Source organism: Amycolatopsis nalaikhensis (genome assembly GCF_030264295.1).
GTDB classification, from domain to species: Bacteria; Actinomycetota; Actinomycetes; order Mycobacteriales; family Pseudonocardiaceae; genus Amycolatopsis; species Amycolatopsis nalaikhensis.
This window is the reverse complement of the sequence record NZ_CP127173.1, coordinates 6,703,326-6,760,295: the sequence shown is the minus strand read 5'-3', so window position 1 is coordinate 6,760,295 and position 56,970 is coordinate 6,703,326. Positions and strand designations below refer to the sequence as shown.

Here is a 56,970-nt window from a genome sequence, read left to right as displayed (position 1 = left end):
GGGCGCGCTGGCGATGTACACCTACACCCCCGCCGGGCTCGAGACCGGCCGCCCGGTGGTCGTCGCCCTGCACGGCTGCACGCAGAGCGCCGCCGACTACTACGCCCACTCGGGCTGGCCCGAGCTGGCCGACCGGTGGCGGTTCGAGGTCGTGTTCCCCCAGCAGTCGACCGCGAACAACTCGCTGAAGTGCTTCAACTGGTTCTCCACCGCCGACGACACCCGGGGCAACGGCGAGGCCGCGTCGATCAAGTCCATGGTGGACAAGGCGGTCACCGACCACGGCTCCGACCGTGCGCGGGTCTTCGTCACCGGCCTTTCGGCGGGCGGCGGGATGACCGCCGACCTGCTCGCCGCGTACCCCGACGTCTTCGCGGGCGGTGGCATCATGGCCGGGCTGCCCGCGCAGTGCGCCACCAGTGTCACGCAGGCGACGAGCTGCCAGCAGAACAACCAGAACCTGTCCCCGGCGCAGTGGGCGGCGAAGGTGACGGCGCAGAACCCGGGCTACAGCGGGCCGTGGCCGCGCGTCGCGATCTGGCAGGGCACCGGCGACTACACCGTCTACCCGGTCAACGGCACCGAGCTGCGCGACCAGTGGACGGCGGTGCACGGCATCTCCCAGACGCCGACGAGCACGCAGTCCCTGCCCGGCGGCACGACCTTGACGACGTACGCCGACAAGGTGCAGCTGTACTCGATCGCGGGCATGGGCCACGGCACGGCGGTCGACCCGGGCACCGGCGCGACGCAGTGCGGCAGCACCGGCGCGTACTTCCTCGCCGGGATCTGCTCCAGCTACTACACGGGCGTGTTCTTCGGGCTGGACAAGGGATCCGGGACCACGACGACGGCCGCGCCGCCGACCACCACCACGACGACGTCGACGCCCTCGGGCACGTGCGTGAACGCCAGCAACTACGCCCACACCCAAGCCGGGCGCGCGCACCAGAGCGGCGGCCAGACCTACGCGAACGGCTCCAACCAGGCGATGGGGCTGTGGAACACGTTCACCACGCACGCGCTGCGCGAGACGTCACCGGGCTACTGGGTGCTCGCCGACGGGCAGTGCTAGCAGGCCGGAGAGCAGCACCGAGGTGAGGCGCCGGGCCGCCGACGGCGCCTCACCGGGCGGCAACGACCGCACCGACGTCAAGGACATCATCGCGATCGCGACGTCGTCGACCGAAACGCCGAGGCGCAGGACGCCGTCTGCGCGGGCGCGTTCGACCAGCCGCCGGAACGCGTCGCTGTGCTCACGGCGCAAGGCCGCGTAGGCCGGGCGGGCCAGCATGGCGTCGGTGAGCGGCCCTTCCGCGGCCTGCCACTCGCCGAAGCGGTGGAAGGTCCGGGTGAGCGCGCGACGGCTGTCCGGATCGGCCAGCGCGGCCCCGAGCTGCCGCTCGCACACCTGCGCGCGTTTTGAGAACACCGCGGCGACGAGGTCCTCGCGCGACGGGAAATGCCGGTGCACGGTCGCCGGCGCCAGGCCCGCGCGCCGCGCGATCTCCCGCACGGGCAGGCCGGTGCCGTGCCGCGCGAACGCCTCGTGCGCGACCGCGACGAGGTGACGGCGGTTGCGCTCGGCGTCCACCCGCCGGTTCCGAGCCGGATCGTCGCGCACGTCTCTCACTTCCCGTTCCCGTCCGGTGATCACTCCTACGGTAAGCGCCGTCAGCCCGTCGGAGCTTCCCGGGAGTGAGTGTGTACGCAGTCCGGTTCGAGCGGTTCGGGCCGCCCGAGGTCCTGTCCCCCGGCGAGCTCCCGGAGCCGCACGCGGGCCCCGGCGAGGTGCGCGTCCGCGTGCGCGCGGCCGGAGTTTCGCCGGTCGACCTGGCGATCCGCGCGGGGAAGTCGCGCTCGCCCGTCGCCCTGCCGCACATCCCGGGCGTCGACGCGGCGGGCGTCGTCGACGAGGTGGGTCCCGGGGTCGAGGACGTCCGGCTCGGCGACGAGGTCTTCGGCGCGGTCGACGTCGCCCGCCTCGGCGGGGCGACGGCCGAGTTCGCCGTCCTCGCCTTCTGGGCGCCGAAGCCGCCGTCGATGCCGTGGGCGCAGGCGGGCGGCGCCGCGTCCGGGATCGAGACGGCCACCCGCGCCCTCGACCTGCTCGACGTCCACGCGGGCACGACCCTGCTGGTCGACGGCGCGTCCGGCGGGGTCGGCAGCATCGCCACGCTCTTGGCGCTCGCGCGCGGTGCTCGCGTCGTCGGCACGGCCGCGCCGGGCAACCAGGAGTTCGTCGCCGAGCTGGGCGCGACCCCGGTGCCGTACGGGCCCGGGCTGCCCGCGCGGGTGCCGGTCCCGGTCGACGCCGCCCTCGACGTCGCCGGGGCGGGCTCGCTGCCCGAGCTGGTCGCCCTGACCGGGTCGTCGTCTTCGGTCGTCACGCTCGCCGACTTCGGCGGCCCGGCGCACGGCGTGCGTGTCTCCGTCGGCGTCCTGGGCGGTCAGCCCCACGGACGGCACGGTCTCGCCGCCGCGGGCGCGTTCTTCGAAGCGGGCCGCTTCCGCGTGCCGGTCGAGGAAGTGTTCACCGACGCCGTCGCGGCGCACGTCGCCGCCGAACGCGGGCCGCGGCGGGGAAAGCTCGTGGTCGCGCTCAGCGGGTAGTCGTCCGCACGGTGGCCTGCCACGCGGCTTCGGTTTTCGGCGCGCGGTCGCCGAGGGCGATCAGCGCGCAGTCGCGGCCCTGGGCGAACAGGGACTGGGTGACGGTCGTGAGCCCGGCGCGTTCGGCGTCCGGGCCGTCGTCCCACCCGGCGACGGCGAGGTCTTCCGGCACCCGCAGCCCACGGCGCCCGGCGGCGTCGAGGACGGCGAACGCGAGCTGGTCGCTCATGGCGACGACGGCGTCGGGTTCGGTGTCGAGGAGCGCGTCGGCCATCTTCGCGGCGTCTTCGCGGTCGTTGCGCGCCACGACCGCGACCGGGAGTCCACCGGTGTCGCCGAGGCGGTCGTAGATGCCTCGGAGACGCTCGCGGGTGACCGGGAACGCCACGGCGTCCGGCGACGGCCCGGTTTCCAGCCGCGGCCGCCGGTCGCGGTCGAAGGGGAAGCTCAGCACGGCGGGCCGCCGCGCTCCGGCGAAGGTGCGCGCGGCGAGTTCGCGGGCGGACGCGCGGTTGTCGATGCCGACGACCCGCGCGCCGGGCACGGCCGGGCCGCCGTGGACGGCGACCGGCTTGCCGAGCCCGCACACGACGGCGAGCACCGGGTCCGTGTCGACGGTGGTCCAGACGATGTAGCCGTCGACCGAAGCGGATTTCACGCGCTCGATGTCCTCGGCCGCGCCGGTGGTCGGGATGAGGTTCAGCCCGCTCCCGCGTTCGCGGCAGACCTCGGCGACCCCGGCGAGGAACCGGCGGGCCTGCGGGTCTTCGAAGGCGTAGGCGAGGTGTTCGCCGAGCACGACGCCGATGGCGCCGTTGTGGCGACGGCGCAGCGAGCGCGCGGTCGGGTCCGGGCCGCGGTAGCCGAGCTCGGCGGCGGCCTCGCGGACGCGCCGCAGCGTCTCGGGGGCGACCCGGTCCGGCTGGTTGTAGCAGTACGACACGGTCATCGCCGAGACCCCGCACCGGCGCGCGACGTCGGCCATCGTGACGCGCTCGGCTCTGGACATGCCCCCAGCCTAGCTGTGTATCGTTAAACAATGCTCGTCGAGCCGAGGACCAGGGTCGCCTTGGGGGCGTTGAGCGCCGCCTGTTTCGTGTCCGTGACGTCGGAGAACCTGCCGGTCGCGCTGCTGCCGCAGCTCGCGTCCGGGCTGGGCGTCGCGGACTCCGCCGTCGGGCTGCTGATGACGGGGTACGCGGCCGTGGTGGCGGTGACGGTGGTGCCGCTGGTCGCGCTGACCGCCCGCTGGGACCGCCGCGCGACGGCGCTGGTCACGCTCGGCATGGTGGTGGTGTCCAACGTGGTGCTCGCGGTGGCGCCGAACTACGGCGTCGCGGTGGCGGCGCGGCTGGTCGCGGCGGCGGGCCACGGGGTGTTCTGGTCGGTCGTGGCGTCGATGGCGGCCCGCCTGCTCGGGCCGGGGCAAGGCGGCCGCGCGACGGCGGTGGTGTTCGCCGGGAACTCGCTGGCGTTCCTGTTCGGGCTGTCGGTCAGCTCGTGGCTCGGCACGACGCTGGGCTGGCGCGTCGCGGTCCTGGCGGTGGCCGCGGTCGCGGCTTTGACGGCGCTGGTCATCCGGGTGACGGTCGGCCAGATGGCCGCGCTGGCCCCGCCGGTCCGACGCGGTGTGGTGGACCGGGCGCAGGTGCCGGTCAACCTGACGACCCTGCTGGTGGTGACCGGGCACTTCGCGGCGTTCACGTACATCACGGCGTTGATCGCCCGGTACGCGCACGTTTCGGGGTCGGCGACGTCGGCGGTGCTGTTCGCCCACGGGACGGCGGGGTTGGCGGGATTGGTGCTGATCGGACGGCGGGTCGACCGGTCCCCGAGGGCGACGGCGCTGGTGACCACGGGCGGGCTGGCGGTCTGCATGGTGGCGCTGCTGGCGGGCGGACCGGCGTGGGTTTCGGGGGCGGCGATCGTGGTGTGGGCGGCCCCGGCGGCCGGGATCGGGGTGGTGCTGCAGGCGGCGGTGCTGCGGGTGGCACCGGACCGGCCCGACCTGGCCTCGGCGGTGTACATCGTGGCGTTCCAGGTGGGGATAGCCGCGGGCGCGGCCCTCGGCGGGCTGGCGGTGGCGAAGGGGATGTTGCCGGTGGCGGCGGGAATAGCGGCGGCGGGCGGTCTGGCGGCGGCGCTGGTGGTGCGGCGGTCGGCGGCCTTCGAGACAGTCAAGTAATTCAGCGAGGCCCCCTCAGCCGCCCAGGCGGTGCACCCGCAAGGCGAGCTGGATCTCCAGCGCCCGGTCCGGCGTCTGCCAATCCTCCCCCAGCAACGACGCCACCCGCTCCAGCCGCTGCACCACGGTGTTCACATGGACGTGCAACACATCCTTCGTCCGCGCCAGCTGCGACCCGTTCGCGAAGTAGGCCTGCAGCGTCGCCACCAGCTCGGTCCCCCGGCGCTCGTCGTAGTCCAGGACCGGCCCCAGCGTCTGCCGCACGAACGCCCCCAAATCCGCGTGGTCGCCCAGCAACTGCCCCAAAAATCCCAACCCCGCCATAGCCGCGCCTTCGCCACCGCGGCCCAGAGCCAGCAGCGCACGCACGCACCGGGCCGCCTCCGCGTGGGCGTCCGCGATCGCCGTCGGGCCGCCCGCCGGGCCCGCCGCTCCCACCGTCACCGGGTGGCCGGTCGACGCGCCGACGTCGGCCGCCACCCTGCGGGCCAGCTCGTCCGGGTCGCCCTCGCCGAGGAGGACCACCTCCTCCGCGTGCACCCCCACCAGCGTCGCGTGCCGGGCCGCCGCGCCCGCCAGCCTTCGCCGAGACACCCCGTCCGCGTGCGCCACCAGCACCGCGTGCGGGGCCGACAGGTCGATCCCCAGCCGCCGGCCGCGGGCCAGCAGCGCCCTCGGGTTGCGGTCGGGCGCCGTCAGCAGGTCCGTCAGCAGCTCGCCGCGGACCTCGTCCTCCGCCCGGACCACCGAACGGCGCAGCATCAGCAGCAACGCCGTCACGACGCCGGCGCGTTCGAACAGCCGCCGGTCGGGCTCGGTCAGGCCCGCGCGACCCGCCAGCACCAGGCTGCCCAGCAGCTCCGGGCCGGCCTGCACCGCGCACACCCAGCTGTCCTTTGTGGACACCGCGCGCCCGGACGCGCGGGCCGTGGCCAGCGCGCTCGGGTCGAGCGCGGCCGGGCGGGACGAGCTCGCCAGCACCGTGCCGTCCGCGTCGTAGACCGTCAGCTCGCCGTGCAGCACCCCGGCCACCGCCTCGGCGACGTCCGGCAGGTCGCCGCCGCGCAGCACCAGGTCGGTCAGCCGGTCGTGCGCGTCCTCGGCGCGTTCCATCGCCTCGTTCTGCGCCCGGATCGTCGCGTTGGCCTCGTTCAGCTCGGCGACGGCGCGGCGTGTCTGGTCGAGGAGGTTCGCGCTGTCCAAGGCGATCGCCGCGTGGTCGGCGAGCGACGACAGCAGCGCCACTTCGTCCGCGGAGAACTCCCGCGTCGAGCGGTCGGACGCGAAGAGCACGCCGAGCACCTTCGGGCCGATCGCCAGTGGCACGCCGAGGATCGCGGTCAGGCCTTCGTCGCGGACGCCGGAATCGATGTGCCGGGTGTGCTTGAACCGGTCGTCGTTGAAGTAGTCCGACGTCGCGTACGGCCGCGCGGTCTGCGCCACCAGCCCGCCGAGGCCCTCCCCCATGCCGAGCACGATCTGCTGGAACTCCGCCGACACCGATCCGTCGCTGACCCGCACGTAGGTCTTGTTCTCGGCCTCGTTGTTCAGCGACAGGTAGGAAACGTCGACGCCCAGCAGTGCCCGCGCCCGCCGGACGATCGAGCGCAGCACGGTGTCCGGATCGGACAGTGCGGCCAGCTCGCCCGCGGTGTCGAACAAAGCGAGCAGCTGGGCCTCGCGACGGCGGTGCTCGGCGAGCGTCTCGCGGATCCGCAGGGCCAGCTCGCCCGCGCTGGCCAGCTCGGCGAGGTCGGCCGCGCCGAGCGCGCCCTCGGCCCGCGCGGCCACGACGACGTGCGCCAGCTGCTCGGTGCTCGCCCCGGCGGCGAGCAGGTCGAGCAGCCGGCGCAACGCGTCGGAAGGTGCGGTCACGGCCGTCATGCTAGGGCGAAACGGTCGCCGCTTCCGCGTCGACGCTGTCGTCGTGCAGCGACTGGCCGCGCGTCTCGCGGGCGGCGAGCAGCGCGATCACCGTGAGCAGGCACATCGCCGCGACGTACAGCGACACCGGCACCGTGCTCTTCCAAGCCGAGAACAGCGCGACGGCGATCAGCGGCGCGACGGCCCCGGCCGCGATCGAGGACAGCTGCCCGCCGACCGAGAGCCCGGTGTAGCGCACGCGGGTCGGGAACTGCTCGGCGAAGAACGCGGCCTGCGGCCCGTACATCGCGCCGTGCAGCACCAGCCCGACGATCGTGGCCAGCACGATCACCGCCGACGACTTCGTGTCCAGCAGCGCGAAGAACGCGAAGCCCCACACGGCCATCCCGATCGCGCCGGTCAGGTAGACCGGGCGCCGGCCGATGCGGTCGGACAGCGCGCCCCACACCGGGATCGTCACGAAGTGCACGGCCGAGCCGATGAGCACGGCGCTGAGGCCGACGCCCTTCGGCAGGTGCAGCCCGGTCGTGACGTAGACCAGGATGAACGCGGTCAGCACGTAGTACGAGACGTTCTCGGCCATCCGGGCGCCGATCGTGATCAGCACCTGGCGCCAGCTGTCGCGGAAGACGTCGACGACCGGGACGTGCTTCTCGGTCCGCGCCTCCGCCTGCGCCTGGGCGGCGAGGAACACCGGCGATTCCGCGACGGCCAGCCGGATCCACAGCCCGATCAGCAGCAGCACGCCCGAGAGCAGGAACGGGACGCGCCAGCCCCACGACAGGAACGTCGCGTCGGACTGCGTCGCGGACAGGATCGCCAGCACGGCCGTCGCGAGGAGGTTGCCGCCGGGCGCGCCGCACTGCGGCCAGCTCGCCCAGAACCCGCGGCGGCGGTCGTCACCGTGCTCGGAGACGATCAGCACCGCGCCACCCCATTCCCCGCCGAGCGCGAAGCCCTGGACGAGGCGAAGCAGCGTGAGCAGGAGTGGAGCCGCGACACCCGCGCTGGCGTACGTCGGCAGGACGCCCATCAGGCACGTCGAGCCGCCCATCAGCACCAGGCTGACGACGAGGAGCTTCTTCCGGCCGAGCCGGTCCCCGAAGTGGCCGAAGACGAGGCCGCCGACCGGCCGGGCGAGGAACCCGACGGCGTAGGTCAGGAACGCCAGCAGCGTGCCGGTGAGCGGGTCCGCCGTCGGGAAGAACAACTTGTTGAACACCAGCGCGGCGGCGGAGGTGTAGAGGAAGAAGTCGTACCACTCGATGGTGGTGCCGATCAGGCTCGCGCCGACGATCTTGGCGATCGCCGACCGGTGGGGTTGGCTCACTGCGGGCTCCACTTCCTTGTGGTCGGGCGGGATTTCAGGCGGCGGTCCAGCCGCCGTCGAGCGGGATGGAGGCCCCGGTGACGTGGCCGGCGCGCGGGGAGCACAGCCACACCACCAGGGAAGCGACGTCCTCGGGTTCGATGAGCTTCTTGATCGCCGCGCGCTTGAGCAGGACCTCGGCGACGACGTCCTCGCGCGGGACGTCGTGCTCGGCGGCCTGGGCGTCGATCTGCCCGTCGACCAAGGGGGTGCGGACGTACCCGGGGTTGACGCAGTTGCTGGTGACGCCGTGTTCGGCTCCCTCGAGCGCGGCGACCTTGGAGAGGCCCTCGAGGCCGTGCTTCGCGGTGACGTACGCGGCTTTGTAGGCGGAGGCGCGCAGCCCGTGGACGCTCGACATGTTGACGATCCGCCCCCAGCCGCGCGCGTACATCGACGGGAGCGTGTGCCGGATGAGGAGGAAAGGCGCCGTGACCATGAGGGTTTGGATCCGCGCGAAGACGTCCGGCGGGAAGTCCTCGAGCGGGGCGACGTGCTGGATCCCGGCGTTGTTGACGAGGACGTCCACCTCGCCCGGCAGCCGCTCGACGGCGCCGGACTCGGTGAGGTCGACGGAGTGCGCCCAGCCGCCGACCTCGCTCGCGGCGGCTTCGGCCCGCTCGCGGTCGACGTCGACGACGTGCACCTTGGCCCCGGCGGCGGCGAGGGCCCGGACGCAGGCCAGGCCGATGCCGGAGGCCCCGCCGGTGACGAGGGCGGTGCGCCCGTCCAGATCGCTGGTCATGGACGGGAACGGTAAGCGTGACGCCGGTCGCTGGGTATGTGCGTGAGCCCCACAAGTGCGGAAGATCCGGTGGCTCGGGCCGACACAAGGCGGGCTACCGGCTCATGAGCCTTGCCGCAGCACCGAAAGGTAGTGCGCGTTCGTCATGACGCCGAGGACGTTGCCGAAGGGGTCGACGACCGACGCCGTCACGAACCCGGGTCCGCGCTCGGTGATCGGCTCGTGTTCCTTCGCGCCCAGCTCGTGCAGGCGGGCGACCGTCGCCTCGAGGTCGTCGACGTGCCAGTAGACGATCTCGCCGCTCGGCCCGCCCGCGCCCGCCGGCACGTACTTTCGGTCGATGAGCCCGAGTTCGTGCTGGTAGTCGCCGATGCGGAACTCGGCGTATCCGGGGCGGTGGAAGTACGGCTCGACGCCCAGGAACTCCGCGTACCACTTCTTCGCGGCCTCGTGGTCGTCGGCGAAGTACGAAACGGTGGCCATCCCTCGCAGCATGTCTGCTCCTTCCGAATCAGTGGTGGCGACAGCATGCGGAGTGAAAGTGCGCACCGAGTGAGCACTTTGTTTGCCAGACTTCCCCCATGCGCGCCGACCGCCTCGTGGCCACCCTCCTGCTGATGCAGACCCGCGGCCGCGTCACGGCGGGCGAGCTGGCCCGGGAGCTGGAGGTTTCCGTCGCCACCGCGCGCCGCGACCTCGAAGCGCTCTCCGCGGCCGGGGTGCCCGTCTACCCGCAGCCGGGCCGCGGGGGCGGCTGGCAGCTCGTCGGCGGCGCGCGGACCGACCTCTCCGGCCTGAGCGCCCGCGAAGCGCGTGCTCTCTTCCTCCTGGCGGGCCCGGCCGCGACCGCCGCACCGGAGGTCAAGTCCGCGCTGCGGAAGCTGATGGGCGCGCTGCCCGGCACGTTCCGGGCGGAGGCCGAAGCCGCCGCGGACGCCGTCGTCGTCGACCAGGCGGGCTGGGGCGAGCGCCCGAAGGACCGGCCGCCGATGGTCGAGCTGCTGCGGGACGCCGTCATCGCGCGGCGGAAGGTCCGGCTCACCTACGGCGGGCGGCAGCCGTCCGAACGCCTCGTCGACCCGTGGGGCCTGGTCGACAAGGACGACGTCTGGTACCTCGTCGCCGGGACCGCCAAGGGCCGCCGGACGTTCCGGGTGGACCGGGTGGTCGCGGCCGTCCCGACCGACGAGCCCGCCGATCGCCCGTCCGACCTGGAGCTGGCCGCGGTGTGGGACGAGGTCGTCGAGGAGGTCGAGCAGCGCCGTTCGCTCCTGACCGCCGACGTCGTGCTCGCCCGCCGCCACCTCGACGTCATTCGGGGCCGGTTCGGCAGGCACTGCGAGCCGGTCGCCGACCTGCCCGGCGACCGCGTCCGGGTGCGGGTCGCGGCGCCCGCGCCGATCATGATCGCCCAGGAGCTGGCGGGATGGGGCGCGCTCGTCGAGGTGGAGGGGCCCGATTCGGTGCGCTCCGAACTCGCGCGGCTCGGTTCGGAACTGGTCGCCCGCTATGCGCGCTGAGTGCCGCTGTCGCGGTTATGCTCGGTGAACGCCGTTTATCGATCCATAGTGGACACTAGGAAGACCTACTACGAGTGTCCGTTACTCTCCGGTATCTGGCCGTTCGGAGTATCCGTGATCACCCGTTTGCTGCTACTGTGACGCCTTCGTGACCTGAACGTGTGTTCGGTGACAGTGCGGTAAGGGCAGAGACGATGCGTGACGATGTAGTCGAAGCGAGTGCCGTTGTCGGGCACACGCCGGACGTGGTGTGGCAGATCGTCGGATCGCCGGAGTGGTATTCGCGGTTCGTGCCGGAGATCAGCTGGTGCGAGGTCCAGGAGCCGGCCGGGCGCGGCCGCGGGCCGAAAGCCGTCGTCCGGATCGTCCCCGAGCGCGGGCCGATGTTCGAAGCGCAGGTCCAGGCCGTCGTGTACCGGCCCGGCGAGCACGTCGTCTGGTGCGGCATCCCGGACGAGGGCACGTGGGTTTCCGTCGAGCTGAGACCCCTGGCCGGTGGCCGGACCGAGCTGTTCGTCCGGATGATGCTGCCGCCGTCGCACCTCGACCTGGTGTCGTCGGTGAAGAAGGACCTCCGCACCCTCGCCCGCCGCCTCGACCTGCATCTGTCCGGCGAGCCCGACCCCGACGCCGACCGCGACGGGAACAAGGCCACCAAGCTGCGCACCACGAGCGTGCTGCTGCGCGCCGGTGTGCTCAGCCCGGCGCGGCCCGACAAGCTCGCCCGCCAGCTCAACTCCCTCGCGCAGTGGGGCGCGACCGTCGCGGGCGGTTACCAGGCCGCCGCCGCGCGCGTCCCCGACGAGCCCGCCCTGCACGACGAGCGCAGCCTCCGTACCTTCCGCCAAGTCCAGGAGCGCAGCGACCGGCTCGCCAACGCGCTGAGCGAGCTGGGTGTCGGCGAGCGCGACCGGATCGCGCTGATGTGCCGCAACCACGCCGCGATGGTCGAGTCGTTCGTCGCCGCCAGCAAGCTCGGCGCCGACGTCATCCTGCTGAACACCGGCCTGTCCGCGGCCTCGGTGAAGGACGTGCTGGCCGAGCACGAGCCCGCCGCCGTGCTGGCCGACGACGAGTTCGCGCAGACCATCGCGAACGTGCCGGGCGAGTTCGCCCGGATCAGCACCTGGCCGGACGCCGACGCCGGCTACCCGACCGTCGACGAGCTGATCCACGCCGCGCCCGCCGACCCGCCCAAGCCCGTCGAGCGGCCGGGCCGCCTGGTCGTGCTCACCTCCGGCACCACCGGAACGCCGAAGGGCGCGCGCCGCCCGACCCCGAAGGGGCTGAGCGCCGCCGCGGCGATCCTCGACAGCATCCCGCTGCGGGCGGGCGACCGGATCCTCGTCGCGGCGCCGCTGTTCCACAGCTGGGGCCTCGCGGCGATGCAGATCGGCATGGCCCTGCGCGCGTCGCTGGCGATGATCCGCAAGTTCGACGCCGAAGAGACGTTGCGGACGATCGCCGAGCAGAAGTGCGACGCGCTGTTCGCCGTGCCGATCATGCTGCAGCGCATCATGGACCTGCCCGAGCGGGTCCGCGCGCGCTACGACCTTTCGTCGCTGCGGATCGTCGCGAGCAGCGGCTCGGCGATGTCCGGCGCGTTCGTCACGCAGTTCATGGACACCTTCGGCGACGTCCTCTACAACTTCTACGGCTCGACCGAGGTGTCGTGGGCGAGCATCGCCGGCCCGGCCGACCTGCGCGCGGCGCCGACCACCGCGGGCCGCTGCCCGCTCGGCACCCGCGTCGCGATCCTCGACGAAGACCGCAAGCCGGTGCCGCCGGGCGGCGAAGGCCAGATCTTCGTCGGCAACGACATGCTCTTCGACGGCTACACGAACGGCACGGATCCGGCGCGCGCGGCGGACCTGATGGCCACCGGCGACGTCGGTTACCTCGACGCGGCGGGCCGCCTGTTCGTCACCGGCCGGGCCGACGAGATGATCGTCTCCGGCGGCGAGAACGTGTTCCCGCGCCCGGTGGAAGAGGCGCTGGTCGCGCTGCCCGGCGTGCACGACGCGGCGGTGGTCGGGGTGGCGGACGCGGAGTGGGGCCAGCGCCTCGCGGCGTACGTCGTGCCGCGGCGCGGCGCTTCGCTGCACGCGGAGGACATCCGGGCCTACATCCACCAGCGCCTGGCCCGGTTCGCGGTGCCGCGGGACGTCTACTTCGTGCCGGACCTGCCGCGCAACGCGACGGGCAAGATCCTCAAGCGCCTCCTGCACGACGACACCTGGCCCGCGACGTCGGAGTACTGACGGATCAGCCGACCGGCTGCCGCAGCACGGTTTTGAGCCTCGCGGGCTCGACTCGGCGCGGGTCGCCGAGGTAGATCTCGTGGTGCAGGCCGGTCGGCTTCAAGCCCTGCTCGGGCAGGTACTCGTCGTGCAGGCGGGCGAGCAGCGGGCCCTCGTCGTCGTATGAACCGACGTGGAGTGCCTGGGCGCACTTGCCTTCGGTCAGGGTCTCGAGCCGGACCGGCGCGTCGATCTTCTTCTTGTGCCGCACGGCTTCCCGGGCTTCGTCGACCTCGGCCTGACCGACCCACGGCGGTTGCGCGATGAGCATCGTCCACTGCCAGGAATCCTTGGCACGCACGGTGAAGGCGGCGTAGTCGTCGGCCCACCACAGGCCTTCCAGCGGGCCGACGACGAAGTCCTCGCCACGCTGCTTCGCCGCCATCTTGATCGTGTACGCGAAGCTGTAGAGAGCTTCGACGGCCCGCTTGTAGCTTTCGGCGGTGTTCGGGTTGCCCTGACCGTCGATCGCGAGGAACCGCTGCTCGGGCACCTCGACCAGGGCCCAGTCCGTGTTCTTCGGCGCGTAGAACTGCTTCAGGTCTTTCTTGAGGTCGTACGGCATCAGGACGTCCTCCCGGCCAGCCACTGGGCTTCGGCTTCGAGCTGCGTGATGGAGTAGTCGAAGATCGCCCGGACGAACGGCGGGACGTCCGGCTGGGCCGCCGCCGCGCGCCGCACCTCGGCCAGCCGTTCCTCGACCGCTTCCGCGCGCCGGGTCAGCGCGGCGGCGAGCCGATCGGGCGGGACGACCGGGCTGTTGGCCAGCCCGACCAGCACGGGCGGGTGCACCGGGCGCAGTTCGGCGATCGCGGCCTCCGCCGCGGCCGCGCAGGCTTTGCGGCCCGCGTCGGTGGCCGTGTACGTCTTCTTGGCCTTGGCGTGCGCGCGGTCCCCCGCCACCTCGGTGATCAGGCCGCGGTCGCGGAGCTTGCCGAGCACGTAGTAGATCGAGCTGAAGCCGAGCGCGGTCCAGTCGCGCATGCCGCGCTGCGAGACGACCTCGTCCAGCTCGTAGCCGTGCCTCGGCCGCTCGACCACCAGGCCGAGCACGGTCAGTTCCGCGTCCGTGAGCACGTCGCTATCCTAGCACTAGGATACTCGGCCGCCGGAAAATGTCGGTGGGGGCTGGCATGCTGCACCAGTACCCGAAACCGAGGGAGCACAGTGGGGGGACAGGTGGTGACGGCGGTGCCGTGGACCGCGGAACGCGTGGCCGGGCTCGCGCCGGATCCCGCGTCGGAGAAGGCGGGCCGGGCGCTCGCCGTGCCGGCGAGGTGGACGGGCGCGGGCGCGTCCGAAGATGCCGTGTGGGGCTTCTGCCAGGGCAGCGGCAAGAAGCCGTACCAGACGTGCGTCGAGCTCGCCGAGCCCGCGTTCCGGTGTTCCTGTCCCAGCCGGAAGTTCCCGTGCAAGCACGCGCTGGGCCTGCTGATGCTGTGGGCGGCCGGGCGGATCGACACTGGGGAGCCGCCGGAGTGGGTGCACTCCTGGCTGCTCGAACGCGCCGACCGCGCCCGGCGGGCCGAGAAACGTGCGGAGGCGGCCGGGCCGAAGGACGAAGAGGCGGCCGCCCGCCGCGCGGGCGAGCGGGCCGCGCGCGTCGAAGGCGGCGTGGCCGAGCTGAAGATCTGGCTGACCGACCGGATCGGCGCGGGCTTCGCGGGATTCGAGCGCGGCGGCGGCGAGGAACTGCGCACGGTCGCCGCCCGAATGGTCGACGCACAAGCGTCCGGCCTGGCGGGCGGCCTGCGGCGGGCGGCCGGGATCGTGGGCCGCCGCGACTGGCCGGAGGCGTTGCTCGGCGAGCTGTCACTGCTGTACTTGCTGGCGGACGCGGCGACGCGGCTGGACGCGCTGCCACCAGCGTTGGCGGACACGGTCCGCACGCGGCTCGGGTTCTCGGTGGAGACGGCACGAGTGCTGGAGAGCGGCGAGCGGGTCGCGGACGAATGGCTGATCACGGGCGCGGCCGACGAGGAGAACGACCGGCTGCTCACCCGCCGCACGTGGCTGCGCGGCCGCCGCACGGGCCGGGACGCGCTGGTGCTGTCGTTCGCACCGCCGGGCCGTCCGCTGGATTCTTCGTTGCCACCAGGGCATTCGCTGTCGGCCGAGCTGGCGTTCTACCCGGGCGCGGCGCCGTTGCGGGCCCTGGTGGCGGAGCGCGAGATCCCGTCGGCGGCACCGTCGGCGGAGGGCGGTTCGATCGCGGAGGCGCTGGAGGCGTACGCGCGGGCGATGGCGGCGGACCCGTGGCTGGAGCGCTGGCCGGTGCTGCTGTCCGGCGTGACCCCGGCCGAGCACGCGGGCGGGTGGTGTCTGTCCGAAAAGGACGGAACGGCGCTGCCGCTGGTGCCGTACGCGTTCCCGTGGGCATTGTTGGCGATGTCGGCGGGCAACCCGGTGACGGTGGCGGGCGAGTGGAGCCCGGCGGGCCTGCGGCCGTTGACGTGCTGGACGGAGAACCGGGCGGTGCGGCTGTGAAAGCCTGGGAAGACCTCGTCGGCACCGCCCTCCTCGGCACCCGGCGGCGCACCCTCGACCCGGCGGCCCAACCACCGGCCGTCCAGGACCTCGTCGCCGACCGCTCCGATCCCGCCGAGCAGCTGCTCACCGCCGCCGCCGTGCTCACCACCTATCGGCGCGCCGGGAAGCGGCCCCTCGCCGACGTCAAGCCCCTGCCCGTCGCCGCTCCCGATGAACGGCCCTTCGTACCTCCGCTCGCCCGGGAACGGCTCGCCCGGCTCGTCGCCGCCAGTCATCCCGATCTGCTGCTCGAGTGGCTCGGCATCGTCGCCGGCACGCACTACCGCGTACCGCCGGAAACCCTGCCCCTGCTGGCCGAAGCCGCCCGGACCAAAGCCGCCCTGCGGGGGCCGCTCGTCGCCGTCGCCGGGCCCGTCGGGGCGTGGCTGGGCCAGCGGAACCCCGACTGGGCCTTCCTCTCCGCCCCACCCGAAGAGTCCGGGGACGTCTGGCAGTACGGCAGCCTCGCCCAACGCCGCCGGTGGCTCGCCGTCCGGCTGGCCGAAGACCCCGATACCGCCCGCGCAGCCCTCACCAGCTCCTGGAAGAGCGAACCCGCCGATGTCCGGGCCGACTTCCTCGGCGTCCTCGCCGCGCACGTGCGGCCCGACGACGAAGACTTCCTCGAGGCCGCCCTCACCGACCGCGCCGCCGCCGTCCGCGAACGGGCCGCCGAACTGCTCGGCCGCCTGCCCGGCACGCGGTACGGGCAGCAGATGGCCGACCGGCTGCGACCACTGGTCCGCCGGAAACGCCGGGTGCTCGAAGTCTCGCTGCCCCAAGGCGAACGCGGCGAGGGCACCGTCCGGCTGCGCTCCCTCGTCGCGGCCGCTCCCCTGTCCTTCTGGACCGAGTTCGGCCCACCCGCCGAGGTCGTCCGGATGACCGTCGAGGGCTGCCCGCCCGGGGTGCTGCGCGACTCCTGGGCCACCGCCGCCCTGCGCCAGCGCGACGAAACCTGGGCGCAGGCCCTGATCGGCGCCGACCCCGGCGGGCGCACCACGCCGCCGCTGCTCGGCGTGCTGAGCCCGGCCAGCCAGGCCGCCACCGTCGGGCACCTGGTGAGCAGGCTGCCCGTCGAATCCTTCGCGCGGCTGGTGCACGAGCTGCCCCGGCCGTGGACGAAAGAACTCGGCACCGCCCTGCTCGACTGGATCGCCCGCCAGGACGACCACCGGCTCGTCTCGCACGCCGCCGTCGTCATCGCCCGCGCCGTCCCGGCCGAGTGCCTGCGCCACCCGCTGGCCACCACCCGCCTCACCATGGACGCCGGGCCGTGGCGCCGGGCGCTCACCGAAACGCTGAACTTCCGCCGCGAAATGTACGAGGAGCTCGCATGACCGCCCCCGCCACCGTCCTCCGGCCGCACGCCGAGCAGGACCACGCCGCCGAGCTGGCCGCGCTGGCCGCCGCCGACGACCGGGCGAAGCCGCCGAACTGGAACCTGTCCCCGTGGGCCGTCGTCGAGTACCTGCTCGGCGGCACCCTGCCCGACGGCACCGTGATCACCCCGAAGTACGTCGGCCCGCGGCGGCTCATCGAGGTCGCCGTCGCCACCCTGGCCACCGACCGCGCCCTGCTGCTGCTCGGCGTGCCCGGCACGGCGAAGACCTGGGTGTCCGAACACCTTTCCGCCGCGATCAGCGGCGATTCGACGCTGCTGGTGCAGGGCACCGCGGGCACGTCCGAGGAGTCGATCCGCTACGGCTGGAACTACGCCCGCCTGATCGCCGAAGGCCCGAGTGCGGCCGCGCTCGTCGAAAGCCCGGTGCTGCGCGCGATGCGCGACGGGAAGATCGCCCGGCTCGAAGAGCTGACGCGCATCCCGGCCGACGTCCAGGACACGCTGATCACGATCCTCTCCGAGAAGACCCTGCCGGTCCCGGAGCTCGGCACCGAGGTCCAGGCGCGGCCGGGCTTCAACCTGATCGCCACGGCCAACAACCGCGACAAGGGCGTCAACGAGCTGTCGAGCGCGCTGCGGCGGCGGTTCAACACCGTGGTTCTGCCGCTGCCGGACAGCGCCGAGGCGGAGGTCGAGATCGTCAGCAGGCGCGTCGCCGAGCTGGGCGCGTCCCTGCAGCTCCCGGCCGAAGCCGCCGAGCTGGCCGAGATCCGCCGGGTCGTCACGGTCTTCCGCGAGCTGCGTTCCGGCCGCACCGAAGACGGCCGCACGGCGGTGAAGTCGCCGTCCGGCACGCTGTCGACCGCCGAGGCGATCAGCGTGCTCACCGGCGGGCTCGCGCTGGCCGCGCACTTCGGCGACGGCGTGCTGCGCCCCCACGACATCGCGGCCGGCATCCACGGCGCCGTCGTCAAGGACCCGGTGGCCGACCGCGCGATCTGGATCGAGTACCTGGAGACGGTCGTCCGCGAGCGCGACGGCTGGGCCGACTTCTACCGGGCGGGCCAGGAGATCTCGTGACCACCCACCTGCTCGGCATCCGCCACCACGGCCCGGGGTCCGCCCGTGCCGTGGCGACGCGGCTCGCCGAACTGGAGCCCGACGTCGTGCTGATCGAGGGTCCACCGGAAGCCGACGCGCTGGTCGAGCTCACCGAAGACCCCGCGATGGCCCCGCCGGTCGCGCTGCTGGCGTACGCGGTCGACGACGTCTCGCGCGCCGCGTTCTGGCCGTTCGCCGTCTTCAGTCCCGAGTGGCAGGCGCTCGCCTACGCGCGCGAAGCCGGGATCCCGGTGCGGTTCTGTGACCTCCCGGCCGCGAACACGTTCGCCGCGGGGCCGGACGAGCACACCGGCCCGCCGGTCGACCCGCTGGCCCTGCTGGCTTCGGCCGGGGGTTACGACGACCCGGAACGCTGGTGGGACGACGTCGTCGAGTCGCGGCGGGACAGGGAGAACCCGTTCGACGTGATCGCCGAAGCGATGAGCGCCGTGCGGGAGGACGAGGAACCGCCGCGGGGCAACGAAGCCCGGCGCGAGGCCTACATGCGCACGGTGCTGCGCCGCACGCGCAAGGACGGCTTCGAGAACATCGCCGTCGTCTGCGGGGCGTGGCACGTGCCCGCGCTGGCCGACCCGCTGCCACCGGCGTCGCACGACCAGGCCGTCCTCAAAGGACTCCCGAAGCGGAAGGTCGCGTGCACCTGGGTGCCGTGGACGCACGGGCGGCTCGCCACGGCCAGCGGCTACGGCGCGGGCGTGCGGTCGCCGGGCTGGTACCACCACCTGTTCACCACCGCCGAGGACGTCACCACGCGCTGGCTGACCGGGGTCGCAGGTGTGCTGCGGGAAGAGGACCTGCCGGTGTCGACCGCGCACGTCATCGAGGCGGTCCGGCTGGCCGAGACGCTCGCCGCGCTGCGCGGGCGGTCGTCGGCCGGGCTCGCCGAGGTCACCGAAGCCACCCGGTCGGTGCTGTGCGGCGGCGACGAGGTGCAGGTCGAGCTGGTCACGCGGCAGCTGGTCGTCGGCGAACGGCTCGGCGAGGTCCCCGACCGGGTGCCGCAGCCGCCGCTGGCCGCGGACCTGACCGCGACGGCGAAACGCCTGCGGCTCAAGAAGGACCCGGTCGTCAAGGAACTCGACCTCGACCTGCGGACGCCGGGCGGTCTCGACCGGTCGAAGCTGCTGCACCGGCTGCGGATCCTCGGCATCGAGTGGGGCAGCCGGGAGGCGTCCGCGCGACGCAACCGCGGCACGTTCCGGGAGACCTGGGCGCTGGCCTGGGAGCCGTCGTTCGAGGTCGACCTGGTCGCGGCGGCGGTGTACGGCACCACCGTGCCGTCGGCGGCGACGGCCGCGGTCCGCGGCGCGGTCGAGGGCACGCCCCCGCTGGACGAGGTGACCACGGCGGTCGAGAACTGCCTGCTCGCCGACCTGCCGGAGGCCCTGCCCGACGCGCTCACGGCGCTGGACGCGCGGGCGGCGGCGGACGCGGACGTCGCCCGGCTGATGTCGGCGCTGCCCGCGCTGGCCAGGGCGACGCGCTACGGGAACGTGCGCGGCACGGACACCGCCTCGCTGCGCACGGTCGCCGACCGCATGCTCGACCGGATCTGCGCCGGGCTGCCCCCGGCGACGCACGGCATCGACGACGACGCCGCGGCCCGGATGGCCAAGCTGGTCGACGGCGTCCACGACGCGACGTCGTTGCTGGACGAGGACGCGAAGGAACGCTGGCTGGCCGCGCTGACCCGGCTGGCCGAACGGCCGTCGCTGCCGCCGCTGCTGGCCGGGCGGCTCACCCGGATCCTGCACGACGCCGGGTTGTTCGACGCGCTCGACATCGAGCTGCGGCTGGGCCGGGCGCTCACGCCGGGCGTCACGCCGTCGGCGGGCGCGGCGTACGTCGAGGGCTTCTTCGACGGCGGCGCGTTGCTGCTGGTGCACGACGAAGGCCTGCTGCGGGTGATCGACGCGTGGCTCGCGTCGATCCCCGGTGACGTGTTCACGGAGGTGCTTCCGTTGCTGCGCCGGACGTTCGGGGCGTTCAGCGGTCCCGAGAAGCGGGCGATCGGGCAGCGGGCGGCCGGGCTCACCGGCTCAGCCCGCGTCGTGCCGGTGGCCGACGAACTCGACGAAGACCGGGCCGAGCGCGTGCTGCCGGTCCTGGCGACCTTGCTGGGGGTGGGGGCATGAGCGCGGACACGGACCGGGTGCGGCGCTGGCGGCTGGTGCTGGGGGCCGAAGGCGCGGGCGAGGGGTCCGGGCTGGCCGACGCCCCGCTGTCCGAAGAGGACAGTGGAGTCGACGCGGTGTTGGCCGCCCTGTACGACAAGCCGGACGAGGAGACCGCGGGCGGGCCGCGGAGCGCGAACCTCGGCGCGTCGGCGCCGCGGGTCGCGCGCTGGCTCGGCGACATCCGGCGCTACTTCCCGAGCACGGTGGTCCAGGTGATGCAGCGCGACGCCGTCGACCGGCTCGGGCTCACCCGGATGCTGCTGGAGAAGGAGCTGCTGTCGGCGGTCGAGCCGGACGTGCACCTGGTCGGCACGCTGCTGTCGCTGAACGGCGTGCTGCCGGAGGAGACGAAGGAGACCGCGCGCGAGGTCGTCCGCAAGGTCGTCGAGGAACTGGAGGAACGGCTCGCCGAACGCACCCGGTCGGCGATCACGGGCGCGCTGGACAAGGCGTCGCGCACGCACCGGCCGCGCCCCGGCGACGTCGACTGGGCGCGCACGATCCACGCCAACCTCAAGCACTACTCCCCCGACCTGCGCACGATCGTCCCGGAGAAGCTGGTCGGCTTCGGCAGGCGGCGGCAGGCGGTGCAGCGGGACGTGGTGCTGGCCGTCGACCAGTCGGGCTCGATGGCGGAGTCGGTGGTGTACTCCGGGTTGTTCGGCGCGGTGCTGGCCTCGATGCGGGCGCTGAAGACGAGCTTCGTCGCGTTCGACACGGAAGTCGCCGACCTCACCGAGCACCTGGCCGACCCGGTCGACGTGCTGTTCGGTACTCAGCTGGGCGGCGGCACGGACATCAACCGGGCGATCGCGTACTGCCAGGGGCTGGTCGAGCGACCGGAGCGGACGCTGCTGGTGCTGATCAGCGACCTCTACGAGGGCGGCGACGAGGAGGAGCTGCTGCACCGGATCGGCGAGCTGGTGGGCGCGGGAGTCCAGGTGGTCACGCTGCTGGCGCTGTCGGACTCGGGCGCGCCGTCGTACGACCACGAGAACGCGGCGGCGCTGGCCGAGCTGGGTGTGCCGTCGTTCGCGTGCACGCCGGACCAGTTCCCGGAGCTGATGGCCGCCGCCGTCCGCGGCGACGACCTGCAGGCGTGGGTGTCCCGCGAGACCAGCTGAGTTGCGGAATGAAACCGACGGCTCGGTGGTTGACGAAGATGCGGGGCAGCCCCCGCAGGAAGGACGGCTCGCCATGAAGGTCCGCAGCTCGATCCGCTCGCTCGCCCGCCAGCCGGGTGCTCAGGTCATCCGCCGGGGGACGAAGGTGCTGGTGATCAACAAGGACAACCCGCGCAACAAGGCCCGCCAGGGCTGACCGGGGACGTCGGCCGGGCTCCCGCCCTACGGGAGCCCGGCCTTTTCACGTGCGCACCTTGAACTTCAGGTGCAGCACCCGGTCGCCCTGGATGACCAGGTGGGGGTCCTCCAGCAGGTGCTGTCCGTCGATGGCACCGAAGTAGCGCTTGCCCGAGCCGAACACGACCGGCACGACGTCCATCGCCACCTCGTCGACCAGCCCGGCCGCGAAGGCCTGGGCGCCGACGTCGCCGGCGTTCACGGCGACGGTCCGGTCCCCGGCGAGCTTCTTGGCCTTGGCGATCGCGGCGGTCACGTCGTCGACGAAGTGGTACGACGCCTCGGGGTGCCAGCCCTCGGGTTTGGGCCGGTGGGACACCACGACCACGTGGTCGCCCGCGGGCGGGTCGCCCTCCCAGCCGTTCACCAGGTCGAACAGGGTGCGGCCCATGACGATCGTGCCGATCGAGGCCCACATCGACCGGACGTACTCCGCCGACGCGCTGGACACCCGGAAGCCGCTCCCTGCGCCGGAGTGGTCGTACTGCTCGCCGGCGCGCTCGATGATCGGGTGGTCGCCGCTGAAGTACCACTCGTGGAGGGGTCCGACGTCGTCGTTCGCGTCGGCGATGAAGCCGTCGACCGACACGACGTTGTGCATGATCACGGTGCCCACGGCTGCTCCTCGGGTCTCGGTGCGCGGAGGCCTCCGATCTTGACGTCCCGGAGCGCGGCGGGCTTGGAAAAAATCACTCGGCGGGGATCGGCGGGAACCCCTGCTCGGCGGGGAACCGCTGCCGCAGGGCCAGGTACTCGGTCGGCGTGAGGCCGGTGAAGTCCTTGAACTCGTTGGCGAGGTGGGCCTGGTCGAAGTAGCCCACCGCGTGCGCGAAGGCCGGCCAGTCGACCGGACGCGGCCCGTCCACGGACAGGATCAGCCGCGCGAAGCGGTAGATCCGCGCGACCCGTTTCGGGGTGACGCCGACGTGGGACTTGAACTGCGCGGCCAGGTGGTTGACGCTCACCCCGGCGGCCTCGGTCAGCGCACCGACCGGCACCGCGCCGTGGCAGGCCGCCAGCTGCCCGCCGGTGTGCCGGACCAGGTCGAGGCCGCGGGCGGGCGCGTCGGCCAGGCGCGACCGCAGTTCGTCCTCCAGGACCTGCAGGGCCGCCGGGCCGGAGCCGAGCTCGCCGACCTGGTTGCGGATCCGGTCGACGGCCCGTCGCCAGACGTCGTCGACCGGCACCCACCGGTCCCGCAGCTCGCTCGCCGGCACGTCGGTGAACGGCGAAATCCCCCACGGCTTGAAGTGCACGCCCACGAGCCGCACCGGCGTCGGGTACTCGAAGCGGAAGCGCCGCGTCCACACGCCCATGAACCACCCGTCGGTCAGCACCGCCGGGGGCACCGAAGGGTCGGAGTCCCACAACCGGACGGGGCCGCCCAGGTTGACGAACAGGTGGGCCGACGGCATCGGCGGGACGGTCATCGCCCGGTGGCGCGGCACCCCGGTCAGGCAGTAGACGTCATCGACGAACCGGTCGAGCGGCGGGGCGGGCACGCGGCCGACGTAGTCCACCGGCTCACCGGGCGGCGCCGGCCCGGGCCCCCGCGCGGCCGAAGCGCATCACCCCGTCGTCGAGGCGGTTGAAGCGCATGTCCGCCAGGTCCAGCAGGTAGTTCTGGCGCATCATCCAGGGCCGTCGCCCGCCCTGCTTCGGCAGGCCGGGGGCGGCCCGTTTGATGTACCCCGACTGCAGGTCCACGATCGGGCGCGGCTCGCCCGCCGAAGACGCCGAAGACGGGTCCGGGACGCAGTATGCGAACCCGCGGCTGTCCAGGTGCGCAAGCAGGCGGCACACGTACTGCGAGGTCAGGTCCGCGCGCAGCGTCCACGAGTTGTTCGTGTAGCCCACGCACCACGCCAGGTTCGGGATCCCGCCGAACATCATGCCCTTGTAGGCCCGCTGCTCCCCCGGCTCGATCGCCCGGCCGTCGACCTCCAGCGCGATCCCGCCGAACGCCACCAGCTTCAGCCCGGTCGCCGTCACGATCACGTCCGCCTCGAGCAACCGGCCCGACGCGAGCAGCACGCCGTCCGCGGTGAACCGCTCGATCCGGTCGGTCACGATGTCCGCCTTGCCCGAGCGCAGCGCCCGGAACAGGTCCGCGTCCGGCACCAGGCACAGCCGCTGGTCCCACGGGTCGTACGACGGCACGAAGTGCGGGTCGACCGGGATCGACTCCGGCAGCTGGGCCGCCACGCGCTTGCGCAGCGCCAGGGCCGCGCGGTCCGGCAGCCGCCGCATCAGCTGGAAGAACAGCGTCCCCATGACCACGTTCTTGCCGCGCACCAGCCGGTGCGCGAGCTTCTCCGGCAGCAGCGCGCGGAGGCGATCGGCCAGCGCGTCGTGGCCTGGGCGCGCCACGATGTACGACGGCGACCGCTGCAGCATCGTCACGTGCGAAGCATCCGAAGCGAGCGCCGGGACGAGCGTCACCGCCGTCGCACCGCTGCCGATCACCACCACCCGCTTGCCCGTGCAGTCCAGCGACGCGGGCCAGTGCTGCGGGTGCACGATCTCGCCGCGGAACTCCGCCCGGCCCGGGAAGTCGACGACGTGCCCGGACTCGTACGAGTAGTAACCACTGCACAGGTACAGGAACCGGCACGTGAACGTCGCGCCATGCTCGGTCGAGACCGTCCACCGCGCGTCGGCCGACGACCACGACGCCCGCATCACGCGGTGGCCGAAGCGGATCCGGTCGACGACCCCGTGCGCGGCCGCCGTCTCCCGGATGTAGCTCAGGATCGACGGCCCGTCCGCGATCGCTTTCGGGTTCTTCCACGGCCGGAACGGGTAGCCGAGGGTGAACATGTCCGAATCGGACCGGATGCCCGGGTAGCGGAACAGGTCCCAGGTGCCGCCGATCGTGTCCCGCGCCTCGAGGATCGCGTACGTCTTGCCGGGCAGTCGCTCCTGGATCCGGCACGCCGCACCGACCCCGGACAGCCCGGCCCCCACGATCAGGACGTCCACGTGCTCGGCGGTGGTCATGGACGTCAGCGTAACGGCCCCTACAACCGCACCACCTTCGTCGCACCGAAGCTGCCCTTCAGCGGCACCTCGACGGACTTGCCGCGGACCGTCACCGTGACGCTGTCCTGCGTCTGCGTCGGGTCCGAGACGGCCAGCTCGCGCCGCCCGAGCGCGACGGACGCGGGCCCGGACACGGTGACGTCGTCGACCGAGCCCGCGGCGAAGAAGTTGGCCAGCAGCGTTCCGTCCGCCACCCGGACCGCCTGCACGGTCGCGGTGTTCGCCCGGACGTGCCACGCCCAGGACGCCGTCAGCGTCCCGAGCACGGACGCGCCCGGCAGCACCGCGTACGCGTACGTCGCGTCGACCGGCTGCACGCCGTGCTCCAGCACCAGCTTCTGGTAGCGGCGCGTGTTCGGCGTCGTCGTGCCCTTGGTGTTGGCGCCGGTGTCGATGTCGCGCCAGGCGCCGGTCCGGTCTTCGCGCAACGCCGTCACCGAAGCGTCGTCGAGGTGGACGTATCCACCGACGTTCTCGAGGTGCACCCAGCGCGGCTTGCGCAGCGCGCACGCCTTGCCGAGGTCGGTGGCGATCCGGCGGCCGTCCGCGAGGAGCGCGCCGCCACCGCCCTCGCCGAGGTTGCGGTTCTCGATCGTCGTGCGCACGGCGTGGCCGGAGGTGTCGGTGATCCCGGCGCCGAGGCAGACGATCCCGTTCGGCGTGAAGAACCACGACTTCTTGGCGACGAGCGAGCCGTCCCAGGACTTGAAGTCCATCGCCCAGGCGCCGTGGCGCGCGTCCCACCGGACGCCGCCGGTGTGCGGGTTCGGGCCCACCGGCACGCCGCCGAACTTCGGGTCGGCCGGGCCGTCGTTCTCGGTCGTGCCCGGCAGCAGGAGCGGGTCCACCGTCGGCCAGTACGCGTCGGTGTAGTGGCCCTTCGCGTTCGGCAGGAACGTGTAGAGCACGCCGTCGCCGACGTAGAAGCCCTTGAGGTTCTGGCCGTTGATGGCTTCGTAGCGCGAGATCCGCGTCGAGCTGACGCCGAGGGAGGCCGACCAGTCCTCGGTGACGTGCACCAGCCGGTCCTGCTGGCCGAAGATCCGGTGCGTGGCCGTGACGCGCGCCGGGCGCGCGCCCGAGTCGAGCATGTCCTGCGCGAACTCGATGCCCGGCGTCGCCACGAGGTCCGGGCCCGGCGCGAACCGTTCCGGGTCCGGGATCTTCAGGAACGGCGCGTACTCGCCTTCCTTGATCCACTTCGCGGCGAGGGCGTTGAGGTCCGACTTCGTCTTGCCCGACGCCGTCCGCGCCAGCACGAGCGTCGCGACGGTCAGCTGGTGGCCGATGTCGTGACCGGTCTCCCCCTGCCGCGACAGCATCCGGCCGCGCACCGGCTCCATCAGCGCGCCCGCGTAGACGAACGGCGCGAAGCTGTCGGCGACCAGGGCGTAGATCTTGTCCTTCAACGCCTGCGGCAGCGCGTACTCGGTGCCCTGCGTGACGTGGATGGCCCCGGCGAGCGCGGTGAGCAGCACGATGCCGTAGTGCCCGGGGTACGGGATCGTGTCGTGCTGGATGAAGGAACCGTCGACGTGGAAGCCGTCCCCGGCCGCGCGGTCGAGCTTCGCGACGACGCTCGCCGCACCGCCGCCCGCGACGTCGGTGAGCGCGTCGATGCCGGTCTTGATCCAGGCGGTGTCACCGAGCATCGCGCCGGACACGATGGAGATGAGCGCCTTGTCCGCGCGGTTGGCGCCGGTCTCGATCACCGACGCGTTGTTCGCGCGCCGGTTCGGGTCACCGACGAACCGCTTGACCGGCCGGAGGTAGCGGGCCAGTTCGTCGGCGGTCAGCTCGTCGGCGACCACCGAAAGCGTGTGCAGCAGGTAGTACGGGATGCCGATCTCGTAGGTGTACCAGTTGCCGATCTCGCCGACGTTCTCGTTGTACTGGCTGGCGTAGATCAGCTCGAGCGCGGCCTTGATCCGGTCGAGCACCGCCGGGTCGCCGGCCAGCGCGCCGCCCGGCGTGCCCCAGTCGACGGCGATCGCACGCAGCCGTGCGTACATCGACGTCGTGTAGTCGCTGCCCGGGCCGAGTGGCAGGTCCGTCCACAGTGGAGCACCACCCCCGGCGACGGACATGCTCGCGTGGTAGGCCTTGGCGACACGACCGAGGTTGGCCAGCGCCTCGGTGCGTTCCGGCGACGGCCGGTTGATGCCGGTCTGCAGCTGCCGGTAGGCGGCGACGATCGGCGCGGTCGCGGCCGGTACCGCAGTTCCGGTCACGGCCACCGGGGTGGCCGCCGACGCGAAGGCGGGCCGGGTGAGCAACACGGTCGAAGCGGCCGCCAGCGCGCCGCCGCGCAGGGCGATTCTCCGGTTCACGGGCATGACAATGCCTCCCAGGAAGATCCTCGGCTTGCGGGGAAAGGGGAACGGGATTCGGTTGTGCGGCGGCGGAAAAGATGTCGTGAGTGGCAATTAGGGTTCTAACCCGAATTGCCACTCACGACGGGGTCAGCGGGAGCCGTCGGTGCGGCGGGGCAGCTGCCAGGGGTTGGCCTCCTGGAGGGGTTCGGGCAGCAACGCGTCGGGGAAGCCCTGCCAGGCGATCGGGCGCAGGAACCGCTCGATCGCCGCCGTGCCGACGGACGTCGTCGTCGGGGCGGTCGTGGCCGGGTACGGGCCGCCGTGCTGCTGGGCCCAGCTCACCGTGACGCCGGTGGGCCAGTCGTTCCACAGCAGCCGTCCGGCGATGCGGGCCAGCGACGGCAGCACCGGCCGCAGCCAGTCCACATCGGACTCCTCGCCGTGGATCGTGGCGGTGAGCCCCGGTTCGACGACGTCGAGCAAGCGCAGCAGCTCGGCCTGGTCGGCGTAGGTGACGATCAGCGACGCCGGCCCGAAGCACTCCTCGTGCACGGTGTCGCCGCCCTCGAGGAACTGCTTGCCGGTGGTAGCCAGCAACGTCGGCGTGAACGCGGGCGCGGAAGAAGCCGACGAGGACACGACGTCGACCCCGGGCACCTCCCGCAGCTGCGCGAGCTTGTCGGCGTACCCGGCCGCGATGCGGTCGTTCAGCATCGGCTGGGCCGCCGCGCCGTCGAGCGCGTCCTTCAAAGTCGAAGTCAGGCCGTGGTCCTCCGGCAGGAACAGCAGGCCCGGCTTGGTGCAGAACTGCCCGGCGCCGAGCGTGAACGACCCGGCGTAGCCCTTGGCGACGGCTTCCCCGCGCGCGGCGATCGCCGCCTCGGTCACGACGACCGGGTTGACGCTGCCCAGCTCGCCGTAGAACGGGATCGGCCGCGGCCGCGCGTTCGCGATGTCGAACAGGGCCCGCCCGCCGGGGATCGACCCGGTGAACGACGCCGCCCCGAGCCGCGGGTCCTTCAGCGCCGTGACGCCTTCCTCCTGCCCGAAGATCACGTCGAAGATGCCTTCCGGCGCACCCGCGCCGATCAGGGCTTCGCGCACGATCCGGCCGGTCAGCGCGGACAGCTCCGGGTGGCCGGGGTGGGCCTTGACGATCACCGGGCAGCCCGCGGCCAGCGCGGACGCCGTGTCGCCACCCGCGACGCTGAACGCGAACGGGAAGTTGCTCGCGGCGAACACCAGCACCGGGCCGATCGCGACCTTGACGCGGCGGATGTCCGGACGCGGGCCCATGGGCCAGTCCGGGTCGGCGTGGTCGACGGTGGCGCCGAGGAACTCGCCGTCGGTCAGGACCTCGCCGAACAGGCGCAGCTGGAACGTCGTGCGCTTCAGCTCGCCGCGCAGCCGGGGCGCCTCGGGCAGGTGGGTCTCGGCGTGGGCCAGCGGGACGAGGTCGTCCGCGGCGGCGTCGAGCGCGTCGGCGGCGGCGACCAGCCAGCGAGCGCGCTCGGCCGGGGTCGCTTCGGCGGCGGGGCGGGCGGCCGCGGCGGCCCCCGGGAGGATCTTCTCGAGCGTCACGGCGTCGGTGGCCTGGCTCATCAGGGGAACAGCTCCTCAGTTCTCGTGGGCGGCGGCGGTGGCCGTTTCCAGGTCGGGCCAGCGACCCGGACCGGCCAGTCCGAGGTGGTACAGGTGCAGCTCGGCCGCGCCCGCCTTGGCCAGCTCGCCGACGTAGGCGGCGATGTCCGGCACCGGCGCGGCGGCGACCGCGGTGATGTAGCTGCCGATCGCGACCCGCTCGGGCAGCGCCTCGCGAGCCGCGGCGACGGCTTCGGCACCCGTGGCGGGCGCCCAGCCGAACACTACGACCGCGTCGACGTCGTCGGCAGCGGACGGCGTCAGCCCGGGCAGCGCGCCGGTGACCCACGGGTCGAGCGCGCCGTGCAGCACGATCCGGACGCCCGCGGGCAGCTTCGCGAGCACGGCGGCCCGCAGCTCGTCCGTGGCCTGCTGCCGGGTGCGCAACAGCAGCTGGGTCAGCTCGGGCGGCAACCGGTCCCCGGTGACGCCGAGGTCGCCGGTCGCGATCAACCGCCGGACCTCCTCGACGAGCTGGGCCCGGACGGTCTCCGCGTCGACGTCCCACGAAGCAGCGCAGGCGTCGCAGCAGCAGATCGACAGCAGCCGGGCCACCGCGGGCGCCCACACGCCGTCGGTCTTCTCGTGCTGGTGCTGGTGTACCGCACCGAGCGGCCCGCAGGCTTCGAGGATCACCGACGACAGCTCCAGCCCGGCGACGGACTCGGCGACGACGGTCGCGGCGTACTCGCGCACCGCGGGCTGCGCCGGGCACAGCGCCCACGGGTACGGCTCGCCGAAGCAGTTGCGCACCACGACGTCCGGGTGCTCGTAACCGAGCTGGGAGTTGTGGGTCAGCACGATCCAGGCGGCCGCCGGGATCCCGGCTTCGGTGAGCAGCCGGACGGCGTCGCCACCGGAGTCCTCCGCAGTCACCCAGTCCGGAGTGGACGGACGCAGCGCGCCCCATCCCTCGGAAACCGGCCGGTAGAACGCCGCGTGCCGAGCCACGACCGCGATCCGCGACGGCGACCACGGCGTCGCCGCGCGGGCGCTGTGGTACGACAGCGCGACGGCCACCTCGTCGACGCCCAGGTCGCGGACCCGCGCGGCGAAGCCGGACTCCAGCACGTCCCAGGGGTAGGCGTATCCCGTCACCTTCACCGGGTCACCACCTCGCCGTGTTCGGCTCGAACCCGGCCACGTACCGGCGCATGTAGGTCACGTCGTCCCGTTTGGTCAGTCCACATCGGACGTAGTTCTCGTGCAGGCGGGCCAGGGCGTCCTCGTCGAGGGTGATCCCGAGCCCCGGCGTGGTCGGCACCGCGACGGCACCCTCGCGGAACTCCAGCACACCCGGCTGGATGACGTCCTCGACCTTCCACGGCCAGTGCGTGTCGCAGGCGTAGGTCAGGTGTGGCGTCGCCGCGGCGACCTGGACCATCGCGGCCAGGCTGATCCCGAGGTGGCTGTTGGAGTGCATCGACAGGCCGACGCCGAAGCTCTCACACGTCACCGACAGCGCCTGCGTCGCCCGCAGGCCGCCCCAGAAGTGGTGGTCCGACAGCAGCACGCCGATCGCGCGGGCCCGGAAGCCCGGCTCGAGGTCGCCGTGGTTCACCACGCACATGTTGGTGGCCAGCGGCATCGACGCCTCGGCCGCCACCCGCGCCATGCCCTCGATTCCCGGCGTCGGATCTTCGAGGTACTCCAGCACACCGTCCAATTCGGATGCCACGCGGATGCCGGTCTCGACCGTCCACGCGCCGTTCGGGTCGATCCGCAGCGGGTGCCCGGGGAACGCCTCGGCCAGCGCGCGGATCCCGTCGACCTCCTGCGCGGGCTCGAAGACGCCGCCCTTGAGCTTGATCGAGCGGAAGCCGTACTCGTCGATCATCCGCTTCGCCGAACCCACCAGGGTTTCCGGCGTGGTGATCTCGCCCCAGGTGTCTTCGCGGCCGTCGACGTGCTTGCCGTACTTGTAGAACAGGTACGCGGAGAACTCGACGGCGTCGCGGGCCTTGCCGCCGAGCAGGTCGGTCACCGGGCGGCCGAGGTAGTGGCCCTGCGCGTCCAGGCAGGCGACCTCGAACAGGGAGTACACGCTCGCCACGGTCTTGCGGATGGAGAAGCCGCCGATCAGGCCGTGCGCGTCGGTCAGCACGGTGTCCGCCAGCGCCTCGGCGACCAGCCGCTGCAGGCCGGGCAGATCGAAAACGTCGTGGCCGCGCAGCCGCGGCAGCACCTTGCGCACCTCGCCGAGGAACGCGGAGTCCCCATAGGACTCACCCAGCCCGACGACGCCGTCCTCGCACTTCACCTGCACGACACTGCGCAGCGCGAAGGGCTCGTGCACGCCCATCACGTTGAGCAGCGGCGGGTCGGCGAACGCGACCGGCGTCAGCACCACGTCCAGGATCTTCATCAGCCGAGCCCCTTCAGCGTGACGAAGCCGTCCTCCACGATCTTCTCGAGCCGGTGGATCTGCTCCGGCGTCGGCTCGACCAGCGGCGGCCGGACCGGGCCGACCTTGTCGCCGCGCAGCCGGGCGGCGGCCTTGACCAGCGACACCGCGAAACCAGGCGTCTCGTCGCGCAACGCCACCAGCGGCAGGTAGAAGCCGGTCAGCAGCGCGTCCATCACGCGCGTGTCGCCCTCGCCGAGCGCGCGGTGGAAGCGGTGCGCGATCTCCGGCGCGAAGCAGTGCACCGCCGAGGAGTACCGCGCGACGCCGATCGAGGCGTACGCCTTGGCCGACACCTCCGCGGTCGGCAACCCGTTGAAGAACAGGAACTTCCGCGCCCGGTCGGTGTCCAGCGCGCGGATGGTGGTGACGATCCGGGTCATCACCTCGACGTCGCCGTAGCCGTCCTTGAGGCCGACGACGGACGGGATGTCGAGCAGCGCCGCCGCCGTCTGCGCGGTGAAGACGCCGGTGCCGCGGTGGTAGACGATCACCGGCACCGACGAGTCGCCCACGGCGTACCGGACGAAGTCGACCAGGCCCGACGGCGGCCCGGTGACCAGGTACGGCGGCAGGAGCAGGACGCCGTCCGCGCCCCCCTCCTGCGCCGCCGCGATCCCGGCCCGCGCCGAGGCGGCACCCCCGCCCGCGCCCACCCAGACCGGGACCCGGCCCGCGGCGACCTCACGGGTCTTCGCGAGCACCGCGGCGTGCTCGGCCGGCGACAGGGAGCTGAATTCGCCCGTGCCGCACGCGACGAACAGCGCGCCGGCGCCCGCCGCGATGTGGCTTTCCACGTTCTCCGCGAGCGCGTCGAGGTTGACCTCGAGGTCCTCGGTGAACGGGGTGAGGGGGAACGCCAGCAGGCCGTCCAGCGCGATCTCGGTCTGTGCCATCTGTTTTCTGCTCTCCGTTTGTCGGGTGCGGCCGGGGGTGGGCCGGCGTCGGTCAGGCGGGCACGGTCGTGCCGTCCCGCGTGGTGCGGTCGACGTCGTCGTCGGAGTTCACGGTGTCGACGATCTCATCAGTCACCGCGCTGCGCTCGGGCGCCAGCAGCCCGAGGCCGATGTACAGCGCGAGCGACACGAGGATCGGCGTCGCGATCAGGACCGTCTGGTTGGCCTTGAAGACGTAGTACACCAGCGCGTAGTCGATCAGGCCGCCCGCCCAGGAGATCAGCGCGGCGCGCGGGCCGCACTTGCGGAACCACGGCAGCATGCCCAGCAGCAGCGGGATCGAGATCGGGCCCATCAGCGCGGCGACCCAGTTGACGACGATCTGCAGCACGCCACCGAGGTTCTGCGCCTGGGTGGCCACGAGCATGGTCAGGGCGACGAAGATCACCGTGGTGATCCGGGCGGCCTTGAGGCCCTGGACGTCGGTCCACTGGCGGGTGCGGCGGAACATCGCCGGGATCATGTCGCGGGTGATCACCGCGGAGATCGCGTTGGCGTCGGAAGAGACCATCGCCATGGTGTGCGAGAAGATCCCGGCCAGCACCAGGCCGACCAGGCCCGGCGGCAGGAACGTCGTCGTCATGATCGCGTAGGACTGCGTCGGGTCCTTGACGCCGGGGATGAGCAGCGGCGCCGCGAACATCGGGAACATCAGCACCAGCGGCCACAAAAGGTACAGCGCCGACGAAAGCCGCGCGCCGCGCCGGGCTTCGTGGGTGTTCGGCGCCGCCATGTAGCGCTGCGCCAGGTTCCACATGCCTCCGTTGTACTCCAGCGTCTTCACGAGCACGTAGACCAGCAGGAAGATGGTGGTGTACTTGGACGTGACGGGGTCGACGTGGCCTTCGGGCAGCTTGTCCCACATCGTCCAGAGCGCGGAGATGCCGCCCAGCTTGCCGAGCACGACGACGATCATCACGATCGCGGCGATGGCCTGGATGACGAACTGGCCGAAGTCGGTGAGCGCGTCGGCCCACAGGCCGCCGATGGTGCAGTAGACGAGGGTGACCGCGCCGGTGATCAGGATGCCCAGGTTGTAGTCGAGGCCCGCGAAGACGTGCAGCAGCGTCGCGACGGCGAACCACTTGGCCGCGATGTCGAAGATCTTCAGCAGGCTGCCGCTCCAGGCGAGGGCCTGCTGCGTCGGCACGTTGTACCGCTTCGCCAGGTACTCGAGCGGCGACGCGACACCGAGCTTCGAGCGCAACCGGTTCCAGCGCGCGGCGAACAGCCAGCTGCCGATGCCCACGCCGATGCCGATGCTGGCGAAGCCCCAGAAGTAGACGGTGACGCCGGAGGTGTACGCGACGCCCGCGTACGCGACGAAGAGCACGGCGCTGTAGCCGGACATGTGGTGCGAGATGCCGGCCAGCCACCACGGCATCTTCCCGCCGGCGGTGAAGAAGTCCTTCACGTCGCTGACCCGTTTGTGCGACCACCAGCCGATCACGATCATCAGCGCGAAGTACGCGCAGATCATCGTCCAGTCGAGTGCGTGCACCGCAGGCTCCCTTCCGCGTCCACGTCGATGCGGTCTCGAACGAGATGTTCACATCCATGAACAGAGTCTGTTATAGTGATTATGTTCATCCATAAGAACGTTGTTCGGGACGCTAATATGGCCGGAGTCACAAGTCAACGGCCGGACGGAGGCACACAAATGCCGCAGAAGGTGGACAACCCGGTGGCGGCCGACGGCGCCCCCGCCGAGTCGTCGGGCGTGAAGTCCGCGCGCCGGGCCGTCGACCTCATCGAGACGTTCGCGGCGAACGACGTCTGGCTGTCCCTTTCGGACCTCCACGCGCGCACGGGCTTTCCGCGCTCGTCGCTGCACGGCCTGCTCCGCACGCTGCTGGAGGCGGGCTGGCTGGAGGCCGACGCCAACACCGCCCGCTACCGCCTCGGCGTCCGTGCGCTGATCTGCGGCACGGCGTACCTGGACCGCGACCCCGTGGTCCCGTTCGCCACCGAGGCGCTCGAGCGGATCCGCGAGAAGACCGGCTTCACCGCGCACTTCGCGCGCCGCAACGGCACCGAGGTCGTCTACCTGGAGACGCGCGAGTCGCAGCGCTCGACGCACCTCGTCTCCCGCGTCGGGCGCACGCTGCCCGCGCACGCGACCGCGCTGGGCAAGGCGTTGCTGGCCGAGCTGACGCACGACGAGATCGAGGCGCTGATGCTGCCGGCGACGCTGACCGCGTTGACCCCGAACACCATCACCACGCTCGAAGGCCTGCACGCCGAGTGCGCCGCGACGCGCGAGCGCGGGTACGCCGCCGAGGTCGAGGAAGGCACGCTGGGCGTCCGCTGCGTCGCCGCGGTGATCCCCTACCGGATCCCGGGCACGGACGCGATCAGCTGCTCGATGCCGATCGCCCAGGTGACCGACGCCGACGCCCAGCGCGTCGGCGAGCTGCTCGCCGAAACCACCGCCGAGCTCGGGCAGCAGCTGCGCCGGGCCGGAATTCGCTGACCGCCGCCCTGATCGAGAGGAACACAATGACGGACCAGCGCGTGCTCATCACCGGGTCGGCGGGCGTCGTCGGCACCTTGATGCGGCCCCGCTTGAAGCGCGACGGCCGGGTGCTGCGCCTGCTCGACGTCGCCCCGCAGACGGCGTCGGACGCCTCCGAAGAGATCGTGACGGCGTCGGTCACCGACGCGGCGGCGATGGCCTCGGCGTGCGAAGGCGTCGACGCGGTGATCCACCTGGGCGGGCACAGCCGCGAGAACTCGTGGGAAGCGACCCTGGACGTCAACATCAACGGGACGCACACGGTGCTGGAGGCGGCGCGTCTTGCCGGAGTCCAGCGCGTGATCCTGGCGTCGAGCAACCACGCGGTCGGGTTCCGGCGGGTCGACTCCGACCTCCCGGCGGATTCGTCACCGCGCCCGGACACGTACTACGGCGTCTCGAAGGCGGCGATCGAGGCACTGGGCAGCCTGTACCACTCGCGGTTCGGCATGGACGTGATCGTGATCCGGATCGGGTCTTGTTTCGAGACGCCGTTGCCTCTGGGACCGAGGGGCCTCACGACGTGGCTCTCCCCCGACGACGGTGCCCGGCTGTTCGAGGCTTGCCTTTCCGCGCCGTCGCCGGGGTATCGGCTGATCTGGGGCGTCTCGGACAACACGCGGCGGATCTACTCGCTGGAGGAAGCGGAGGCGCTGGGCTACAAGTCGCACGACAATGCGGAGGTGTACGCCGAGCAGCTGGCTTCGAAGCCGGGCCCGACGGGGATCGCGGCCGAGTACGTCGGCGGCCCGTTCTGCACCGCGCCGCTGGGTGTCTTCAACCCGCTCTGATGAGTTCCGGGAAGCCGCGGAGGTAGTAGTACCTTGGCGGCTTCCCCGGGGCCGGTGCCGGGGCCAGGGTGGCGCCCATGATCTTGAGATCCCGCCGCGCGCGGAAGTGGACCATCGTCGTCGCGAGTGCGCTGGTGCTCGTCGTCGCCGCCGCGGTCACGCTGTTCGAGGTGTCGAAGTCGCGGACCTTCCAGTTCTTCGGCACCCTCGTGAACCGCGTCGAGACCGACCAGAAGATCGTCGCGCTGACCTTCGACGACGGGCCCGATCCCGCCGGGACCCACGCGATCCTCGACACGCTTCGCGAGCGCGAGGTCCCGGCCACCTTCTTCCTCATCGGCCGGGATATCGCCGCCCACCCGGAACTCGCGAGGGACATCGCCGAGGCGGGGCACGAGATCGGGAACCACAGCTTCTCGCACGAGCGGATGATCGGCGTGACGCCCGCCTGGGTCGCCGACGAGGTCGAAGCCACCGACGCGCTCATCCGCGTCACCACCGGCCGCACCGGCGAGATCCTCTTCCGGCCACCGAACGGCAAGAAGCTCTTCGCCCTCCCCCGCTACCTCGCCGAGCACCACCGCTCGACGATCACGTGGGACGTCGAGCCGGACTCCGAAGGCACCCCGGACGCCGCGGCCATCACCACGGCGACCGTGAACCAGGTCCGGCCCGGCTCGATCGTGCTGCTGCACGCCATGTACGGCTCGCGCGAGCCGACCCGCCAAGCGCTCGGGCCGATCCTCGACCAGCTCACGCAGCGCGGCTACCGGTTCGTGACCGTGTCGCGGCTGCTGGCAGCTCGACGCTGACCACCCACTCGCCGTCGCGCGGGCCGAAGGACAACGCTCCCCCGGCCTGCTCCGCCAGCCCGGCCAGCCCGTAGCCGCCGCCCGTGCGTGGCGTGCCCTTGAGCGGGTTCCGCGCGGTGATCGTCACCCGCTCGCCCACCTCGACGTCGAACCGCAGGCGGACGCCGGAACCGTTGTGGCGCAACGCGTTCACCGCCGTCTCGGCGACGAACCGCTCGGCCAGCTCCCGCACCGGCGGCGGCAGCGCGGGCAGCACCGGGTCGCGGTCGAGGACCAAGCCCGCGGTGCGCAGCCGGGCCAGCACCTCCGCGAGGTCCGGTGCGCGGTCGGCGTCTTCGCGCAAGTCGTCGAGGGTGCGGCGGACCAGCGTCAACGCGCCGCGCCCGGCCGCCAGCAACGTGTCCAGGCGCGCGCGGTCGGCGTCGGTCAGGTCGCCGACCGCGCGCAGCGTCTCCGCCTGGACGAGCATCACGGCCGTGGTCTGGGCGAGCGTGTCGTGCAGCCGCCGGGCGGCGCGCTCGGCCCGGTCGGCGAGCGCGCGACGGCGTTCGGCGCCCAGCAGCCAGGCGACGGCGCAGACCGTGACCGCGAGAACCGTGCCGTCCAGCGGGCCCTTCGCCGGGAACACCGCGGCGCCGACCGCGAGGGCCGACGACGCCGCGAGCCAGCGCTGCGGCGTGCTGTACAGCGCGAGCAGCACCGGCACGTACATCGTGTTGCGCGGCTGGTCGAGCAGCAGGTGCCCGGCCGTGGCGAGCGTGACGACCACCAGCACGGCCGACGGCGCCCGGCGGGACCACAGCAGCGGAACCAGCTGCACCGCACTGAGCAGCGCCGCGACCCAGCCCTGGTGCGGGGTCCAGGCACCGCTGGCGAAGAACACCGCCGCCGTGGCGGCCGTCGTGACGAAAGACTGGCGCATGCGCCGACAGTAGAGTGCGGACATGATCCGGGTGCAGGTCGTCGACGACCACGCGTTGGTGCGCGAAGGCATCGCGCTGATCCTCGGCGCGCACTCGGACCTCGACGTCGTCGCGCAGTACGCGAGCGGGCCGGAGCTGCTCGCTTCCCGCGTCGAGGCCGACGTCGTGCTGCTCGACCTCTACCTGCCCGGCATGGACGGTCTCGAAGTCCTGCGGCGGCGCGGCCCCGCGGGCCCGCGGGTGCTGATGCTGACCACGGTCGGCCGTCCCCGCGAAATCCGGCAGGCCCTCGACGCGGGCGCGGCGGGCTTCGTGCTGAAGGACTCCTCCGGCGACGAGCTCGCGGCCGCGGTCCGGGCCGCCCACCAGGGCGTCACGGTGCTGAGCCCGGCGGCGGCTTCGGCGTTGAGCGCGGGCGGCGCGCTGACCCCGCGCGAACGCGACGTGCTGGAGCTGCTCGGCGAAGGACTGTCCAATCGCGACATCGCGGCCCGGCTGCGGCTGGCCGAGCGGACGGTCAAGGTCCACGTCGGCAACGTGCTGGCCAAGCTCGGCGTCACCAGCCGCACCCAGGCCGCGCTCCTGGCCAGGGACTGACGAGCCGGCGGGCTAAGTCCCGTACGCGGCCATGAACATGTCCAGCAGCGCGTCGACGGCCACCTCGTCGACGACGCGCGTCGACAACAGGTGACGGTAGTAGAGCGTGCCGCACAGGACTTCCGCCGGGAACGTCAGGTCGACACCGCCGACGAGCTCGCCGGTTTCCTGGGCCCGGGTGATCCGCGCGAGCGTGCTTTCCTCGACCGTGCGCAGGAAGCGGTCGTGCAACGTCGCCCGCAGCGTCTCGTCGGCCTGCGCCTCGGCGATCACCGCGCGGTAGACGGGCCCGATCGGCGGGGAGGCGAGCGCGGGTGCCGAGCGCAGGAACTGCTCGCGCAGGTCGGCGCGGACGTCGCCGGTGTCGTGGTAGTCGAGGTCGGTGGTCCACGCGCGGCTGAGCGCGTCGAGCAGGAGCGCGGCCATGCTCGGCCAGCGCCGGTAGATCGTGTGCTTCCCGACGCCCGCCCGGCGCGCGACGGCTTCGATGTTGAGGCCCGCGTACCCGACCTCGGCCGCCAGTTCGAGCGTGACCTGGAGCAGTTCGTCGGTCCGGGCGGCGCCCCGGCGGCGCGGTTCCTCGGCCATGCACCCGATCTTAACGGCACGCACCGTGCCATTGACAGCCTCCTCGCCGGCCGTCCATGATGACGCTCATCGGCACGTACCGTGCCGATAGAGAGAGGAGAATCCCATGAGTACGTTCACGGCCGAAGAGCGCGCCGCGATGAAGGAGCACGCCAAGGAGCTGAAGACCGCCGCCCGCCGGGCGTCCCAGGCCGACAAGGCAGCCCAGGCGGAGCGCGACGTGCTCGCGAAGATCGCCGAAATGGCGCCGGCCGACCGGGTGCTGGCCGAGCGCGTGCACGCGGTCGTCACGGCGAACGCCCCGGTCCTGGAGCCGAAGCTGTGGTACGGCATGCCGTCCTACGCCCTGGACGGCAAGGTCGTCTGTTTCTTCCAGAGCGCGGAGAAGTTCAAGGCGCGCTACGCGACCCTCGGCTTCAGCGACCAGGCGAACCTCGACGACGGCGAGATGTGGGCGGCGGGCTTCGCCCTCACCGCGGTGACTCCGGCCGTCGAGAAGAGAATCGCCGAACTGGTGACGCGAGCGGTGAGTTGAGCGGCCGCCGGGCTTGTACGGCTCCTGTACGAGCCCGGCTTACCGTCGCACGCCATGTGGAAACTGCTCCCCCTCGGCGTGTTCGCCGCCCTCGCGGCCACCGCGTTCACCGCGCCCGACGCCGGCGCGGCCACCAAGACCTACTACGTCGACCAGGCGCTCGGCAGCGACAGCGCCGCCGGAACCCAGGCGGCGCCGTGGAAGTCCCTCGCCAAGGTCGCCGCGACGACACTCAACCCCGGCGACACCGTGCTGCTGCGCCGCGGCCGCACGTGGAGCGGCGGGCTCGCCGTCAAGGGCTCGGGGTCGGCGTCCGCGCCGGTGAAGATCGGCGCCTACGGCGACGGCGCCCGCCCGATCGTCCAAGGCAACCAAGAAGCGTGTGTGAACCTGCCCGGCGACTACGTCTGGGTCCAGGACCTGCAGGTCGGCGTCGCGGCCGACGCCGGGCGCTGCTCGTGGGCCGGCGTCGAGGTCGGCGGCGACCACGACAAGGTGCTGTCCAACTACATCACCGGGGCCGGCGCGGGCGTCTACATCGCGCCGTCCGCCGACGGCACCGAGGTGACCCAGAACGACCTCGTCGACAACAACCACATGACCGTCGTGACACCGGGCGGCAACGACGACTCCGGCGCGTTCGCGATCCTGGTACAGGGCAACGGTTCCGACATCGGCTGGAACCGGATCAGCGGCTCGATCGCGGTCAGCGACGACTTCGGCGGGCTGGACGGCGCCGCGGTCGAGATCTTCTACGGCTCGGACAACGTCATCCACCACAACATTTCCGAGGACAACGAGTCGTTCACCGAGCTGGGCACCGACGCCGCTGACCCGGACGGCGTGTCGCGCAACAACGTCTACGAGTACAACGCGGTCTTCGGAGCCAAAACCCGCGGCGGCATCGTGACGCGCGGCGCCGAGGACGGCAACGGCCCGGTGACGGGCACGGTGTTCCGCAACAACTCCGTGCGGCTGAGCAACGCCGAGTCCGAGGGTTTCGTCTGCTACGGCGGCTGCACCAACCAGACGTTGAAGCTGACGCAGAACGTGATCCAGTCGGCGATGAAGGTCGGCTACGCGGACACCGGCTGGACGGCGACGGACCACAACGTCTTCTACGGCGGCCAGCGCCAGTTCACCCCGGGACCGACGGACAAGATCGCGGACCCGAAGTTCACGTCGGCGACGAACTTGACCCTGACATCGGGCAGCCCGGCGATCGGCCTGGGCACGACGAAGTACGCGGACATCGACGTCGACGGCAACCCGGTCGGCACCCGGATCGACGCGGGCGCGTACCAGTTCACTCCGTGACGTAGCGGGTCAGCATGGCGACCAGCTCGTTCTCCAGCCGGGCCGGGTCGACGGGTTCGTGGTCGGCGATGAGCTGGTGGACGACCAGCTCCGTCGTCGTCACGACGAGCCGGGCCGCCGTCTCCGTGTCCGCCACCCGGACCTCCGGGTGCGTGTCGAACAGCTCCTGCATGTAGGAGACCAGGGACTGCTTCAGCCGCGCCACCTTCTCTAGCAGCTCGGTCGAACGCGGTGCCTGCTCCATCAGCAGCCGGAGCAGCTGCGGGTCGCCGAGGTGGGACTCGATCGCGCCGCGCACGAACACGCGGAACACCTCCTCGATCGGGCCCGGCAGCTCCTGGCGCTGGATCCGTTCCGTGACCGCCGAGCCTTCGTCGAGGTGGCGCATCAGCAGCTCGGCCAGGATCGCGTCCTTGTTCGGGAAGTACTGGTACAGCGAGCCGATGGAGAGGCCGGCCCGCTCGGCGATGCGGTTGGTGGTGCCCGCGGCGTAGCCGTGCTCGGCGAAAACGTGAGCAGCCGCCGTCAGGATCCGCTGCCGGGTCAGCTCGGCGCGGACTTGACGCGGCTGTTTACGTGGCTGGATGCGGCGCTCGCCCGATGTCACGGCACCCTCCTGGAAAGCGAGTAGTCAAGATCTGAGTATTTGCTCATAATTGTGCCATGACCAGCACAAACACGCTGAGCCGAGTCACCATGGCCGAGGTGCGGTCCCGGATCGGCGAGCCCGAAGCCATGATCGAAGCCAAGATCGGCGACCGCGTCGACCGGTACGCCCGGCGCTTCATCGCCCACTCGCCGTTCCTCACCCTGGCCACCGCGGACGCCGCGGGCCGCGCCGACTGCTCGCCCCGCGGCGACTACCCCGGCTTCGTGAAGGTCCTCGACGACCGCACGCTCGCGCTGCCCGACCGGCCCGGCAACAAGATCGCCGACTCCTTCCGGAACATCGCCGAGAACGACGGCGTCGGCCTGCTGTTCTTCGTCCCCGGCATGCGGGAAACCCTGCGCGTCAACGGAAGCGCGTACATCACCGACGACCCGGACGTGCTCGCCCGGATGCGCACCGAGGCGAAGGCGCCGATCCTGGCGATCGTCGTCGACGTCACCGAGGTGTACTTCCACTGCGGCCGCGCGCTGATCCGCTCGCGCCTGTGGGACCCGGCGAGCCAGGCCCTCGCCGCCGAACTGCCCTCGGCCGGCGAGATCGCCGCCGACCAGATGGGCGCCGACCCCGAACTCCTCGAGCAGCTGCTCGAAGACGGCTACCGGAAGCTGTACTGACGATGCAGAAAACGATCCTCGAACGCGTCGAGCACGTCGCCGACGACGTCGTTTCCCTCCTCCTGCGCGGCGACGAAGGCCCGCTGGCGCCGTGGGAGCCCGGCGCGCACATCGACCTGGCGTTGCCGAACTGGCTCACCCGGCAGTACTCGCTGTGCGGCGACCCCGGCGACCGCTCGGCCTACCGGATCGCGGTCCGCCACGACCCGCTGAGCCGCGGTGGCTCGGAGTACGTCCACCTGTTCCTGCGCGAAGGCCGGACGCTCGCGGTTTCCGAGCCCCGCAACCACTTCCCGCTGCGGCCGGCGGCGGAGTACCTGTTCCTGGCCGGGGGCATCGGGATCACGCCGATCGTGCCGATGCTGCGCGCGGCCGTCGAGTCCGGCGCCGAGGCGACGCTCGTGTACGCCGGCCGGTCCCGCGCCACGATGCCGTTCGCCGCGGAGCTGGTGGCCGCGTACGGCGACCGCGTGCGCCTGTTCCCCACCGCGGAGACCGGGCGCCCGGATCTCGCCGCCCTGCCAAGGAACGCGGAGGTCTACTGCTGCGGCCCGGCGTCCATGGTGGACGCGGCCGAGGCGCTGTTCCCCCGCGTGCACACCGAACGCTTCCAGCCGACGCGCCGGGTGTTCGCGCCCGACACGCCCTTCGAGGTCGTGTGCGCCCGGTCCGGCGAGACGCTCCAGGTGCCGGTCGACGAGTCGCTGCTGGACGTGCTGAACCACCGCGGCCGCCCGGTGCCGTCCGCGTGCCGGGAAGGGGTCTGCGGCAGCTGCGAGATCGGCGTCCTCGACGGAGAGCCGGAGCACCGGGACGACATCGGCGCCCCGGCGGGCCGGATGTACCCGTGCGTGTCGCGCGCGTGCTCGCCCCGGCTGGTGCTGGACGTCTGATGATCCCGAAGGTGCGCCGCCCGAAGACGCGGCGGATGCTCACCCTGGAGGTCCGCGCGAACACCGCGCCCAGCCCCTCGTTCCGGACCGTCACCCTCGGCGGGCCCGACCTCGCGGACCTCGAACCGGCGGGCTACGACCAGGCCGTGCGGCTGTTCTTCCCGCGTGCCGGCCAGGACGGGCTCCGGATGCCGACGCTGGACAACGAAGGCTGGATGGCGCAGCTGCTGATGCTGCCGAAGAGCCGTCGCCCGTGGGTGCGCAACTACACGATCCGGCGCGCGCGGCCCGGCGAGATCGACATCGAGTTCGCGCTGCACGACGGCGACGCCCCGGCGGCCGAGTGGGCCCGGCGCGCCCGGCCAGGCGATCCGGCGGGCGTCTTCGACATGGGCGTCGGCTACCTGCCGCCGCCCGGGGTGTCGTGGCAGCTGCTCGCCGCGGACGAAAGCGCGGTGCCCGCGGTGCTGGCCATCCTCGACCACGCCCCCGCCGACCTGGTGGCGGAGGTGTTCCTGGAGGTGCCGTCGGCGGCGGACGTCCGGGAGGTCGAGGCGCCGCCCGGGGTGCGGGTGCACTGGCTGCCCCGGTCGCGCGCCGGCGCCCGTCCGGGCCGGCTGGCCCTCGACGCGGTCCTCGCGGCCGAGTTACCCGCCGGGCGGGCCTACGCGTGGGTCGCCGGCGAGGCCGCGCTGGCCACCGGCGTGCGCCGCCACCTGGTGCGGGACCGCGGCTGGGCGAAGTCCGACGTCGCGTTCCTCGGCTACTGGCGCCACGGCCGCGCGTCGCCGGGCTGAGTCACTGCCCGACGCGGCCGTCGATCCGCTCGCGCAGCAGGTCGGCGTGCCCGTTGTGGCGGGCGTACTCCTCGATCATGTGGACGAGCACCTCCCGCAACGGCGTGCGGTCGTCGTCGTGGCCGCGGACGCCGAGGTCGGGGGCGGTTTCAACGAACCGCTCGGCGAACTCGACCTCGGCCTGCCACAGCGCCCAGGCCTGCTCGACCATCGCCGGGTCGGCGGTGACGTCGTCGAACTCGGCGTTCCCGGTGAAGTGCTCCGGGGTGCGCTCGCCCGCCATGACCTCGCGGAACCAGTAGCGCTCGACCTCGGCCAGGTGCCGGACCAGGCCGAGCAGCGAGAGGTTCGACGGCTCGACCGAGCGCCGCGCGAGGCCTTCGGCGTCGAGATCGCGGCACTTGAGCCGCAGGGTGAGGCGCCGGTCGCGCAGGTAGCCGACGAGCATGCCGCGTTCGGAGTTCTCGAACCCGCCGTCGGCGCGGGGGTCGTCGTCGGGGTGGACGAACATGTCCCACCAGCCGAAGGACCGGGTGGGCTGGGTGGTGTCGGCCATCCCCGGATCATCGACGGTCGGGCGTGACCGCCGCCACCGGTTTTCCGGCGGGTCGCGTACCATCGCGGACAGCCTCGACGTCGAGGAGGCAGGCGTGGGCGAACTCGGGCTGGCCGACACGAACGGCATCCTCGCGCTGCCCTGGGTCCGCCCCGAACGCACGAGCGCCGGGCTCGGCTGGGACCGGGTGTACGTCTCCAAGCAGCGCGAACGTCCGTACCGCGCCGAGTTCGGCGCGGCCGCCAGCCACCAGCTGATCCTCCACCTGGACGGGCCGGTCACGGTCCGCCGCGGCGTCGGGACGGCGCGCGAGCAGAGCCGCCGGATGCCGGCGGGCGGGTTGTTCCTGCAGCCGTCGCACGCGGAGCTGTCGGTCGAGCTGGGCGGCGCGCTCGACACGGTGCACGTCTACCTGGCCGACGACGCCGTGCAGGAGGCCGCCGGCGAGGGCGCGCCGGTCCGGCTCGCCGAGGAGCTCGGCAGCAGCGACCCCCTGCTCGAGCAGCTGGTCCTGAGTCTCGACGGCGTGGTCCGCGACTGGGAGCCGAGCGCCCGGACGTACGCCGACCAGCTCGGCGCGCTGGTCGCGGCCCAGTTGGTCCGCCGGCACCGAGCGGGCCGCGCACCCGAGACTGTTCCGGTTCGCGGCTTGTCCGACCAGCAGTTCACCCGCGTCCGCGACCTGATGGCCGAGCGCCTGGCCGAGCCGGTGCCGTTGGCTGATTTGGCGGCGCTCGCCGGGTTGAGCGTGAGCCAGTTTTCGCGGCAGTTCAAGGCGCGGACGGGGTTGCCGCCGCATCGGTTCTTGCTGCGGTTGCGGGTCGAGCGGGCGGGCCTGCTGCTGCGCACCGGCGACGATCCGATCGCGGAGATCGCGGTTCGGTGCGGGTTCTCGCACCAGGAGCACCTGACGCGGGTCTTGCGCGCTCAGCTCGGGACTACGCCTGCGGCCCTGCGCCGGGCGGGTTGAGGAAGCGCGGGGCGGGCTGAGCGGGCTGAACGCTCGGCGGCCCGCCAGGCGGGCTGGCTGCCGGGCGCGCTGCCGCCACCCGCCGGGCGCGCGAGGTTCAAGCATCCGCCCCCGCAGCCCCAAGCCAGGCGGGCGACCGCCAGGCACGCCACCATCACCCGCCGGGCGCCGGGCAGGCTGCAGGAACCAAGCCGCTGGACCCCGCAGCCCCGCGCCGAGCGGGCAGAGCGCCGGGCGCGCCGCCGCCCGCCAGGGTGCAGGAGGAGCAAGCGCCACCAGCCTGCCGAGCCCCGCGCCCGTGCGCCGCGTGGGCGAGCGAGCCGCCACCCACCCCGAGCACGCGCGTTTCGTGCCGCCAGGCAGCAAGAACGTGCAGGACCGCGCCACCGCCCCCGCCGGATACTCCCCCGCATGACCTCGTTCAGCTACGCCGCGAACCCCGTGCGGGTGGTCTTCGGCTCGCTCGACTCCCTCGGCGAGGAAGCCGACCGGCTCGGGATCGGCCGCGTCCTGCTCATCGGCCGTCCTCGGCACGGGGACCGGGCCGCCCAAGTCCTCGGCGCTCGGCTCGTCGCGCGGTTCGAGGATGCCGCCATGCACACCCCCGTCGATGTCACCGAGCGCGCCCTCAAGGTCGTCGCCGAGCACGGTGTCGATGGGGTGGTCGCCGTCGGGGGTGGTTCGGCCACCGGGCTCGCCAAGGCCATCGCCCTGCACACCGACCTTCCGCAGCTCGTCGTCCCGACCACCTACGCCGGTTCCGAGCTGACCGCCGTCCTCGGCCAGACCGCCGACGGCCGCAAGACCACGCAGAAGACCCCGAAAGTCCGGCCCGAGACCGTCCTCTACGACGTCGACCTCACCCTCGGCCTGCCCGTGCCCGTCTCCGCCGCCAGCGGGCTCAACGCCCTCGCCCACGCCGTCGAAGCCCGGTACGCCCCCGACGCCAACCCGATGACCGACCTGCTCGCCGCCGAGTCGATCAAGCTCCTCATGCGCGCCCTGCCGCGGATCGCCGCCGATCCGTCCGATGTGGACGCCCGGAGCGACGCGCAGCGCGGGGCCTGGCTCGCCGGCCTCTGCCTCGACGCCGTCCAGATGGGACTCCACCACCACCTCTGCCACCACCTCGGCGGCAAGTTCGGCCTCCCGCACGCCGAAACCCACGCCGTCCTCCTGCCGTACGTCATGGCGCACCAGGGCCTCGACGACGCCGCCGACGTCTTCGAACTGGCCGCGAGCCTCCCCATCCCGCACTCGCTCGCCGAGCTGGGGCTCACCGAAGCGGACCTCGACGGCGAACCGGAAGCCGACCTCCTCCGCCAAGCCCTCACCGGTGCCCGCCCGGCCATTCGGCCCAGCCTCAAGGCGCTCACCAAGCAGGTCGTCGACAGCTTCGCCGGCGCGCCCGACCGCGTCCGGACGCTGCTCACCGACCTCGTCGAGACCCTGCACGGCTACGCCATCCGCACCGACCTCACCCAGGACGAGTGGGAGTACGCCATCGGCTTCCTGACCCGCGCCGGGCACATCACCACCGACACGCGCCAGGAGTTCATCCTGCTGTCGGACACCCTCGGCGTGTCCAGCGTCGTCGACGTCCTGACCAACTCGCGCACCCCGGACACGACGCCGTCGGCCGTGCTCGGCCCCTTCTACGTCGAAGGGCCGCCCGAAACCCCGCAGGGCGCCGATCTCGCCGAAGGACTGCCCGGCAAGCCGCTGGCGGCCGACATCCTCGTCACCGACACCGAAGACCGGCCCGTCGCGGACGCGGTCGTCGACGTCTGGCAGTCCAATGAGGACGGTTTCTACGACGTCCAGCTGCCCGATGTGGACGGTCCGGTGCTCCGGGCGCGCTTCCGCACGGACGAAAACGGGCGGCTGCGCTTCCGGACGATCGTGCCGAGCGCCTACCCCATCCCCGCCGACGGGCCGGTCGGGCAGATGCTCGACGCCGTCGGGCGGCACCCCTACCGCGCCCCGCACGTGCACTTCATGATCGCCAAGCCCGGCTACCGGACGCTGATCACGCAGCTGTTCGTCGCCGGCGGCGACTACCTCGACTCCGACACCGTCTTCGGTGTCAAGGACGACCTGATCGTCGACTTCGGCGACGGCCGCCTCGACTTCACCTTCCGGATCTCAGGGAGTGGCGCATGAACTACGACACCGACGTCATCGTGGTCGGCAGCGGCCCGGCCGGTGGCTCGGCGGCCCTGCTGCTCGCCACCTACGGCGTGCCGACCGTGCTGGCCACCAAGTACGGCTGGACGGCCAACACGCCCCGCGCGCACATCACCAACCAGCGCACCATGGAGGTGCTGCGCGACCTCGGCGTCGAGGACAAGGCACTGGCCGTCGGGACGCCGCCGGAGCTGATGGGCGACACCGTGCTCTGCACGTCGCTGACCGGGCCGGAGATCGGCCGGATCGCCAGCTGGGGCACCGGTGACCGGTCGGCGTCGGAGTACGGCGCCGCGAGCCCGTGCCACATGATCGACCTGCCGCAGACCTACCTCGAGCCGATCCTGGTGAGCGAAGCCGCCGCCCGCGGCGCGAAACTGCGGCTGGACACCGAGTTCCTCGACTTCACCCAGGACGCGACCGGCGTCACCGCCCGCTTCCGCGACCGCGTGCGCGGCGACGAGTTCACGTTGCGCGCCAAGTACCTCATCGGCGCCGACGGGGCCCGCAGCCGCGTCGCCGAGCAGGCCGGGCTGCCCATCGCCGGGCAGACCGGCAAGGCCGGCAGCATGAACATCACGTTCACCGCCGACCTCGCGCCGTACGTGGCGCACCGGCCGAGCGTCCTCTACTGGGTCATGCGGCCGGGCGCGCACCTCGGCGGGATCGGGATGGGCCTGGTCCGGATGGTGCGCCCGTGGAACGAATGGCTGCTGACCTGGGGCTACGACATCGAGCAGGCGCCGCCGGAGGTCGACGTCGAGGAGGCGACGCGGCTGGTGCGCGACCTCGTCGGCGACCCGGGCCTCGAGGTCGAGATCACCTCGACGTCACTGTGGACGGTCAACCACAACTACGCGACGGAGTACCGCAGCGGACGGGTGTTCTGCGCCGGGGACGCCGTGCACCGGCACCCGCCGTCCAACGGGCTGGGCTCGAACACGTCCATCCAGGACTCGTACAACCTGGCTTGGAAGCTCGCGATGGTGCTGCGCGGGGAGGCGGGCGAAGGGCTGCTCGACAGCTACTCCGCCGAGCGCGCTCCGGTGGGCAAGCAGATCGTCGACCGGGCGAACCTCAGCCGCGACCAGTTCGGGCCGATCTTCGCCGCGCTGGGCATCACCGGCGACACCGACGCCGAGGGCATCACCGCCGGGCTCGAGACCTGCCTCGCGCCCACGGCCGAAGGCGCGCGGAAACGGCGTGAGCTGGAGAAGGCCATCGAGCTGAAGCACTACGAGTTCAACGCGCACGGCGTCGAGATGGACCAGCGGTACGCCTCGGGTGCAGTGCTGCCCGACGGCGTCACGGCCACTTCGGACCGCGATCCCGAGCTGTTCCACCGGCCGAGCACCGAACCGGGCGCGAAGCTGCCGCACGCCTGGCTGGTGGGCCCGCACGGCCGCCGCGTGTCCACTTTGGACCTCGTCGGCGGCGGCCGGTGGACGGTGCTGACCGGGCTCACCGGCACCGCGTGGCGCGACGCCGCGGCGAAGGTCGGCGCCGAGCTGGGCCTCGACCTGCGCGCGGTGCGCGTCGGCGACCCGGAAGGCCGCGACGCGTACGGCGACTGGTCCCGGCTGAGCGGCATCGACGAGGACGGCTGCCTGCTGGTCCGCCCGGACGGCTACGTCGCCTGGCGCCACGCGACGGCGTCGCCCGAAGCGGCGAAGTCGCTGCTCAGCGCCCTGCGGAAGCTGCTCGACCGGGAGTGATCACGGCGTGGTGACCCCGGTGAACGTCACCGGGGTCTTCGGGGGGCCGCTGCCGTCGCCGATGCCGGGTTTCGCCGGGTCGACGCCGTCGCGAGCGACGTCGTCCAGGACGGCCAGCCCGGCGTCGTCGATGCTGCCGAACACCGTGTACTCCGGCGGGATCTCCGTCTCGCCGAAGACCAGGAAGAACTGCGAGCCGCCGGAGTCGGGTTCGGCCGTCTTCGCCATGGCCAGGACGCCGCGGCCGTACGTCAGCTCGGGGAACACCTCGTCGCGGATCGTGTAGCCGGGGCCGCCGGTGCCGTCGCCGACGGGGTCGCCGCACTGGAGCATCTGCAGCCCGGCCGTCACGGAGAGCCGGTGGCACGACGTGCCGTCGTAGAAGCCCTGCTTGGCCAGGCTCAGGAAGTTGACCACGGTGCACGGCGCCAGCGCCCGGTCCAGCGTCAGCCCGATGCCGCCCGCCGTCGTGGCCAGCCGCACCGGGACGGTGCCGGACGACGGCGCCGGGCCGTCGGGCGGCAGGGCGACCTTCTTCGGCGCCGGCGCGCCGGGGTCCGGGGTGAACGCGCAGGTCACGGGGTCGGCCAAGGGTTTCGCCCGCTTCGGCATCGCGGCCCGGCCGGCCGCGATCGACACCGGTGTGCTCGGCGCGGTCGCCGGAGCGGAGGACGGCGATGACGGCGCGCTGGTCCAGAACGCCCCGTCGGCGTAGGCGTCCGGCTTGCGCAGGAACCCGGGGTACCCCCAGGCCAGGAACGCCAGCGCCATCAGGACGACGACCACGACGGATCCGGTGACCAGCACGATCGCCGTGGTCGACGACCGCTTCGGCGGTACCGGCGGCTGCCACGGCGGCGGCGGGAACGGCCGCTGCCCCGGTTCGGTCATCCGTGCTCCCCTCGTCGGCCGCCCATTGTGCCGCGAAGGCCTCCTTCCCGGGAGGGGTTCCGGGAAGGAGGCCCCGATCACGGGAGGCCCCAGGGTGAAGCCGGCCCGCCGGGCGCGACCGGCCGTACCGCGAAGTCCGGCCGGTCACCCTTCCGGTGCACGAAGGCGTCCCCGCCGCGTTCCAGGTCGACCTGGACGTCACCGTTCGCCAGCCGCCGCCAGCGCCGGGCGCGGCCCCGCGCGTCCGTCACCGCCAGGTCGCCGTCGATGCCCGGCCGCAGCACGCACGGCGCCCCGGCTTCGCTGTGCACCTTCAGCCAGCGCGTGACCCCACCCGATCGCGACGCGCTGAGCAGGAACGCGCCCTCCGTGCGGAAGTCCCGCAGCGCGATGTCGCCCCAGGCGGCGGGCACCGCCGGGAACAGCCGGAGGACGCCGCCCCAGCTCTGCACCAGCATGTCCTGCAGGGACTTCGCCGCCGACAACGGCGTCTCGATGACCGGCCCGGACTCCTTGTACATCGTGTTCGGCTGGATGAAGCGCCGCTGCAGCTCGCCGAGGTAGAACGCGGCCTGCTCGCCGCGCAGCATCTGCGCCGAGATCGACGCCGCCCCGGTGAAGGTGTAGCCCTGCAACGCGCCCTCGAAGCCGACCCAGTGGTTCAGCGACGTCTCGATGATCGGCCGGTGCTCGGGCTGCTCCCACGTGACGTCGTAGAGCGGGTAGATCTGCAGCAGGTGCGAGTAGTGCCGGTGCGACTTCGCGAACGGCACCCCGGCGCCGATCATGTAACCGTTGGCGTCGGCCGGGTAGTCGACGAGGTTCGCCAGGACGTCCCGCCACTTCGGGGCGAGCGGGTCGCCGGGCGCGGTCTGCAGCAACGTCTTGCAGCCCCAGCGGATCAGCGAGAGGTCGTAGGTGCAGTCGGGGGCGTTGACGCCGTACTCGGGCGAGAACGTCGGCGGCAGGTGCAGCTTGCCGTCGTCACCCGGGGCCAGGAAGTGCAGGTAGTAGTTGATCGCCTTGCGCAGCAACGGGACCAGCGTGCCGGACAGCAGGTTCCGGTCCAACGTGTGCCGGTAGGACAGCCACACGTTGTGCAGCGCCCAGGTCAGGTTGCCGACCTCGGGTGTCGGCGTGTCCCGCCCCGGGATGCCGACCGGGAACCCGCTGGTGGCGTTCGAGACGCCGTTGAGCAGGGTCATGTCCGTGGTGCGCGGGATGCCCGCCGAATCCGCCTGGTACGGCTGCGCCACCTGGCTCGTCAGGTTGGCGCGGTACTTGCCGAGCGCGTGGCTGACCGCGTCCAGGTCCAAGTGGTTCGAGCCGTGGATCAGCCAGTACTCGAGCTGGACGTTGAGGTTCCACCAGGTCGCGGGCCACGGCGTGTTCTCCAGCCACGGCCCGGACGTCGCCATCACCGGCGCCTCTCGCCGGGCCGCCGACGCCACCTTGTACAGCTGGATCCAGTAGAAGCTCTGCAGCCGGGTGTCCGGAATGGACAGAAGGCTCGCCCGGTAGTAGTCGTGCCACCAGCGCCGGTGGTCCTGGGTCAGCGCGGCGAAGGGCTGGGCGCGGCGGACCGTGCCCAGCGCCCGAGCCACCGACGTCTTCTCCGGGTGCGACCACGCGACCGACGTGTAGAGCGTGCGCGCGCCACCCCGCGTGACTTCCCGCCAGGCCGTCACGTGCTCGCCGCCCGCCAGCAGCGGCTGCACGGCCAGGTGGGCGTCGCCGCTGTCGCCGAGCCGCACCGGCGGGTTCGCGGTGTAGCCCGCCGGTGGCGGCTTGTTCCACACCGGGTCAGCGCGCGGGCTGACCGCGACCGCCGGGTGGAACACCCACCGGAACCCGCGTTCTCCCTCACTGGGCCGGATCTCGACCGCGAGCAACGGCTGTCCGGTGTGGACGACCGCGCGCAGGCTCATGCTGCCCGCGGTGGTGGTGATCGTGCCGGTCAGCTCGGCGTTCCACAGGTCCAGCCGCCAGTCGAGCGCGGTGATCGCGCCGACCGACTCGAGCGTGAAGTACCCGATGCGCAGCCGGGCCAGCCCGAACAGCGACCCGAACTCCGGCCGGTGGTCCTGCACCTGGCTGTGCTGAACGTTGAAGCGGATCGCGTTCTTCCCCGGCTCGGCGTAGATGCCCGAGCCGAGGAAGCCGTTGCCCAGGAACGGGCCTTCGTACCAGGTCTTGGGCAGCCGCCGCCAGACCAGGTCGGCGGTACTCAGGAACCCGGGCCAGCCGAAGTCGTCGCCGCCGGGGGTGTCGGCGTACGCGGGGGTGAACCCGGCCGCCAGCCCGGCGAGCGCCCCGCCGAGCACGGTTCTGCGCGTGATGTCCATGGTCACTCCGGCAGGCCCCACGCGGGGGCCGATCCGAGGGCAGGGACGTTCCGGGGCGCGAGGTCCGGCCGTCCGCCGCGCGGGGTGACGACGGCGGTACCGCCCCGCCGCAGGCCGATCGCGATCCGCCCGGGCCCGGCCGGGCGCCACGGCAGCCGCCTGCCGTGCTCGTCGTGGACGTCGACGTCCACGACGACGCCGTGCTCGAGCACCAGCGGCTCCCCGGCTTCACTGTGCACGCGGACGAACTCCGTCGTGCCACCGCGGCGGGAGGCGTCCACGAGGAACGCGCCTTCCGCGCGCAGGCCCGCGATCGAGGCGTCCCGCCAGGCAGCCGACACCGACGGAAAGACTTTGAGCACGCCGCCTGATCCCTGCATGAGCATGTCCACCACGGACTGCGCCGCGGTGATCGGGCTTTCGATGGCGAAGTTCGAGCCCTCGCGGTACATCGTGTTCGCCGTCAGCTCGGTGTTGTCCACGATGTTGCGGTCGAGGAAGAACTTCAGGTACCGCAACGCTTCCTCGGGCGCGTCCATCACGGAGCACATTGACGACGCGGCCGCGTAGCTGTACCCGTGCCAAGCCTGCTGGTCGGCGACCCAGTGGTCGAACGTCCGCTTCATCAGGTCGCGGTCGCCGGGCCGGTCCCAGACTCTCTCCCGCAGCGGGTACAGCCACAGCAGGTGCGAGAAGTGCCGGTGCGAGGCGGCGAGCGGAACGCCGTCACCGATGAGCACGCCGTTGGCGGGATCTTCGTGGTACGGCACGAGTTTCGCGCTGATCTCCTGCCAGATCGGCACGCGCGGCTCGTTGAGGCGCAGGATCCGGGCCGAGTCGACGAGCGTGCGCGCCGCCCACCGGATCAGGGACAGGTCGTAGGTGCAGTCCGTGGCGTCGGCGTACTCCGGCGACCGGGTCAGCGGAAGGTGCAGGGTCCCGTCGGGGCCGGTGAACAGGAAGTGGCGGTAGAAGTTCAGTGCCTTGGCGAGCGTCGGGTACAGGACGTCGCGCAGCACGCCGCGGTCCATGTGGTGGCGGTAGGCGAGCCAGACGTTGTGCAGGCCCCACAACAGGTTCCCGGTCTGGTCCGTTTTGGACGTCGTCCCGGGGACGCCGACCGAGCGCGTGCCGCCGGGCCGCAGCCGCCAGTCACCGGGGTGCGAGAGCGCGTACGTGTCGCCGTCGCGGTAGGCGGGCGGCACGGACACCTCGAGGTTCGCGTGGTCGCGCCGGAAGGTCTCGGTGACGGCGTCGAGCTCGGGGTGGTTGCTGCTGTTGACGATCGGGTAGGTGACCTGGACGTTGAGGTTCCACCAGACGGCGGTCCAGCTGTTGCCGACCTCCGGGAACCACGGGCCCCACTCGGACACGACCGGCCCGTCCTTCCGCGTGGCCGACGCGATCTTGTAGAGCTGGATCCAGTAGAACCGCTGGATCTGCTTGTCGGGCACCGAAACGAAGCTGCGCCGGTGGTAGTCGTTCCACCAGCGGCGGTGCCGGGCGAGCAGGACGTCGGGGTGCATGGCAAGCGCTTTCCGGACGCCGTCGAGCGCGTCTTTCGTGTGCGTCGTGCCGGGGAAGCTGTAGGCGACGGTCGCGGCGAGCAGCCGTCGCGCCCCGATCGCGCGTTCGCGCCAAGCTGTCGTGTACCCGCCCCCGGCGAGCATCGGCTGCGCGCAGTACCCGTCGGCGAGCTCGGGCGCGGGGTTCGCGACGTACTCGGGTGGCTTGCGGACGGTCCGGGTGGTCGCCGACTCCAGCGGCCGGAACGCCCAGGCGGCCGCGGCCTCGCCCGCGCTGGGCGTCATCGAGACGAGCAGCACGCCGAGGTCGTTGTGCACGACCGCGGAGAAGGCGACCGAGCCCTGCGTGGTGGTGATGGTGCCGCCGAGCTCGGCGTTGTAGAGGTCGAGCGTCCAGTCGACGGCGGTGATCGCGCCGGCGAAGGTGAGCGTGAGGTAGCCGATCGGCAGGCGGGACAGGCCGATGCCCGCCTCCCACTGGATCCGCTGGTCCTGGACCTGGGTGTGGCTCAGCATCACCTTCAGCACCTGCGGCGTCTGCCCGGCGTAGACCTGCGCGCCGAGGTAGCCGTTGGCCAGGAACGGGCCTTCCTGCCAGTTCTTCGGCAGCCGCCGCCAGACCATGCGCGCATCGGCGGCGACATCCCGGTGCGGATTGGTTCCGGCGAGCGCCGGCGGAGCCGCCTTGGCCCAGAGTCCCCCGAAGGCGGCGGCCCCGGCGACGACCGAGGCCGAGCGCAGCACGGTACGCCGCGACACTGCATCCATGAAGCGTCCTCCGAATTCATACTACGTTTCACGAGATCGAGCGGCGGCGTGCGGCCATACTTGCAGAGGAGGACGGGAAAGGCCAGGGCGGTTCACCCGGAAAGCGGCAGAGACATCCGATGTCTACTCGCCACCGGGCGGGCTGAAGGGCCCTTTCCTCTCATCACATGCCAGGAACGGCCCCTTCACCGCATCAGATGCGATGAACGTCCCCTTCAGCACGCCCGACCGGTCAGGCGCCGGGCAGCGGTGGCAGCGCCGCCGACTCCAGCCAGCGCGTGAAGAACGCCGTCAGCGAACGGCCCGCCTGCGCTTCCGCCGCGGCGACGAACTTCTCCGTCGTCACCAGCCCGTGGCGGTTCTCGACCGCCCACCCCCGAAGCAGCGCGAAGAACGCCGGGTCGCCGAGCTCGGCCCGCAGCGCGTGCAGCGTCAGCCCGCCGCGCTTGTAGACCCGCTCGTCGAACATCCGGGCCACGCCCGGGTCGGCGATGCGGACGTCCGCGGGCTTGGCCTTGATCCGGGCGTGCCAGTCGCGGGCCAGTGCCGCGGCCGACGGCCCGCCGGACTCTTCCGACCACAGCCACTCCGCGTACGTCGCGAAGCCCTCGTTGAGCCAGATATGGCGCCAGTCCGCCACCGTCAGGCTGTTGCCGAACCACTGGTGGGCCAGCTCGTGCACCACGAGCCGCTCGTGGGTGCGGCGGCCGTCGACGTGGTTGGCGCCGAAGATCGCCATGCCCTGGGCCTCGATCGGGTCGTCGAGGTCGTCGTCGGTGACCACGATGACGTACTCGCCGAACGGGTACGGCCCGAACCACCGCCGCAGGACGTCCATCATCCGGCCCTGGCGCCCGAAGTCGCGGTCGAACGCCCGGCGCAGGCGCGGGGGCACGGCCGCGCGCTGCGGCACCGGATCGCCCCGGCCGGTCAGCTCGACCTCGTCGTAGCGGCCGATCTGGACGCTCATCAGGTACGTAGCCGTCGGCTCCGGCCGGTCGAACACCCACCTCGTGGTGCTGCCCCGGACGGTGCGCTCGACCAGGTTGCCGGTCACCGCCACCAGGTACGGCGACGCCGTCGTCACGCTCACCCGGTAGGTCGCCTTGTCCGACGGGTGGTCGTTGCACGGGAACCACGACGGCGCGCCGACCGGCTGGCTCGCCACCAGCGCACCGTCGGTCAGCTCGTCCCAGCCGACGTCACCCCAGCGGCTGCCCACCGGGCGTGGGTTGCCGACGTAGTGGACCTCCACCGCGAACTCCGTGCCCGCGGCGATCGCCTTCGCCGGCTTGACGTGCAGCTTCGCGCCACGCTTGAGGTACTTCGCCGGCCTGCCGTCGACCAGCACGCGGTTGATCCGGAAGTCCGCGAAGTCGAAGCTGACGCGGGAAAGCGCCTGCGTCGCCTCGGCGGTGATCGCCGCGGACGCGGACAAGCGGTTCGGCGCGACCTTGTAGTCGAGGGTCAGGTCGTAGTGGCGGACCCGGTAACCCCCGTTGCCGTGCGCGGGGAGGTAGGGATCGCCGGAGGTGTCCGCGCCGGGAGCAGGAGCCTTCGAAATCACCCGTGGCGAACCTTTCCTCGTGCGTGCGGGAAACCAGGCTCGCACGGACGGGTCCGTCCGGCACGCCTGGCCTTCGTTACTTACCCGGCCACGCCGAGATCGGGTTGCCGAGCCAGCGCGTGTCGGCGGGGACCTCGTCGCCGCGGGTCACGAGCGAGCCGGGGCCCACCGTGGTGCGGTCGCCGATGCCGGCGCCGGGCAGCACGATGCCGTGCGGGCCGAGCGTCGCGCCCTCGCCGAGCGTCACCCGGGACATGCTCATGATCCGGTCGTGGAACAGGTGCGTCTGCACGACGCAGCCGCGGTTGATCGTCGCGCCGTCGCCCAGCGACACGAGGTCGGCCTCGGGCAGCCAGTACGTCTCCAGCCAGACCCCGCGGCCGATCTTGACGCCCATCGTGCGCAGCCAGGCGGTCAGCAGCGGGGTGCCGCCGACCGAGCCGATCAGCCACGGCACGGCCAGGGCCTCGACGAAGGTGTCGGCCAGCTCGTTGCGCCAGACGAAGGAGCTTCCACAGGGGGTGGTCGATCTCGCGGAACTTGCCGACCAGCAGCCACTTCATGACAGTCGCGGTCAGCGCCGCGACGACTCCGGCGGCCAGCAGGGCGGGCCCCGCGAGCAGCAAGGCGATACCGAACCCGAACAGCGAAGCCGCCCACAGCAGCCCGAACGCGACCACGACGGTCAGCGCGACCCCGCACATCACCGGGACGATCCGGCACAGCTCGACCAGCGCCCGCGCCGCCTTCAGGTGCGGCGCCGGGGTGTAGGTGCGGCTCGTGTCGGCCTCGCCGACCGCGCGGCGGACCGGCAGCGGCGGCATGCCGAGGTACGACGAGCCCTTCTTCGCCTTCAGCGGCGTCGAGGACAGGACACCGACCAGACCGCGCTTCGGCACCGAACGCCCCGGGGCGGTCATCCCCGAGTTGCCGAGGAACGCCTGCTTCCCGATCCGCGCCGGGGCGACGTGCAGCCAGCCGTGGCCCAGCTCGTAGGTGGCGACCATGGTGTCGTCGGCCAGGAACGCGCCGCTGTCGACCTTGGTCATCTTCGGCAGTGCCAAGACGGTCGACGCCTCGACGTTCCGGCCCACCTTCGCGCCGAGCAGCCGCAGCCACACCGGCGTGAACAGGCTGGCGTACAACGGGAACAGGCCTTCGCGGGCCATGCTCATCAGCCGCTCGGTCGCCCAGACCTGCCACGCGACGCGGCCGTGCACCGGGTGGTAGCCCTCGACCATGCCGATGCTGAGCGACCGCACCCCGACGAGCACGAGCAGCAGGTAGGCGCCGAAGTAGGCGATCGTCGCGACCGGCACGAAGATCAGCGCCTGGGTGAACGCGTCCAGAAGCGTGGACGCACCGGCGATCGCGTAGCCGAGCACGGCCACGCCCGCCAGCGCGGCGACACCGGGCAGGAAGCCGAGAGCCAGGGACGTGGCGCCGTAGACGGCGGCCCAGAAGTGCGACCGCGGCGGGCGGCTCGACGGCCACTTCAGCGCGTCGCGCTCGTCCTTGCCGACGCGGGACGCGGGCGAACCGGCCCAGCGCTGCCCGGCCGGGACGGCGCCGCGGACGGTCGAGCCGGCCGCGATCTCCGCGCCCTTGCCGATCCGGACGCCGGGGAACAGCGTGCTGCGCGCGCCGACGCGGGCTTCCGCGCCCACGCGGACCTTGCCGATGTGCACGACGTCGCCGTCGACCCAGTGGCCGGACAGGTCGACCTCGGGCTCGATCGCCGCGCCGCGGCCCAGCTTGAGGAAGCCGGTGACCGGCGGCGGCGAGTGCAGGTCGACGTCCTTGCCGATCCGCGCGCCGAGCGCCTTGGCGTACGTCGTCATCCACGACGCGCCCGCGACGCTGTCCGCACCGGAGAACTCGGCGA

The 56,970-nt window shown here is 72.4% G+C and carries 48 protein-coding genes and 1 pseudogene (2 of these 49 running past the window's edge); 23 read left to right on the top strand and 26 right to left on the bottom strand.

Features of this window, described 5'->3' with window-relative positions; all coding sequences use genetic code 11:
* Positions 1-1,075: the 3' portion of an extracellular catalytic domain type 1 short-chain-length polyhydroxyalkanoate depolymerase gene (locus QP939_RS33045; protein ID WP_285450152.1), read on the top strand. Its footprint begins 125 nt before the window's first position; 1,075 of the gene's 1,200 nt are visible here — the last part of the coding sequence; the start codon falls outside the window, past its left edge; the stop codon is at positions 1,073-1,075.
* Here the strand turns inward: QP939_RS33045 and QP939_RS33040 are convergent.
* On the bottom strand, positions 1,037-1,624 hold the full coding sequence (locus QP939_RS33040; protein WP_285450151.1) for a TetR/AcrR family transcriptional regulator: 588 nt from the start codon (positions 1,622-1,624) through the stop codon (positions 1,037-1,039). The two genes, QP939_RS33045 and QP939_RS33040, sit on opposite strands and share 39 nt — an antisense overlap.
* A gap of 80 nt (positions 1,625-1,704) precedes the next feature.
* Here QP939_RS33040 and QP939_RS33035 point away from each other — a divergent pair, with 80 nt between their 5' ends.
* Positions 1,705-2,613: an NADP-dependent oxidoreductase gene (locus QP939_RS33035; RefSeq protein WP_285459903.1), complete on the top strand. Its 909-nt coding sequence runs from the start codon at positions 1,705-1,707 to the stop codon at positions 2,611-2,613.
* Here QP939_RS33035 and QP939_RS33030 read toward each other — a convergent pair.
* Positions 2,603-3,622, bottom strand: a complete 1,020-nt coding sequence (locus QP939_RS33030; RefSeq protein ID WP_285450150.1) for a LacI family DNA-binding transcriptional regulator — start codon at positions 3,620-3,622, stop codon at positions 2,603-2,605. The two genes, QP939_RS33035 and QP939_RS33030, sit on opposite strands and share 11 nt — an antisense overlap.
* 30 nt (positions 3,623-3,652) lie before the next feature.
* On the opposite strand from QP939_RS33030, the gene QP939_RS33025 reads away from it, so the two are divergent.
* Entirely contained in the window at positions 3,653-4,798 is a 1,146-nt protein-coding gene (locus QP939_RS33025; RefSeq protein WP_285450149.1) for an MFS transporter, read from the top strand.
* A 15-nt stretch (positions 4,799-4,813) separates the two neighbouring features.
* On the opposite strand, the gene QP939_RS33020 is transcribed toward QP939_RS33025, so the two are convergent.
* The 4 genes from QP939_RS33020 to QP939_RS33005 form a co-directional block, all read right to left on the bottom strand.
* On the bottom strand, positions 4,814-6,682 hold the full coding sequence (locus QP939_RS33020; protein ID WP_285450147.1) for a helix-turn-helix domain-containing protein: 1,869 nt from the start codon (positions 6,680-6,682) through the stop codon (positions 4,814-4,816).
* A 1-nt stretch (position 6,683) separates the two neighbouring features.
* Positions 6,684-8,012, bottom strand: coding sequence for an MFS transporter (locus QP939_RS33015; protein ID WP_285450146.1), 1,329 nt, complete (start codon positions 8,010-8,012; stop codon positions 6,684-6,686).
* A 34-nt stretch (positions 8,013-8,046) separates the two neighbouring features.
* Positions 8,047-8,796, bottom strand: a complete 750-nt coding sequence (locus QP939_RS33010) for a 3-hydroxybutyrate dehydrogenase (RefSeq protein ID WP_285450144.1) — start codon at positions 8,794-8,796, stop codon at positions 8,047-8,049.
* Between the two features lie 102 nt (positions 8,797-8,898).
* Entirely contained in the window at positions 8,899-9,291 is a 393-nt protein-coding gene (locus QP939_RS33005) for a VOC family protein (protein ID WP_285450143.1), read from the bottom strand.
* An 86-nt stretch (positions 9,292-9,377) separates the two neighbouring features.
* Between QP939_RS33005 and QP939_RS33000 the strand changes: the two genes are divergently transcribed.
* Both QP939_RS33000 and QP939_RS32995 read left to right on the top strand, forming a co-directional pair.
* Positions 9,378-10,316 carry a helix-turn-helix transcriptional regulator gene (locus tag QP939_RS33000; protein WP_285450142.1) on the top strand — a complete coding sequence of 313 codons (939 nt, stop codon included), beginning with the start codon at positions 9,378-9,380 and terminating at the stop codon, positions 10,314-10,316.
* Between the two features lie 194 nt (positions 10,317-10,510).
* The gene (locus tag QP939_RS32995) at positions 10,511-12,577 is read left to right on the top strand and encodes an AMP-binding protein (protein ID WP_285450140.1); all 2,067 of its coding nucleotides are present in this window, start codon (positions 10,511-10,513) and stop codon (positions 12,575-12,577) included.
* Between the two features lie 4 nt (positions 12,578-12,581).
* On the opposite strand, the gene QP939_RS32990 is transcribed toward QP939_RS32995, so the two are convergent.
* Positions 12,582-13,181 (bottom strand): GyrI-like domain-containing protein, encoded by a 600-nt coding sequence (locus tag QP939_RS32990; RefSeq protein WP_285450139.1) that lies wholly within the window; start codon positions 13,179-13,181, stop codon positions 12,582-12,584.
* Positions 13,181-13,693, bottom strand: coding sequence for a PadR family transcriptional regulator (locus QP939_RS32985; RefSeq protein WP_285450138.1), 513 nt, complete (start codon positions 13,691-13,693; stop codon positions 13,181-13,183). The genes QP939_RS32990 and QP939_RS32985 overlap by 1 nt, the downstream gene beginning before the upstream one ends.
* A gap of 90 nt (positions 13,694-13,783) precedes the next feature.
* Here QP939_RS32985 and QP939_RS32980 point away from each other — a divergent pair, with 90 nt between their 5' ends.
* The 6 genes from QP939_RS32980 to QP939_RS32955 all read left to right on the top strand — a co-directional run bounded on the left by QP939_RS32980 (position 13,784) and on the right by QP939_RS32955 (position 21,109).
* A complete protein-coding gene (locus QP939_RS32980; RefSeq protein WP_285450137.1) occupies positions 13,784-15,103 on the top strand; it encodes an SWIM zinc finger family protein in 1,320 nt (439 codons plus the stop codon).
* Positions 15,100-16,485 carry a DUF5691 domain-containing protein gene (locus tag QP939_RS32975; protein ID WP_285450136.1) on the top strand — a complete coding sequence of 462 codons (1,386 nt, stop codon included), beginning with the start codon at positions 15,100-15,102 and terminating at the stop codon, positions 16,483-16,485. Before QP939_RS32980 ends, QP939_RS32975 begins: the two co-directional genes overlap by 4 nt.
* Positions 16,482-17,570: an ATP-binding protein gene (locus tag QP939_RS32970; RefSeq protein ID WP_285450134.1), complete on the top strand. Its 1,089-nt coding sequence runs from the start codon at positions 16,482-16,484 to the stop codon at positions 17,568-17,570. Before QP939_RS32975 ends, QP939_RS32970 begins: the two co-directional genes overlap by 4 nt.
* Complete coding sequence (locus QP939_RS32965) at positions 17,567-19,747, top strand: DUF5682 family protein (protein ID WP_285450132.1); 2,181 nt, start codon at positions 17,567-17,569, stop codon at positions 19,745-19,747. The genes QP939_RS32970 and QP939_RS32965 overlap by 4 nt, the downstream gene beginning before the upstream one ends.
* Entirely contained in the window at positions 19,744-20,913 is a 1,170-nt protein-coding gene (locus QP939_RS32960; RefSeq protein WP_285450131.1) for a VWA domain-containing protein, read from the top strand. Before QP939_RS32965 ends, QP939_RS32960 begins: the two co-directional genes overlap by 4 nt.
* A gap of 73 nt (positions 20,914-20,986) precedes the next feature.
* Complete coding sequence (locus QP939_RS32955) at positions 20,987-21,109, top strand: ribosomal protein bL36 (protein WP_086684836.1); 123 nt, start codon at positions 20,987-20,989, stop codon at positions 21,107-21,109.
* A 45-nt stretch (positions 21,110-21,154) separates the two neighbouring features.
* On the opposite strand, the gene QP939_RS32950 is transcribed toward QP939_RS32955, so the two are convergent.
* From QP939_RS32950 to QP939_RS32910, 9 genes are all read right to left on the bottom strand, one after another.
* A complete protein-coding gene (locus QP939_RS32950; protein ID WP_285450130.1) occupies positions 21,155-21,766 on the bottom strand; it encodes a dihydrofolate reductase family protein in 612 nt (203 codons plus the stop codon).
* Between the two features lie 73 nt (positions 21,767-21,839).
* The gene (locus QP939_RS32945; protein WP_285450129.1) at positions 21,840-22,670 is read right to left on the bottom strand and encodes an AraC family transcriptional regulator; all 831 of its coding nucleotides are present in this window, start codon (positions 22,668-22,670) and stop codon (positions 21,840-21,842) included.
* A gap of 4 nt (positions 22,671-22,674) precedes the next feature.
* The gene (locus QP939_RS32940; RefSeq protein ID WP_285450128.1) at positions 22,675-24,150 is read right to left on the bottom strand and encodes a flavin-containing monooxygenase; all 1,476 of its coding nucleotides are present in this window, start codon (positions 24,148-24,150) and stop codon (positions 22,675-22,677) included.
* A gap of 20 nt (positions 24,151-24,170) precedes the next feature.
* Positions 24,171-26,528, bottom strand: a complete 2,358-nt coding sequence (locus QP939_RS32935; RefSeq protein WP_285450127.1) for a polysaccharide lyase 8 family protein — start codon at positions 26,526-26,528, stop codon at positions 24,171-24,173.
* A gap of 126 nt (positions 26,529-26,654) precedes the next feature.
* Positions 26,655-28,109, bottom strand: a complete 1,455-nt coding sequence (locus tag QP939_RS32930; RefSeq protein WP_285450126.1) for an aldehyde dehydrogenase (NADP(+)) — start codon at positions 28,107-28,109, stop codon at positions 26,655-26,657.
* Positions 28,110-28,124: 15 nt separating this feature from the next.
* A complete protein-coding gene (locus tag QP939_RS32925) occupies positions 28,125-29,252 on the bottom strand; it encodes a hypothetical protein (RefSeq protein WP_285450125.1) in 1,128 nt (375 codons plus the stop codon).
* 4 nt (positions 29,253-29,256) lie between these two features.
* The gene (locus QP939_RS32920) at positions 29,257-30,513 is read right to left on the bottom strand and encodes a glucarate dehydratase family protein (RefSeq protein WP_285450124.1); all 1,257 of its coding nucleotides are present in this window, start codon (positions 30,511-30,513) and stop codon (positions 29,257-29,259) included.
* Positions 30,513-31,448, bottom strand: a complete 936-nt coding sequence (locus QP939_RS32915; RefSeq protein WP_285450123.1) for a 5-dehydro-4-deoxyglucarate dehydratase — start codon at positions 31,446-31,448, stop codon at positions 30,513-30,515. The genes QP939_RS32920 and QP939_RS32915 overlap by 1 nt, the downstream gene beginning before the upstream one ends.
* A gap of 52 nt (positions 31,449-31,500) precedes the next feature.
* On the bottom strand, positions 31,501-33,009 hold the full coding sequence (locus QP939_RS32910) for a sodium:solute symporter family protein (RefSeq protein ID WP_285450122.1): 1,509 nt from the start codon (positions 33,007-33,009) through the stop codon (positions 31,501-31,503).
* Between the two features lie 159 nt (positions 33,010-33,168).
* On the opposite strand from QP939_RS32910, the gene QP939_RS32905 reads away from it, so the two are divergent.
* The 3 genes from QP939_RS32905 to QP939_RS32895 all read left to right on the top strand — a co-directional run bounded on the left by QP939_RS32905 (position 33,169) and on the right by QP939_RS32895 (position 35,626).
* The gene (locus tag QP939_RS32905) at positions 33,169-33,981 is read left to right on the top strand and encodes an IclR family transcriptional regulator (RefSeq protein ID WP_285450121.1); all 813 of its coding nucleotides are present in this window, start codon (positions 33,169-33,171) and stop codon (positions 33,979-33,981) included.
* 26 nt (positions 33,982-34,007) lie between these two features.
* Positions 34,008-34,814 (top strand): NAD-dependent epimerase/dehydratase family protein, encoded by an 807-nt coding sequence (locus QP939_RS32900; RefSeq protein WP_285450120.1) that lies wholly within the window; start codon positions 34,008-34,010, stop codon positions 34,812-34,814.
* A gap of 77 nt (positions 34,815-34,891) precedes the next feature.
* Positions 34,892-35,626 carry a polysaccharide deacetylase family protein gene (locus QP939_RS32895; RefSeq protein WP_285450119.1) on the top strand — a complete coding sequence of 245 codons (735 nt, stop codon included), beginning with the start codon at positions 34,892-34,894 and terminating at the stop codon, positions 35,624-35,626.
* On the opposite strand, the gene QP939_RS32890 is transcribed toward QP939_RS32895, so the two are convergent.
* Entirely contained in the window at positions 35,568-36,548 is a 981-nt protein-coding gene (locus QP939_RS32890; protein ID WP_285450118.1) for a histidine kinase, read from the bottom strand. The two genes, QP939_RS32895 and QP939_RS32890, sit on opposite strands and share 59 nt — an antisense overlap.
* Positions 36,549-36,570: 22 nt before the next feature.
* Here QP939_RS32890 and QP939_RS32885 point away from each other — a divergent pair, with 22 nt between their 5' ends.
* Positions 36,571-37,146, top strand: coding sequence for a LuxR C-terminal-related transcriptional regulator (locus QP939_RS32885; protein WP_285450117.1), 576 nt, complete (start codon positions 36,571-36,573; stop codon positions 37,144-37,146).
* A 12-nt stretch (positions 37,147-37,158) separates the two neighbouring features.
* Here the strand turns inward: QP939_RS32885 and QP939_RS32880 are convergent, their stop codons facing one another.
* Entirely contained in the window at positions 37,159-37,734 is a 576-nt protein-coding gene (locus QP939_RS32880) for a TetR/AcrR family transcriptional regulator (protein WP_285450116.1), read from the bottom strand.
* 106 nt (positions 37,735-37,840) lie between these two features.
* On the opposite strand from QP939_RS32880, the gene QP939_RS32875 reads away from it, so the two are divergent.
* Positions 37,841-38,269 (top strand): iron chaperone, encoded by a 429-nt coding sequence (locus QP939_RS32875; RefSeq protein WP_285450114.1) that lies wholly within the window; start codon positions 37,841-37,843, stop codon positions 38,267-38,269.
* Between the two features lie 54 nt (positions 38,270-38,323).
* On the top strand, positions 38,324-39,586 hold the full coding sequence (locus QP939_RS32870; protein WP_285450113.1) for a right-handed parallel beta-helix repeat-containing protein: 1,263 nt from the start codon (positions 38,324-38,326) through the stop codon (positions 39,584-39,586).
* On the opposite strand, the gene QP939_RS32865 is transcribed toward QP939_RS32870, so the two are convergent.
* Positions 39,576-40,193 (bottom strand): TetR/AcrR family transcriptional regulator, encoded by a 618-nt coding sequence (locus QP939_RS32865; RefSeq protein WP_285450112.1) that lies wholly within the window; start codon positions 40,191-40,193, stop codon positions 39,576-39,578. The genes QP939_RS32870 and QP939_RS32865 overlap by 11 nt on opposite strands.
* Positions 40,194-40,249: 56 nt before the next feature.
* On the opposite strand from QP939_RS32865, the gene QP939_RS32860 reads away from it, so the two are divergent.
* Genes QP939_RS32860 through QP939_RS32850 form a run of 3 tightly spaced genes read left to right on the top strand, consistent with a single transcriptional unit; the run spans position 40,250 to position 42,560 of the window.
* Complete coding sequence (locus QP939_RS32860) at positions 40,250-40,870, top strand: MSMEG_1061 family FMN-dependent PPOX-type flavoprotein (protein WP_285450111.1); 621 nt, start codon at positions 40,250-40,252, stop codon at positions 40,868-40,870.
* 2 nt (positions 40,871-40,872) lie between these two features.
* Entirely contained in the window at positions 40,873-41,763 is an 891-nt protein-coding gene (locus QP939_RS32855; protein WP_285450110.1) for a PDR/VanB family oxidoreductase, read from the top strand.
* The gene (locus QP939_RS32850; RefSeq protein WP_285450109.1) at positions 41,763-42,560 is read left to right on the top strand and encodes a siderophore-interacting protein; all 798 of its coding nucleotides are present in this window, start codon (positions 41,763-41,765) and stop codon (positions 42,558-42,560) included. The genes QP939_RS32855 and QP939_RS32850 overlap by 1 nt, the downstream gene beginning before the upstream one ends.
* A gap of 1 nt (position 42,561) precedes the next feature.
* Here the strand turns inward: QP939_RS32850 and QP939_RS32845 are convergent, their stop codons facing one another.
* A complete protein-coding gene (locus tag QP939_RS32845; RefSeq protein ID WP_285450108.1) occupies positions 42,562-43,116 on the bottom strand; it encodes a DinB family protein in 555 nt (184 codons plus the stop codon).
* Between the two features lie 94 nt (positions 43,117-43,210).
* Here QP939_RS32845 and QP939_RS32840 point away from each other — a divergent pair, with 94 nt between their 5' ends.
* From QP939_RS32840 to QP939_RS32830, 3 genes are all read left to right on the top strand, one after another.
* Positions 43,211-44,086 (top strand): helix-turn-helix domain-containing protein, encoded by an 876-nt coding sequence (locus tag QP939_RS32840; RefSeq protein WP_285450107.1) that lies wholly within the window; start codon positions 43,211-43,213, stop codon positions 44,084-44,086.
* 411 nt (positions 44,087-44,497) lie between these two features.
* Positions 44,498-46,249: a maleylacetate reductase and hydroxyquinol 1,2-dioxygenase domain-containing protein gene (locus QP939_RS32835; protein ID WP_285450106.1), complete on the top strand. Its 1,752-nt coding sequence runs from the start codon at positions 44,498-44,500 to the stop codon at positions 46,247-46,249.
* Positions 46,246-47,988, top strand: coding sequence for an FAD-dependent monooxygenase (locus QP939_RS32830; RefSeq protein WP_285450105.1), 1,743 nt, complete (start codon positions 46,246-46,248; stop codon positions 47,986-47,988). The genes QP939_RS32835 and QP939_RS32830 overlap by 4 nt, the downstream gene beginning before the upstream one ends.
* Here QP939_RS32830 and QP939_RS32825 read toward each other — a convergent pair whose 3' ends face one another.
* From QP939_RS32825 to QP939_RS32805, 5 genes and pseudogenes are all read right to left on the bottom strand, one after another.
* Positions 47,989-48,879 (bottom strand): peptidylprolyl isomerase, encoded by an 891-nt coding sequence (locus tag QP939_RS32825; RefSeq protein WP_285450104.1) that lies wholly within the window; start codon positions 48,877-48,879, stop codon positions 47,989-47,991.
* Positions 48,880-48,956: 77 nt separating this feature from the next.
* The gene (locus tag QP939_RS32820) at positions 48,957-51,224 is read right to left on the bottom strand and encodes a glycosyl hydrolase family 95 catalytic domain-containing protein (protein WP_285450103.1); all 2,268 of its coding nucleotides are present in this window, start codon (positions 51,222-51,224) and stop codon (positions 48,957-48,959) included.
* A 2-nt stretch (positions 51,225-51,226) separates the two neighbouring features.
* A complete protein-coding gene (locus tag QP939_RS32815; protein ID WP_285450102.1) occupies positions 51,227-53,518 on the bottom strand; it encodes a glycosyl hydrolase family 95 catalytic domain-containing protein in 2,292 nt (763 codons plus the stop codon).
* Between the two features lie 232 nt (positions 53,519-53,750).
* Positions 53,751-55,085: a M1 family metallopeptidase gene (locus tag QP939_RS32810; RefSeq protein ID WP_285450101.1), complete on the bottom strand. Its 1,335-nt coding sequence runs from the start codon at positions 55,083-55,085 to the stop codon at positions 53,751-53,753.
* 76 nt (positions 55,086-55,161) lie between these two features.
* Positions 55,162-56,970: pseudogene (locus QP939_RS32805) on the bottom strand (Pls/PosA family non-ribosomal peptide synthetase) (it continues 2,077 nt past the right edge of the window).

Coding starts and splice junctions, on each gene's coding strand:
- QP939_RS32940 (WP_285450128.1), bottom strand. CDS start 24,150: ATGACCACCGCCGAGCACGTGGACGTCCTGATCGTGGGGGCCGGGCTG.
- QP939_RS32970 (WP_285450134.1), top strand. CDS start 16,482: ATGACCGCCCCCGCCACCGTCCTCCGGCCGCACGCCGAGCAGGACCAC.
- QP939_RS32995 (WP_285450140.1), top strand. CDS start 10,511: ATGCGTGACGATGTAGTCGAAGCGAGTGCCGTTGTCGGGCACACGCCG.
- QP939_RS33000 (WP_285450142.1), top strand. CDS start 9,378: ATGCGCGCCGACCGCCTCGTGGCCACCCTCCTGCTGATGCAGACCCGC.
- QP939_RS32955 (WP_086684836.1), top strand. CDS start 20,987: ATGAAGGTCCGCAGCTCGATCCGCTCGCTCGCCCGCCAGCCGGGTGCT.
- QP939_RS32875 (WP_285450114.1), top strand. CDS start 37,841: ATGAGTACGTTCACGGCCGAAGAGCGCGCCGCGATGAAGGAGCACGCC.
- QP939_RS32820 (WP_285450103.1), bottom strand. CDS start 51,224: ATGGACATCACGCGCAGAACCGTGCTCGGCGGGGCGCTCGCCGGGCTG.
- QP939_RS32815 (WP_285450102.1), bottom strand. CDS start 53,518: ATGGATGCAGTGTCGCGGCGTACCGTGCTGCGCTCGGCCTCGGTCGTC.
- QP939_RS32900 (WP_285450120.1), top strand. CDS start 34,008: ATGACGGACCAGCGCGTGCTCATCACCGGGTCGGCGGGCGTCGTCGGC.
- QP939_RS33025 (WP_285450149.1), top strand. CDS start 3,653: ATGCTCGTCGAGCCGAGGACCAGGGTCGCCTTGGGGGCGTTGAGCGCC.
- QP939_RS32905 (WP_285450121.1), top strand. CDS start 33,169: ATGCCGCAGAAGGTGGACAACCCGGTGGCGGCCGACGGCGCCCCCGCC.
- QP939_RS32855 (WP_285450110.1), top strand. CDS start 40,873: ATGCAGAAAACGATCCTCGAACGCGTCGAGCACGTCGCCGACGACGTC.
- QP939_RS32930 (WP_285450126.1), bottom strand. CDS start 28,109: ATGAGCCAGGCCACCGACGCCGTGACGCTCGAGAAGATCCTCCCGGGG.
- QP939_RS33010 (WP_285450144.1), bottom strand. CDS start 8,796: ATGACCAGCGATCTGGACGGGCGCACCGCCCTCGTCACCGGCGGGGCC.
- QP939_RS33030 (WP_285450150.1), bottom strand. CDS start 3,622: ATGTCCAGAGCCGAGCGCGTCACGATGGCCGACGTCGCGCGCCGGTGC.
- QP939_RS32850 (WP_285450109.1), top strand. CDS start 41,763: ATGATCCCGAAGGTGCGCCGCCCGAAGACGCGGCGGATGCTCACCCTG.
- QP939_RS32915 (WP_285450123.1), bottom strand. CDS start 31,448: ATGGCACAGACCGAGATCGCGCTGGACGGCCTGCTGGCGTTCCCCCTC.
- QP939_RS32870 (WP_285450113.1), top strand. CDS start 38,324: ATGTGGAAACTGCTCCCCCTCGGCGTGTTCGCCGCCCTCGCGGCCACC.
- QP939_RS33020 (WP_285450147.1), bottom strand. CDS start 6,682: ATGACGGCCGTGACCGCACCTTCCGACGCGTTGCGCCGGCTGCTCGAC.
- QP939_RS32935 (WP_285450127.1), bottom strand. CDS start 26,528: ATGCCCGTGAACCGGAGAATCGCCCTGCGCGGCGGCGCGCTGGCGGCC.
- QP939_RS32880 (WP_285450116.1), bottom strand. CDS start 37,734: ATGGCCGAGGAACCGCGCCGCCGGGGCGCCGCCCGGACCGACGAACTG.
- QP939_RS32895 (WP_285450119.1), top strand. CDS start 34,892: ATGATCTTGAGATCCCGCCGCGCGCGGAAGTGGACCATCGTCGTCGCG.
- QP939_RS32845 (WP_285450108.1), bottom strand. CDS start 43,116: ATGGCCGACACCACCCAGCCCACCCGGTCCTTCGGCTGGTGGGACATG.
- QP939_RS32920 (WP_285450124.1), bottom strand. CDS start 30,513: ATGAAGATCCTGGACGTGGTGCTGACGCCGGTCGCGTTCGCCGACCCG.
- QP939_RS32885 (WP_285450117.1), top strand. CDS start 36,571: ATGATCCGGGTGCAGGTCGTCGACGACCACGCGTTGGTGCGCGAAGGC.
- QP939_RS32825 (WP_285450104.1), bottom strand. CDS start 48,879: ATGACCGAACCGGGGCAGCGGCCGTTCCCGCCGCCGCCGTGGCAGCCG.
- QP939_RS32890 (WP_285450118.1), bottom strand. CDS start 36,548: ATGCGCCAGTCTTTCGTCACGACGGCCGCCACGGCGGCGGTGTTCTTC.
- QP939_RS32860 (WP_285450111.1), top strand. CDS start 40,250: ATGACCAGCACAAACACGCTGAGCCGAGTCACCATGGCCGAGGTGCGG.
- QP939_RS32990 (WP_285450139.1), bottom strand. CDS start 13,181: ATGCCGTACGACCTCAAGAAAGACCTGAAGCAGTTCTACGCGCCGAAG.
- QP939_RS32960 (WP_285450131.1), top strand. CDS start 19,744: ATGAGCGCGGACACGGACCGGGTGCGGCGCTGGCGGCTGGTGCTGGGG.
- QP939_RS32835 (WP_285450106.1), top strand. CDS start 44,498: ATGACCTCGTTCAGCTACGCCGCGAACCCCGTGCGGGTGGTCTTCGGC.
- QP939_RS32830 (WP_285450105.1), top strand. CDS start 46,246: ATGAACTACGACACCGACGTCATCGTGGTCGGCAGCGGCCCGGCCGGT.
- QP939_RS33005 (WP_285450143.1), bottom strand. CDS start 9,291: ATGCTGCGAGGGATGGCCACCGTTTCGTACTTCGCCGACGACCACGAG.